At 71.1% G+C, this 57671-nt stretch carries 47 protein-coding genes (2 of these 47 cut by a window edge); 19 read left to right on the forward strand and 28 right to left on the reverse strand.

Annotated features, from left to right (window positions below):
- Positions 1 to 546: the final stretch of a LamG-like jellyroll fold domain-containing protein gene (locus tag ABD329_RS00430; protein WP_198276385.1), read on the forward strand. It extends 1341 nt beyond the left edge of the window; 546 of the gene's 1887 nt are visible here — the last part of the coding sequence; its start codon lies off the left edge, out of view; its stop codon occupies positions 544 to 546.
- Between the two features lie 51 nt (positions 547 to 597).
- On the opposite strand, the gene ABD329_RS00435 is transcribed toward ABD329_RS00430, so the two are convergent.
- From ABD329_RS00435 to ABD329_RS00445, 3 genes are all read right to left on the reverse strand, one after another.
- Positions 598 to 1092, reverse strand: coding sequence for a DUF5709 domain-containing protein (locus ABD329_RS00435; RefSeq protein ID WP_198276386.1), 495 nt, complete (start codon positions 1090 to 1092; stop codon positions 598 to 600).
- 96 nt (positions 1093 to 1188) lie between these two features.
- Entirely contained in the window at positions 1189 to 2223 is a 1035-nt protein-coding gene (locus ABD329_RS00440; protein WP_198276387.1) for a hypothetical protein, read from the reverse strand.
- An 86-nt stretch (positions 2224 to 2309) separates the two neighbouring features.
- Positions 2310 to 2672: a DoxX family protein gene (locus ABD329_RS00445; RefSeq protein WP_198276388.1), complete on the reverse strand. Its 363-nt coding sequence runs from the start codon at positions 2670 to 2672 to the stop codon at positions 2310 to 2312.
- A 166-nt stretch (positions 2673 to 2838) separates the two neighbouring features.
- On the opposite strand from ABD329_RS00445, the gene ABD329_RS00450 reads away from it, so the two are divergent.
- Positions 2839 to 3723, forward strand: a complete 885-nt coding sequence (locus ABD329_RS00450) for a LysR family transcriptional regulator (protein WP_198276389.1) — start codon at positions 2839 to 2841, stop codon at positions 3721 to 3723.
- Here ABD329_RS00450 and ABD329_RS00455 read toward each other — a convergent pair.
- Positions 3698 to 5833, reverse strand: coding sequence for an alpha-galactosidase (locus tag ABD329_RS00455; RefSeq protein ID WP_198276390.1), 2136 nt, complete (start codon positions 5831 to 5833; stop codon positions 3698 to 3700). The two genes, ABD329_RS00450 and ABD329_RS00455, sit on opposite strands and share 26 nt — an antisense overlap.
- Positions 5834 to 6067: 234 nt before the next feature.
- Here ABD329_RS00455 and ABD329_RS00460 point away from each other — a divergent pair, with 234 nt between their 5' ends.
- The 4 genes from ABD329_RS00460 (at position 6068) to ABD329_RS00475 (ending at position 12892) form a co-directional block, all read left to right on the forward strand.
- The gene (locus ABD329_RS00460; protein WP_198276391.1) at positions 6068 to 7243 is read left to right on the forward strand and encodes an ROK family transcriptional regulator; all 1176 of its coding nucleotides are present in this window, start codon (positions 6068 to 6070) and stop codon (positions 7241 to 7243) included.
- 133 nt (positions 7244 to 7376) lie between these two features.
- Positions 7377 to 9188 carry an alpha-galactosidase D gene (locus ABD329_RS00465; RefSeq protein ID WP_198276392.1) on the forward strand — a complete coding sequence of 604 codons (1812 nt, stop codon included), beginning with the start codon at positions 7377 to 7379 and terminating at the stop codon, positions 9186 to 9188.
- A gap of 69 nt (positions 9189 to 9257) precedes the next feature.
- A complete protein-coding gene (locus ABD329_RS00470; protein WP_246618344.1) occupies positions 9258 to 11693 on the forward strand; it encodes a glycosyl hydrolase family 95 catalytic domain-containing protein in 2436 nt (811 codons plus the stop codon).
- On the forward strand, positions 11690 to 12892 hold the full coding sequence (locus ABD329_RS00475) for an SGNH/GDSL hydrolase family protein (RefSeq protein WP_198276393.1): 1203 nt from the start codon (positions 11690 to 11692) through the stop codon (positions 12890 to 12892). Before ABD329_RS00470 ends, ABD329_RS00475 begins: the two co-directional genes overlap by 4 nt.
- 24 nt (positions 12893 to 12916) lie before the next feature.
- On the opposite strand, the gene ABD329_RS00480 is transcribed toward ABD329_RS00475, so the two are convergent.
- The 10 genes from ABD329_RS00480 to ABD329_RS00525 form a co-directional block, all read right to left on the reverse strand.
- A complete protein-coding gene (locus ABD329_RS00480) occupies positions 12917 to 14074 on the reverse strand; it encodes an NAD(P)/FAD-dependent oxidoreductase (protein WP_198276394.1) in 1158 nt (385 codons plus the stop codon).
- Positions 14075 to 14097: 23 nt separating this feature from the next.
- Complete coding sequence (locus tag ABD329_RS00485) at positions 14098 to 14988, reverse strand: ABC transporter permease (protein ID WP_198276395.1); 891 nt, start codon at positions 14986 to 14988, stop codon at positions 14098 to 14100.
- Complete coding sequence (locus ABD329_RS00490; protein WP_198276396.1) at positions 14985 to 15908, reverse strand: ABC transporter permease; 924 nt, start codon at positions 15906 to 15908, stop codon at positions 14985 to 14987. The genes ABD329_RS00485 and ABD329_RS00490 overlap by 4 nt, the downstream gene beginning before the upstream one ends.
- Positions 15869 to 17059: an ABC transporter ATP-binding protein gene (locus ABD329_RS00495; RefSeq protein ID WP_198276397.1), complete on the reverse strand. Its 1191-nt coding sequence runs from the start codon at positions 17057 to 17059 to the stop codon at positions 15869 to 15871. The genes ABD329_RS00490 and ABD329_RS00495 overlap by 40 nt, the downstream gene beginning before the upstream one ends.
- Positions 17056 to 18096, reverse strand: a complete 1041-nt coding sequence (locus ABD329_RS00500) for an ABC transporter substrate-binding protein (protein WP_198276398.1) — start codon at positions 18094 to 18096, stop codon at positions 17056 to 17058. The genes ABD329_RS00495 and ABD329_RS00500 overlap by 4 nt, the downstream gene beginning before the upstream one ends.
- A gap of 60 nt (positions 18097 to 18156) precedes the next feature.
- Positions 18157 to 18882, reverse strand: coding sequence for a GntR family transcriptional regulator (locus ABD329_RS00505; protein ID WP_198276399.1), 726 nt, complete (start codon positions 18880 to 18882; stop codon positions 18157 to 18159).
- A 68-nt stretch (positions 18883 to 18950) separates the two neighbouring features.
- Complete coding sequence (locus ABD329_RS00510; protein ID WP_344315764.1) at positions 18951 to 19226, reverse strand: BBE domain-containing protein; 276 nt, start codon at positions 19224 to 19226, stop codon at positions 18951 to 18953.
- Positions 19226 to 20143 carry an FAD-binding oxidoreductase gene (locus tag ABD329_RS00515; protein WP_309142674.1) on the reverse strand — a complete coding sequence of 306 codons (918 nt, stop codon included), beginning with the start codon at positions 20141 to 20143 and terminating at the stop codon, positions 19226 to 19228. The genes ABD329_RS00510 and ABD329_RS00515 overlap by 1 nt, the downstream gene beginning before the upstream one ends.
- Entirely contained in the window at positions 20140 to 20607 is a 468-nt protein-coding gene (locus ABD329_RS00520; protein WP_198276400.1) for a DUF6924 domain-containing protein, read from the reverse strand. Before ABD329_RS00520 ends, ABD329_RS00515 begins: the two co-directional genes overlap by 4 nt.
- A gap of 142 nt (positions 20608 to 20749) precedes the next feature.
- Entirely contained in the window at positions 20750 to 22159 is a 1410-nt protein-coding gene (locus tag ABD329_RS00525) for a sulfatase family protein (RefSeq protein ID WP_344315765.1), read from the reverse strand.
- 285 nt (positions 22160 to 22444) lie between these two features.
- On the opposite strand from ABD329_RS00525, the gene ABD329_RS00530 reads away from it, so the two are divergent.
- The 4 genes from ABD329_RS00530 (at position 22445) to ABD329_RS00545 (ending at position 27253) form a co-directional block, all read left to right on the forward strand.
- A complete protein-coding gene (locus tag ABD329_RS00530) occupies positions 22445 to 23701 on the forward strand; it encodes an ROK family transcriptional regulator (protein ID WP_344315766.1) in 1257 nt (418 codons plus the stop codon).
- A gap of 147 nt (positions 23702 to 23848) precedes the next feature.
- Positions 23849 to 25411, forward strand: coding sequence for an ABC transporter substrate-binding protein (locus tag ABD329_RS00535; protein WP_344315767.1), 1563 nt, complete (start codon positions 23849 to 23851; stop codon positions 25409 to 25411).
- Between the two features lie 10 nt (positions 25412 to 25421).
- Positions 25422 to 26366, forward strand: a complete 945-nt coding sequence (locus ABD329_RS00540; protein ID WP_344315768.1) for an ABC transporter permease — start codon at positions 25422 to 25424, stop codon at positions 26364 to 26366.
- A 2-nt stretch (positions 26367 to 26368) separates the two neighbouring features.
- On the forward strand, positions 26369 to 27253 hold the full coding sequence (locus ABD329_RS00545; protein ID WP_344315769.1) for an ABC transporter permease: 885 nt from the start codon (positions 26369 to 26371) through the stop codon (positions 27251 to 27253).
- A 91-nt stretch (positions 27254 to 27344) separates the two neighbouring features.
- Here ABD329_RS00545 and ABD329_RS00550 read toward each other — a convergent pair whose 3' ends face one another.
- Positions 27345 to 29315 (reverse strand): alpha-L-arabinofuranosidase C-terminal domain-containing protein, encoded by a 1971-nt coding sequence (locus ABD329_RS00550; RefSeq protein WP_198278145.1) that lies wholly within the window; start codon positions 29313 to 29315, stop codon positions 27345 to 27347.
- Positions 29316 to 29466: 151 nt separating this feature from the next.
- Here ABD329_RS00550 and ABD329_RS00555 point away from each other — a divergent pair, with 151 nt between their 5' ends.
- From ABD329_RS00555 to ABD329_RS00570, 4 genes are all read left to right on the forward strand, one after another.
- Positions 29467 to 29922, forward strand: a complete 456-nt coding sequence (locus ABD329_RS00555) for a MarR family winged helix-turn-helix transcriptional regulator (RefSeq protein ID WP_198278146.1) — start codon at positions 29467 to 29469, stop codon at positions 29920 to 29922.
- A complete protein-coding gene (locus ABD329_RS00560; protein ID WP_198278147.1) occupies positions 29919 to 30773 on the forward strand; it encodes an ABC transporter ATP-binding protein in 855 nt (284 codons plus the stop codon). Before ABD329_RS00555 ends, ABD329_RS00560 begins: the two co-directional genes overlap by 4 nt.
- Positions 30733 to 31602, forward strand: a complete 870-nt coding sequence (locus ABD329_RS00565) for an ABC transporter permease (RefSeq protein WP_198278148.1) — start codon at positions 30733 to 30735, stop codon at positions 31600 to 31602. Before ABD329_RS00560 ends, ABD329_RS00565 begins: the two co-directional genes overlap by 41 nt.
- A 104-nt stretch (positions 31603 to 31706) precedes the next feature.
- Positions 31707 to 32147 (forward strand): DUF7919 family protein, encoded by a 441-nt coding sequence (locus ABD329_RS00570; protein WP_198278149.1) that lies wholly within the window; start codon positions 31707 to 31709, stop codon positions 32145 to 32147.
- Positions 32148 to 32223: 76 nt separating this feature from the next.
- Here ABD329_RS00570 and ABD329_RS00575 read toward each other — a convergent pair whose 3' ends face one another.
- Positions 32224 to 33822 carry an FAD-binding oxidoreductase gene (locus ABD329_RS00575; RefSeq protein ID WP_198278150.1) on the reverse strand — a complete coding sequence of 533 codons (1599 nt, stop codon included), beginning with the start codon at positions 33820 to 33822 and terminating at the stop codon, positions 32224 to 32226.
- Positions 33823 to 34021: 199 nt separating this feature from the next.
- Positions 34022 to 34891 (reverse strand): alpha/beta fold hydrolase, encoded by an 870-nt coding sequence (locus tag ABD329_RS00580; RefSeq protein ID WP_198278151.1) that lies wholly within the window; start codon positions 34889 to 34891, stop codon positions 34022 to 34024.
- 151 nt (positions 34892 to 35042) lie between these two features.
- Between ABD329_RS00580 and ABD329_RS00585 the strand changes: the two genes are divergently transcribed.
- A complete protein-coding gene (locus ABD329_RS00585; RefSeq protein ID WP_198278152.1) occupies positions 35043 to 35555 on the forward strand; it encodes a CGNR zinc finger domain-containing protein in 513 nt (170 codons plus the stop codon).
- Between the two features lie 143 nt (positions 35556 to 35698).
- Positions 35699 to 37459, forward strand: coding sequence for an MOSC and FAD-binding oxidoreductase domain-containing protein (locus ABD329_RS00590; protein WP_198278153.1), 1761 nt, complete (start codon positions 35699 to 35701; stop codon positions 37457 to 37459).
- Between the two features lie 38 nt (positions 37460 to 37497).
- Here ABD329_RS00590 and ABD329_RS00595 read toward each other — a convergent pair whose 3' ends face one another.
- Positions 37498 to 40572, reverse strand: coding sequence for an AfsR/SARP family transcriptional regulator (locus ABD329_RS00595; RefSeq protein ID WP_309142766.1), 3075 nt, complete (start codon positions 40570 to 40572; stop codon positions 37498 to 37500).
- A 258-nt stretch (positions 40573 to 40830) separates the two neighbouring features.
- Between ABD329_RS00595 and ABD329_RS00600 the strand changes: the two genes are divergently transcribed.
- Entirely contained in the window at positions 40831 to 41370 is a 540-nt protein-coding gene (locus ABD329_RS00600) for a GNAT family N-acetyltransferase (RefSeq protein ID WP_198278154.1), read from the forward strand.
- Between the two features lie 43 nt (positions 41371 to 41413).
- Here the strand turns inward: ABD329_RS00600 and ABD329_RS00605 are convergent, their stop codons facing one another.
- The 7 genes from ABD329_RS00605 to ABD329_RS00635 form a co-directional block, all read right to left on the reverse strand.
- Entirely contained in the window at positions 41414 to 41824 is a 411-nt protein-coding gene (locus tag ABD329_RS00605) for a VOC family protein (RefSeq protein WP_344315774.1), read from the reverse strand.
- 72 nt (positions 41825 to 41896) lie between these two features.
- Positions 41897 to 42442: an MPN domain-containing protein gene (locus ABD329_RS00610; protein ID WP_344315775.1), complete on the reverse strand. Its 546-nt coding sequence runs from the start codon at positions 42440 to 42442 to the stop codon at positions 41897 to 41899.
- Positions 42443 to 42611: 169 nt separating this feature from the next.
- Positions 42612 to 43271: a helix-turn-helix domain-containing protein gene (locus ABD329_RS00615; protein ID WP_198275655.1), complete on the reverse strand. Its 660-nt coding sequence runs from the start codon at positions 43269 to 43271 to the stop codon at positions 42612 to 42614.
- On the reverse strand, positions 43268 to 43513 hold the full coding sequence (locus tag ABD329_RS00620) for a peptidoglycan-binding domain-containing protein (RefSeq protein WP_306420085.1): 246 nt from the start codon (positions 43511 to 43513) through the stop codon (positions 43268 to 43270). Before ABD329_RS00620 ends, ABD329_RS00615 begins: the two co-directional genes overlap by 4 nt.
- Positions 43429 to 44958 carry an L-piperidine-6-carboxylate dehydrogenase gene (amaB, locus tag ABD329_RS00625; RefSeq protein WP_198275656.1) on the reverse strand — a complete coding sequence of 510 codons (1530 nt, stop codon included), beginning with the start codon at positions 44956 to 44958 and terminating at the stop codon, positions 43429 to 43431. The genes ABD329_RS00620 and amaB overlap by 85 nt, the downstream gene beginning before the upstream one ends.
- 22 nt (positions 44959 to 44980) lie before the next feature.
- Positions 44981 to 46378: a 2-oxoadipate dioxygenase/decarboxylase gene (gene hglS, locus ABD329_RS00630; RefSeq protein WP_198275657.1), complete on the reverse strand. Its 1398-nt coding sequence runs from the start codon at positions 46376 to 46378 to the stop codon at positions 44981 to 44983.
- Positions 46379 to 46408: 30 nt separating this feature from the next.
- Positions 46409 to 47581: an NAD(P)/FAD-dependent oxidoreductase gene (locus ABD329_RS00635; RefSeq protein ID WP_198275658.1), complete on the reverse strand. Its 1173-nt coding sequence runs from the start codon at positions 47579 to 47581 to the stop codon at positions 46409 to 46411.
- 173 nt (positions 47582 to 47754) lie between these two features.
- Between ABD329_RS00635 and ABD329_RS00640 the strand changes: the two genes are divergently transcribed.
- A complete protein-coding gene (locus ABD329_RS00640; protein ID WP_198275659.1) occupies positions 47755 to 48717 on the forward strand; it encodes a LysR family transcriptional regulator in 963 nt (320 codons plus the stop codon).
- Positions 48718 to 48748: 31 nt separating this feature from the next.
- On the forward strand, positions 48749 to 49183 hold the full coding sequence (locus tag ABD329_RS00645; RefSeq protein ID WP_309142632.1) for an amino acid permease C-terminal domain-containing protein: 435 nt from the start codon (positions 48749 to 48751) through the stop codon (positions 49181 to 49183).
- Here the strand turns inward: ABD329_RS00645 and ABD329_RS00650 are convergent.
- The 3 genes in view from ABD329_RS00650 to ABD329_RS00660 are tightly spaced (at most 41 nt apart) and all read right to left on the reverse strand, a layout consistent with a single transcriptional unit that may run on beyond the window.
- On the reverse strand, positions 49180 to 49968 hold the full coding sequence (locus ABD329_RS00650; RefSeq protein WP_198275660.1) for a thioesterase II family protein: 789 nt from the start codon (positions 49966 to 49968) through the stop codon (positions 49180 to 49182). The two genes, ABD329_RS00645 and ABD329_RS00650, sit on opposite strands and share 4 nt — an antisense overlap.
- Positions 49965 to 57251 carry a type I polyketide synthase gene (locus ABD329_RS00655; protein ID WP_198275661.1) on the reverse strand — a complete coding sequence of 2429 codons (7287 nt, stop codon included), beginning with the start codon at positions 57249 to 57251 and terminating at the stop codon, positions 49965 to 49967. The genes ABD329_RS00650 and ABD329_RS00655 overlap by 4 nt, the downstream gene beginning before the upstream one ends.
- A gap of 41 nt (positions 57252 to 57292) precedes the next feature.
- Positions 57293 to 57671, reverse strand: the 3' portion of a protein-coding gene (locus ABD329_RS00660) for a type 1 periplasmic-binding domain-containing protein (protein ID WP_198275662.1). Its footprint extends 2285 nt past the window's final position; 379 of the gene's 2664 nt are visible here — the last part of the coding sequence; its start codon lies beyond the right edge, outside the window; it ends in the stop codon at positions 57293 to 57295.

Here is a 57671-nt window from a genome sequence, read left to right on the forward strand (position 1 = left end):
AAGTCCCCCCTGCGCGGCGCCTGTCTGCGCACGGCCGACGGCGCTCCGCTGAACGGCGCCACCTTCCGCTCCGGCTACACCGTCGAGGCGTTCCTCAAGCTGCCCGCCGACTGGGACGGTGGCCGCAACGCCTGGTCGGGACTGCTCGGCCGACGCGGCCCCAGCGGCCAAGCCGGGAAGACGGGCGGGGACATGGAGGAGCCGGTGGTCACCCTCTCGCTGTCCGACGGCCATGGGCTCCAGTGGGCCGTCTATCCGCTGAACCAGGACGGCGCGGTCACCAACTGGAGCCATGAGCTGCCGCTGAACACCTGGTGGCACGCGGCCGTGGTGAACGACGGACGACACACCACGATGTATGTGAACGGCTGCCCGGTGGCGCGCAACCCCTCGACCCCGGCCAACGGCCTCACCACCCTCGGGCTGCCCTGGCTGCTGGGCGGCTATGAGTACGGCGGGAAGATCGACCAGATCATGCACGGCTGGATCGGCGACGTCCGCGTCGTGGACCGAGCACTGCCGGTGCGCGACTTCATGTCCTCCTGACCGAACGGGACCGGGCCGCCCCCCAGGGCGCGTAAGTGTCGCCCGGCAGGATCAACGGTCCGGTTCCGTGTCGTCTTCCTCTTCGAGTTGTTCATCCGGGACGGTGTGCACGGCGGCTTCCTCGGCGCCGGCGGCGCCCGCGTCGATGCCTTCGTCCCTGGCGATGGCTTCCTTGGTGGTGTCGGTGTGCGCTCCCTCGTCGGGGGCGACGAGTCGGCCCGTGCGGTCCGTTCCCGCCTCCGGGTCGATCGGTTCGCCCTCGCCCTCCCGCACATCCCCCACCTCGTCGCCCGCCGGGGCCTCGACGTCGGGGGTCTCCTCGGCCAGCCGCTCGTCGAGCGTCTCGCGCTCGCGCTGTTCGGCCGCCGTCGTGCCGTGTTTGGTGACACCCAGAGGCTTCTCCGGCGGCGAGTAGCCCTCGTCGAGCATCTCGTCGTAGTCGCGCTCGTCCAGGGAGTCCTGGGCGTCCAGGGGGGCCGCGTCCTCCTGCTCCTCGTTGGTGCCGATCGGCTGATAGACGTCGTCCGCCCTGTCGTCGCTCATCATCGCTGCCTCCCTCGCATGGTGCTTTGTTCGGCCATCGGCCGGCCTGGGCCGTCCGGCGCGAACACATGTGGTCGGGTTTCCTGTCTTGGCTTTTCCTCACACACTCGGCGGTTCTGCCTGGTCGGCGAGTCCCTCCGCCCGTGCTGCCGCGTCGGTGGCCCGCCGCCTCGCCTCATGGACCGCCCGGTCCGCCTTCCGGGCCCGTGTGCGGGCCTCCCGGGCGGCGTCATAGGCCTCCCGCTGCTCGCCCTCGGCCTCCTTCAGCTGCTTCCTCAGGTCCGCCAGACGCTGCTGCGCCTGGTGTTTTCGCTGGTCGGCACGGACTTGCTGATCCTCGGCCGCGCTGAGCTCCGCCTCGCGGGCGCGCAACTGGTGCTCGGCGTCCTCGGCCTCCTGATGTGCGCGGGCCTGCCGCTCCCGCTGCTCGCGGCGCTTCTCCTGTTGTGCGCGGCGCCGCTCTTGCTCCTCTCGCTCACGGTGCCGCTCTTGCTCCTCTCGTTCGCGGCGCCGTTCCTGCGCCTCTCGTTCGCGGCGGCGCTCCCGCTCCTCTCGTTCGCGGCGCCGCGAACGAGCGGCGTCCAGATCGGCCACCCGGCCGCCGGAGGCCCGCCCGCCACGGCCCGAGGCGGGTGGCGCGGACCGGGCGGCGTCGGCCACGAGCGCGAATCCGGTCGGTGCCGTGAGCGGCTTGGCCAGCCGCCCCCGCAGCCATTCCTGACCCGCGTCCGGGTCGGCCAGCACGGCGCGCAGCGTCTCCTCCACCTCGCGCTGGGCGCCCTCGCCGATCGGTTGCCCGGCCTGGGCGGTCAGATCCCTCGCCTGGCGGGCGAGCGCCGCGATGACCTGGCGCTGCTGTGTGGACAGTTTCCGCAGTTGCCCGCCGTCCAGGTCCTGGTGTGCTTGGCGCAGGGCTTCTCCGAGCCGAAGGACCTGCTCGGCTTCGTCCGGCTGCCGCCGCACCAGCAGATTGCTGGCCCACGCCGCCTTGGTGGGGCGGCGCAGGCGGCGGATCCGCTCGGCCAGCTTCCGGTCGCCCGCGGTACGGGCGTCCTTGGCGCGCTCGTCCCGGGTGGCCGTGAAGTCCGCAGGTGGCAGGGTGTACAGCTCATCGGCGACGGCGTCCAGGTCCACCAGCCCTCCTGCCCGGCGTGGATCAACCTCCTGGGATTATTTTGTCACCTTTTGGCCGGGTGGGCCGCCGCGTGGCCTGCCCGCGGTCACAGCCATGTCGTCGCCGGCCAGATGGTCACGGCGGCGGCGAGGAAGAGCGTGATGTTGAGGGCCACCTGGCGGTCTCCGCGGCGCAGGTGCACCCTGGTCGCGCCGATCTGGAGGATCACGAACCCGATGGCCGCGGCCAGGGCCAGCCAGGGCGCGACGCCGGTCAGCGGGGGGAGGACCAGCCCGATCGCGCCGAGCACCTCGATCACGCCGATGGCCCTGACGGCCGCCATCGGTGTGGTGTCCACCCAGGCCATCATCGGCCGAAGCTGGTCGCGGCTCCGGATCACCTTCACCCCGCCCCCGTAGAGGTAGAAGAGGGCGAGCAGACCGGCGACGATCCCATACGCCACCTTCATGAGTCCCGTCCCGCCTTCCGGGCGCGGCCGGGCGCGGACTCCGTGGCGCAGCGGCCATGGACACTGGTTTTCGGTTCTTCAGTCACACCGCGATTCCACCGCCGGGGCGCCACGACCGTCCAAGACTTCTTCCGCGCCCTCGATACCGGGTGGGTATCGTTGCACCATGGAGCTACGCACGCTGCGCTATTTCGTGGCGGTCGCCGAGGAACTCCACTTCGGCCGGGCCGCCGTCCGGCTGCACATGAGCCAGCCGCCGCTGAGCCGGGCGATCAAGCAGCTGGAGACCGAGCTGGGCGCCGCGCTGTTCCACCGGTCGTCCGCCGGTGTCACGCTCACTCCGGTGGGGGCCGTGCTGCTCGATGAGGCGCGCGCCCTGCTCGGCCACGCCGACCGGGTACGCGTACGCGTGGCCGCGGCGGCCGGTACCGCGGCGCTCACCGTGGGCATCCTGGGGGACAGCACCGACCCGGATGCCGCCCGGCTGGCCGGCGCCTACTCCCGGCGCCACCCGGACGTCGAGGTCCACATCCGCGAGACCGACCTGACCGATCCCACCTGCGGGCTGCACGCCGGGCTGGTGGACATCGCCCTGACCCGCGGGCCGTTCGACGAGACCGGCCTGACCGTGCACGGGCTGGGCGCCGACCCGGTGGGCGCGCTGCTGCGGGCCGACGATCCGCTGTCCCGCCGGGACAGCCTGAAACTGGCCGACCTGGCGGACCGCCGCTGGTTCCTGTTCCCGGAGGGCACCGACCCCGTCTGGCAGTCGTACTGGAACGGTGGGGAGCCTCGGGAGGGCCCGGTGGTGCGTGCCGTCCAGGAATGCCGCCAAGCCGTGCTGTGGAACGGCACGGTCGGCATGACGCTCGTGGACCACGAGCCGCCGGAGGGGCTCACCGTGGTGCCGCTGATCGACATGGAGCCGAGCCGCGTGGTGGTGGCATGGCACGAGGGCGACACGAATCCCCTGGTCCGCTCGTTCGTCGAAATCGCCACCGCCGCCTATCGCGGCGGTGGCGCTGCTACGTCTCGTCCTGCCCCACCCTGACCAGGTGTACGGCCGTGCTGGCCCAGTCACCGGACGGGAGGTACGGGCGGTAGCCGTACTCGGCCAGCACGGTGGCGTGGTGCACCTCGCCGGTGCGGGTGTCGCGGTAGCGGGCGCCGGGGGTGAGCCCGCGCAGCCGTACCGGCAGCCGAGGGACCCCGTGGCGCGGGCCGCGCTGCCAGGCCAGCACCAGGGACTCGCCGCCGTCCTCGGCGGCGTACTGCACCACGGTCGGCGGCTCGCCGTGCGGTCCGGAGAGCCGGTACAGGACGCCGTGCTGGACGAGGTGGCGCACCCGTTTGTACTCGGCCACCAGGTCGGCGCCCTCGGTGAGTTCCTCCTCGGACCAGCGGGCGAGGTCCCCGCCGATGCCCAGCAGCCCGCACATCGCCACATGGAAGCGGAACCTCAACGGCACGGTGCGGGCGGTGAGTTGATTGGGTACGTCGGTCACCCACGCGGACATCGCGCGGGCCGGGAGGAGCTGACCGAAGCCGTGCTGGATGACCAGACGGTCGACGGCGTCGGTGTTGTCCGAAACCCACGCCTGGTCCGTACGGGTGAGGATGCCCAGATCCACGCGTCCGCCACCGCCACTGCACGCCTCGATCCGCAGCCCGGCGTGGTCGGCCCGCAGCCGGTCGAGGACGCCGTACAGATTGGCCACATAGCGCGTCCACAACCGGTCGTGGCCGTCCAAGGTGCCGGGCCACCCGGCCTCGCTGAACGCGCGGTTCATGTCCCACTTGAGGAAGTCGACGCCATGGTCCGCGACCAGCCGGGTCAGCCAGCCGTGAGCCCATTCGGCCACGTCGTCGCGGGCGAAGTTCAGGACGAGTTGGTTGCGAAGCTCGCTGCGGGCCCGGCCGGGGGTGTGCAGGACCCAGTCCGGGTGCTCGCGGTAGAGGTCGCTGTCGGGGTTGACCATCTCCGGCTCCACCCAGATGCCGAAGCGCATGCCCAGGCGGTGCACCGTGTCGGCCAGCGGGCCGAGGCCGTGCGGGAACCGCTCCCGGGCCGGGGCCCAGTCGCCGAGCCCCGCGTGGTCGTCGCGCCGGGCCCCGAACCAGCCGTCGTCGACCACGTACAGCTCCACGCCCAGGGCGGCGGCCCGCTCGGCCAGCGCCTTCTGGTTCGCCTCGTCCACATCGAACCCGGTGGCCTCCCAGGAGTTGTAGAGCACGGGCGCCACCTCGCGCCCGTGCGGCAGGACGTGGCGCAGGGTGTACGCGTGCCAGGCCCGGCTCGCCGCGCCGAACCCGCCGTCCGTGAACAGCCCGGCGAACACCGGGGTGGCGAATTCCTCGCCCGGGGCGAGCGGCACGCAGGTGCCCTCGTGGCCGACGCCACCGGTGAAACCGGCGCGTCCGTCCGGTGTGCGCTGTGCGGTGATGCGCCAACTCCCGCTCCAGGCAAGGGCGGCGCCGAACACCCGGCCGTGCTCCTCGCCGGCGTCGCCCTCGTCCACCATCACCCAGGGACTCGCGTGATGGCTGGTGATGCCACGCCGGCTGGTCAGCACGGTCTCCCCGTGCGGCAGCCGCTCGCGGCGCAGCTGACTCTCCGCGGACCACTGGCCGGTGACATGGCTGAGCCGGTAGTCGGCCAGCGGTGGCAGTGACCAGGCCGCCGAGTCGGCGCGCGGCAGGCTGACCCGCTGCGCACCCTCGTTGCGCAGCACCGTCCAGCGCTCGATGACATCCGTGTCGTCCCGCACCCGGTAGTGGAGCGCGACATGCAGCGGATAGAGGCGGTCGCGGAACTCCAGCCGGAGTTCGCCGACGCCGTCGGAGGGTGTGAGGACGCGATGCCCGGTCGGCTGCCACTCGAAGCCGCGTGAGCCGTCCGCGTAGCGGACCTGGAGGGAGGGCACGCCGTAGCGCGTGCCGCCGTCGACCGGCAGTTCCTCGCCCACCGCGGGCCGTCCCTCGAAGCTGCTCGCCGCCTCCCCGGCGGGCACGACCAGCTGCTCCGCCTCCCGCGGCGTCAGCCGCGGCCCCCAGGCGAGGTGGCAGGGCGCGCCCGTCTCGTCGATGCGCAGGGCGTACGAGGTACGGGGCGTGGTCAGCAGCCAGACCCCGGTGTCCGGGGCACGGGAGATCGTCGGCATCGGGCCTCACGTTCGTGGGACGGCGGGGGAGCGGCAGGGGCCGCGCAGGGATGCGGGGCGCTCGGCGAGTGGGAGAGGAAGGGCGGCCCCGTAAGCCAACGAGACCTTCGATCGCATGTCAACACCCTGGCATGAGCCCGGCCTTGGAAGCGGCATCGGGGCTCACAGGCAATCCTCAGGAGAATCTTGCTTCTTTCATTGACAGCGGAAAATAAGGAGCCTAGGTTCCCGGCCATGTCCTCGCCCTCCGCTGTCGAGTCGTTCCCGGCGCACACGTCGGCCGCCTCACAGATCTTCACCACGGTCCTGTCGCAGGGCCCCCTCACCCGCCTGGAAGTGGCGCGGCGGACGGGGCTGTCGGCCGCGGCCGTCACCAAGGCGGTCCGTCCCCTGATCGAGACCGGCTACCTGGTGGAGGACGTGGACGAGGACGCGCGCCCGGCCCTCGGGCGGCCCGCGAACCTGGTCCGGGTGGATGGTGGCCGCGCGCTGTTCATCGGGGTCAAGGTCACCGGGGACACGATCATCGGTGTGCTCACCGACCTGTGCTGCCGGATCCTCGTCGCCCGGCACATCCCCCTGCCCACCCGCGACCCCAGGGCGGTGCTGGGGACGGCCGCGGAACTCGTCCGGGAGCTGCTCATCGAGGCGGACGGCCTCGGTGTGCGCGTCGCGGGCCTGGGCATGGCCGTCTCCGGCGATGTGGACCGCGCCGAGGGCGTGGTGCGCTACTCGCCCTTCCTGGAGTGGCGCGATGTGCCACTCGCCGAACTCGCCGCCATGACCACGGGTCTTCCGGTGACCGTCGACAACGACGTGCGCGCGCTGACCGTGGCCGAGCAGTGGTTCGGGGCGGGCGTGGGACTGTCCGGTTTCGCCGTCGTGACGGTCGGCGCGGGCATCGGCTGTGGTCTCGTGGTCCACGGCAGGGTGGTGGCCGGGGCCCACGGCGTGGCCGGCGAGATCGGACACGTCACCGTCGACCCGGCGGGCCCCCGCTGCCACTGCGGCAACCGCGGCTGTGTGGAGGCCATCGCGAGCGACGACGCCATCGTCCGCCAGATCCGCGTGGCCACGGGGGTCCAGGTGGCCGACGCGATCGAGGCCGCCGGACTGGCCCACCAAGGGGTCGCCGGTGCTCGGGAGGTCTACGCACGGGCGGGCGATGCCATCGGCCGCGGTATCGCCACCGTGGCCAATCTCCTCGGCCCCGAACGCGTGATCATCTCCGGCGAGGGCCTGGCCGCCTACGACCTGTTCGCCGACCGCATCCGTGACGCCTTCGCCACGGCGGCCTTCGGCTCCGCGGCGCGGTGCGACGTACAGACCCGGCCACTGCCCTTCGACGAGTGGGCCCGTGGAGCCGCGGCCACCGCCATCCAGTCCTTCATCGGATCAGACGCGAACTAGCGCGTACGAGGAGGAGAGCCGCAGCCCCCCTCACCGTCGGTCGAGACAACGGCGACCTCCGCCGCCGTACCCCGAACCGCACCGCATCTCGCCGCCACCCCGTCCCCCGGACCACACCCCAGGAGGTAGACCCATGCGGTCACCCTCGTACCCCGTCATGCCCGTACGCGGTCTGAGATCCCTTGTCGTCCTGGCCCTCGCCGCGGGCCTCGCCACGGCCGCCCCGGCCGCGCGGGCAGAGCCCGGCAACGGCGACGCCACCACGGTCACCGCCGCGGCCAAGCCCTATATGGGCTGGTCGAGTTGGAGCATGCAGTCGTCGAAGTACCCGGGCCTCAACCCGCACGGCGACTACAGCTACCTCACCGAGGCGAACGTCCTCAAGCAGACCGACGCCCTCGCCACCAAGCTCAAGAAGTACGGCTACGAGTACGTCAACATCGACGCCGGCTGGTGGCGGAACTACGCGTGGACGCCCGAGTTCGACGAGTACGGCCGCCAGAAGGCCGACCCCGTGCGCTTCCCGAGCGGCATGAAGTCGGTCGCCGACCACATCCACTCCAAGGGCCTCAAGGCCGGTATCTATCTGCCCGTCGGCCTGGAGAAGGAGGCGTACGGCGAGGGCAAGGTGCCCATCTGGAACGCCGAGGGCTGCACCACCGCCGACATCGTCTACGACGACCTGCGCACCACCAACGGCTGGGACAGTGCGTACAAGATCGACTTCTCCGATCCCTGCGCGCAGAAGTACATCGACTCCCAGGTGCGGATGTTCGCCGACTGGGGCTATGACTTCCTCAAGCTCGACGGTGTGGGCCCCGGCTCCTTCAAGAGCGGCGACAACTACGACAACGTCGCCGACGTGGCCGCCTGGCAGAAGGCGATCTCCGCCACCGGCCGTCCGATCCATCTGGAGCTGTCCTGGTCGCTGGACATCGGGCACGCCGACGACTGGAAGCGGCACTCCAACGGCTGGCGCGTCGACACCGACGTCGAGTGCTACTGCAACACGCTCGTCAGCTGGGAGAACTCCGTCGACGACCGCTGGGACGACACCCCGGCCTGGACCCGCCACGCCGGCCCCGGCGGCTGGAACGACCTGGACTCCCTCGATGTGGGCAACGGCGAGATGGACGGCCTGACCAAGGCCGAGCGGCAGAGCTACGCCACGTTGTGGGCGATCGCCAAGTCGCCGCTCTACACCGGTGACGATGTGACCAAGCTGGACTCCTACGGGCTGTCCCTGCTGACCAACCGCGAGGTCATCGCCGTCAACCAGGGCGACGCGCCGCCCGCGCGGCCGGTCACCCCGTCCGACCCCCAGCAGGTGTGGGCCGCGGAGAACTACGACGGCAGCTATACGGTCGCCCTGTTCAACCTCGCCGACCGGCCCGCCTCGGTGACCGCCGACTGGTCGACACTCGGCTTCACCGGCAGGGCCTCGGTCCGGGATCTGTGGAACCACGAGAACCTCGGCACTCACCGGAACGGGATCACCCAGGCCCTGCCCGCCCACGGCTCCCGCCTCTTCAAGGTCACCCCGCGCGGTGACGCGCTCACATGGACCGGTATCGAGGCCGAGTCCTCCGCGAACACCCTCGGCGGCAACGCCTCCGTGGCCGACTGCGCGGCCTGCTCCGACGGCCACAAGGTCGGCAACCTCTACACCGGGTCCAAGCTGACCATCAACAACGTCGTCGTGGACAAGTCCGGCACCTACCAGATCAAGGTGGCCTACGTCAGCGGTGACGCCCGTTCCGCCGATGTCTCGGCCAACGGCGGCGGCGCCACCCGCCACAAGTTCCCCTCGACAGGCGACTGGTCCACCGTCAATAGTGTCTATGTTCCGGTGACGCTCAAGGCCGGCTCCAACACCATCACGTTCGACAGCGGTTCCGGCTACGCACCGGACATCGACCGGATCGACGTACCGAAGTCCTCCTGAACACCAAGGGGCCCGGCCCCTCGGCCGGGCCCCTTGCCGATCCGCCGTTCTCAGACGCCTGGAGCCGCCATGAACCCCCGCCCGACCGACCCCGGCAGAGACCCCAACGGAGACGTCGACGGAGAACTCGACAGAGACTCCGGCAGTGACCCCAGCAGACGAACCGCGCTGTCCCTCGCGGCGACGGCCGGACTCACCCTGACCCTCGGCGCCCTGCCCGCCTTCACCGCCTCCGCCGCACCCCGGCGCCCGGCCGACACCCCGCCGCTCGCCGGTACCCCACACGACGAGCTGTGGTGGCGGGCCCCGGGCGACGAGGGCTCGCTGATCGAGCAGGGCCTGCCGGTCGGCAACGGCCGCCTCGGCGCCCTCGCGAGCAACGACCCCGGCCGCGAGCTGCTGCTGATCACCGATGCCACGATGTGGACCGGCGGCCTCAATGACACCCTCGACGCCGACGGCCAATTCCCCTACGGGCGCGATGACTTCGGCTCCTTCACCCTGCTGGCCCGGCTCACCGTGGACATCCCCGGCCACGACCTGTCCGGCGTCAACGGCTACCGCCGCACCCTCGACCTCGCGCAGGGACTGGTCACCAGCTCCTATGTCCACGCCGGTGTCACCTACCGGCGCCAGATCTTCGCCAGCCACCCCGACGACGCGATCGTCCTGCACTTCACCCAGAGCGGTGGCGGCCGCTACACCGGCAGCGTCACCCTGGAGGGCACCCACGGCGAGAAGCCCGTGAGCGCCGAGTCGTTCGGCGCGTCCTTCCCCAACGGCCTGCGATACGGCGCGGCGGTCACGGCGTACGGCAGCGGCGGCCGGGTCCGGGTCAACGGCACCCGCGTCGACTTCTCCGGCTGCGAGGACCTCACGGTGGTGGTCAGCGGCGGCACCAACTACGCGCCCGACGCCGACCGCGGCTACCGCGACCCCACCCTCGACCCCGAGCGGCTGGCCCGTACGAAGGTGCTCGCCGCCGCCCGGCACCCGGCGGACACGCTGCGGCGCACCCATATCGCCGACTACCGCCGCCTGTACGAGCGGTTCACCCTCTCGCTCGGCACCTCAACGGACGCCCAGCGCTCCCTGGACACCTGGAAGCGCCTCACCGCACGCGCCCGGGACGGTGTGCCCGACCCCGAACTCGAGGCGGCCTACCTCCAGTTCAGCCGGTATCTGATGATCTCCGGCTCGCGCGACGGCCTTCCGCTGAACCTCCAGGGCCTGTGGCTGGACGGCAACGACCCGGACTGGATGGGCGACTACCACACCGACATCAACATCCAGATGAACTACTGGATGGCCGACCGCGCGGGGCTGTCCCCGTGCTTCGACGCCTTCGCCGACTACTGCCTCGCCCAGCTCCCGTCCTGGGCCAGGCTCACCCACGACCTCTTCAACGACCCGCGCAACCGCTACCGCAACTCCACGGGGAAGGTCGCCGGCTGGACCGTGGCCTTCTCCACCAACATCCACGGCGGAAGCGGCTGGTGGTGGCATCCCGCGAGCAACGCCTGGCTGAGCAACAGCCTGTACGAGCACTACGAGTACACCCAGTCCCGGGCGTATCTGGCGAAGATCTACCCGCTGCTCAAGGGCGCCTGTGAGTTCTGGGAGGCGCGGCTGCTCACCACCACCCTCCCCGGCACCTCCAGGGAGGTGCTGATCGACGACAGGGACTGGTCGCCCGAACACGGCCCGCAGGATGCCAAGGGCATCACCTACGCCCAGGAGCTGGTGTGGGCGCTGTTCGGCAACTTCGCCGCCGCGGCCGCCGAGCTGAAGAAGGACACCGCCTACGCGGACACGATCGCCTCACTGCGGAAGAAGCTGTACCTGCCGGAGGTGAGCCCGAAGACCGGCTGGCTCCAGGAGTGGATGTCCCCCGACAACCTCGGGGAGACCACCCACCGCCATCTGTCCCCGCTGATCGGTCTGTTCCCGGGCGACCGCATCCGCGCCGACGGCTCCACCCCCCAGGAGATCGTGGCCGGGGCCACCGCCCTGCTCACCGCGCGCGGCATGAACAGCTTCGGCTGGGCGAACGCCTGGCGGGCCGCGTGCTGGGCGCGGCTGAAGGACGCCGACACGGCGTACCAGCTCGTGGTCAACAACCTCCGTCCCTCCACCGACGGCAGCAACGGCACCGCGTTCAACCTCTTCGACATCTACGAGGTGGAGAAGGGGCGTGGCATCTTCCAGATCGACGCCAACTTCGGCACCCCGGCGGCGATGAGCGAGATGCTGCTGTACTCCCGCCCAGGCCACCTGGAACTGCTCCCCGCCCTGCCCGACGCCTGGGCCGCGGCCGGCTCGGTCACGGGACTGGCCGCGCGGGGCGGCTTCGTCGTCGGCCTGCGTTGGGAGCAGGGGATACCGACGTCGGTCACGATCCGCAGCGTCGGCGGCCGCACCACGACGGTGGCCCATGGCTCCACCTCACGCACGGTCCGCCTGGAGCCCGGCGGGTCGGTCACGCTGAAGGGGTTCGCCCGATGACGGCTCGCCGTACCGCCGTCGGTGGCCTGGGTGTCGTACTGCTCGCCGCCGCCGCGCTGCACGCCACACCAGCCGCGGCGGCGGGCGGCCGACACGACGTCGTCACCTGGGCGGCGAGCGCGGACCGGGTGGGAGAGGGGGCACCCGACCGTGGCTACCGGATGGTCGTGCACACCAGCGTCGGCGGAAGCGATCTGCGCATTCGCCTCTCCAACGCCTTCGGCGACCGGCCGCTGACCCTCGACAGCTCTTACGTCGGCGCCCAGAAGTCGGGCGCCGAGCTGAAGCCGGGCAGCAACCGGCCCCTGACCTTCGGCGGCGGGCACACCGTCACCATCCCGGCGGGCGAGGTGGTGCTCAGCGACGCCCTGCCCGGCCGCCTGCCCGCCGCCACCAACCTGGTCGTCAGCCTCCACACCCCCGACGCGGCCGGTCCGGCGACGGGCCACGGGATGGCCATGCAGACGTCGTACACGACCCAGGGCGACCACACGGCGGAGGAGAGCGCCGCACACTGGACGGACACCACCGGCTCCTGGTTCTACCTCGACGCCGCCACCGTCCGCACGCCCGCCACCACCGGGGCCGTGGTGGCGCTCGGCGACTCCATCACCGACGGCTGGCAGTCCACCACCGACCTCGACCGCCGCTGGCCCGACTATCTCGCACGCCGGTTGCGGCAGGCCGCCGCAGACGTCAGGGGAGTGGCGAACGAGGGGATCTCCGGCAACAAGGTACTCGCCGACGGCGCCGGGCAGAGCGCACTGAACCGGCTCGACCGTGATGTCCTGTCCCTCCCGGGCGTGCGGACCGTGTTCCTCTTCGAGGGGGTGAACGACATCAAGGCGCACACCGGTGTCACCGCCGCGGACATGATCGCCGGATACCGCCGGATCATCGAGCGGGCGCACGCGGCCGGCATGTGCGTGGTCGGCGCCACCGTGGGGCCGTTCAAGGGCTGGAGCGAATGGGACACGGCGGCGGAGGGGGTGCGCCAGGAGGTCAACGCCTTCGTCCGAAGCGGCGGCGAGTTCGACGCGGTGACCGACTTCGACCGCGCCCTGCGCAGCCCCTACGACCCCGAACGCATCCTCCCGTTCTTCGACAACGGCGACCATCTGCACCCCAACGACAAGGGGATGCAGGCGCTGGCCGACGCCATCGACCTCACGGCACTCGACTGTGCCGACGGCCCCTGAGGGACCGCGGAGCGGTCCGGACGCTCACTGCTCGCCCGGACGGCGGGCCGGAGGTGGTGGGGGCAGCACCTCGCCCGAGGTGAAGCGGCTGGGCCGGAAGTCCTTCAGCAGGGGGGATTCGTGGCCATGGAGCTCGTCCGCGGCCAGGCGGCCGAGCAGTGGGGCCAGGGTGATGCCGCTGTGGGTCGCCACCACATAGAACGGCACGTCGGTGGCGGGGAAGCCCGCCACCGTGAAGCCGTCACCCGGCATGGCGCGCTGACCGACCCGTACCTTCTCCACGACGGTGCCCTCGGCGCCGTTCAGCACCTCGGGCAGACGGGCCAGCATCGCGGAGGCGATCTCGCCATCAGGCGGGTACGGCGTGGCGGGGTCGGCGGACGCGTCCAGGTCCAGGGCCTGGAGCAGCAGCCGACCGCCGCCGTCCGGGCGTACGTTGAGCCGCGGACCGGTCAGCACGCGGGACAGCCGCGCGGCCGCCGGTGCGGTGGTGGCGAGGAAGCCGACCGTGGCCGAGCCCGCGAGATCCGGGTCCGCCATGGGGACATGGGCGCCGGCCAGCCGGGCCACTTCCTGTGTCCACCGGCCCGCGCAGCTCACCACCGTGTCCGCCGGGTGGCGGCCGCCGTCGGCGCAGATCACGGTGGCGCCCGCCGGGCCGTGTTCGACCGCGGTCACCCTGGCGCCCGCGACCACCGTCGCGCCACGGTCCCTGGCCGCGCCCAGCAGCCGGGACAGCAGCAGCACGGGCAGGGTGTACGCCTCCTCGGGGAAGAAGGCGAACACGGCGTGGGACGGTGCCGGCGCGAGGTCCGGCTCCAGCTCCCGGGCCCGCTCCGCGGTGATCCACTCGGCCGGGTAGCCCCTGGCCTTCAGCCGCGCCACCCGCCCGGCCAGCACCTCCTTGTGCCGGTCCGTCACCGCCCACTCCAGGTTTCCGGCGGGGAAGAACCACGGCGCGCCGTCCCCGGCCAACTCGTAGTGTGCGCGGATACCGGCGTGGTTGAGCGCGAAGTACGGCTCCGGCTCCTTGTTCGCGCTGTTGATCCAGGCGAACGAGTTCGCCGTGGTGCCCGCTCCGGGGTGATCGGCCTCCAGCACGGTGACCCGGGCGCCACGCGCGGCAAGCTCCGCCGCCACCGCCGCGCCCACCACTCCGGCTCCGATGACCACAACTCGCACGGGAATCCTCCTTGGTACGAAGGTCAGTTCTCGGGGTCGGCCCCGAACAGATGCGCGACGCCGACGACGCGCTCGATGATGACGACGGCCACCGCGGCGAAGAGCACCATCACGGTGCCGACGGCGGTCACGGTCGGGTCGTAGTTGTACTGGAGGTAGTTGAAGATCCGCACCGGCAGGGTCTGCATGTCCGTGGTCACCACGAACAGCGCGATCGTCAGGTCGTCGAAGGACGTGATCAGGGCGAAGAACGCCCCCGCGATCAGCGGTCCGCGCACGGCGGGCAGCGTCACATGCCAGAACACCCGCGGCGCCTTCGCACCCAGCCCGGCGGCAGCCAGCTCCGCCGACCGGTCGAGCCCGGCGAGCCCGACCAGCACCAGGCGCACGGTGTACGGGACCGTCAGCACCAGATGCGCCAGCAGCAGGGTGAGCGGGCTGGACGCCATGCCGAGCTGGGCGTACCACTGGAGCAGTCCGATGCCGAGCACGATCGTCGGCACGGCGAACGCGCTCGAGAACAGCCGGTCCAGCACCGACTTCCCCGGAAACGGATAGCGGTGGATGGCCAGCCCGGCGGCGAGCCCGAGCGCCGTGGACACCACGGCCGCTCCCGCGGCCACGCCGATGCTCAGCAGGAACGAGTCCAGGAACTCGGGGCGGTTCAGCAGCTCCGCGTACCAGTGCAGGGTCAGCCCCTCGGGCGGGAAGGTGACATAGCTGGTCGTGGTGAGCGAGGAGGCGATGGTCACCAGTACGGGCGCCAGCAGGAACAGGCCGACGAGCGCGGCGAACACGGCGCCGAGCAGGCGCCTCGCCCGTCCGCCCGCGCCCGTGGCGATCGGCTTGCCCGCGGCCTTGCTCGTCGCCGTCGCCGTCGCCGATGCCGTTTCAGTTTCCGGTGCCCTGGTCACGCGAACACCTCCTTGCCGCCACGCCCGCGCAGCAGCCGGGCGTACACGGCCGTCAGAATCGTCGTCACCACGATCAGGACGAAGCCGATGGCCGCCGCGTACGGCCAGTTCAGATTGGACGTCGCCTCGGTGTAGACGAAGTACGGCATCAGCTTCACCGTGGGCCCGCCCAGAATCGCCGGGGTGACGAAGCTGGAGACGGTCAGGCTGAACACGATCAGCGAACCGGCGAGCATTCCCGGCAGGGACAGCGGCACGGTGATCCGCCAGAAGCACGTCCAGCCGCTCGCCCCCAGGCCCTTGGCCGCGGGTGTGAGGGCCGGGTCGATCCGGTCCAGGCTGCCCATCAGCGGAAGCACCATGTAGGCGAGCATCACATGCACCATGCCGATCACGACCGCGGTGTCGTTGTACAGCATCTTCGGCGCGTCCAGGCCCAGGGCGTGGAACCCGTCCGCGATCGGCCCCTTCGGCCCGAGCAGCACCAGCCATCCGTACGCCCTGGTCACCATGGAGATGAGCAGTGGCGACAGCAGCACGAGGGAGAGGTAGTTGCGCGCCCTGGGGGAGCGGCCGCGCAGATAGACGGCGAACGGGTAGCCCACCACGAGACAACCGAGGGTGGTCAGCGCGCCGATCCACAAGGTGTGCCACAGCACATCCCGGTAGAAGGAGTCCCCGAGGAACCGCGTGTAGTTGTGCAGGGTGGGAGCGCCCGCCTGGGTGCGGAAGCTGTTGTACACCAGCATGAACAGCGGTGCGATGAAGAGCAGGGCGAGCACCGCGATGGCGGGGGAGGCCAGCAGCAGACCGGTGCGCCACGGGCCGCGCTTCTTGACCGGCCGGGAGGCCCCCGGCGTCGGCGCCGAGCCGTCGGGCGTCAGGGCCGGTCCGTCAGCGACGCGTGCTGTGGCTGCCATGCGCAGATCACCTCCTCGCCCAGCCCGGGCACCTCGGAGCCGAACGGCAGCGTGGCCTCGACGCGTCCCGCGGCCGTGGCCACGACGCAGCGGACACGGGTGCCGAGGAAACGGGTGGCCTCGACGGTGCCGGGAAGCCCCGGCTCCGCCGCCGTACGGCCCGATGTGCTCGCCGAGCCGTCCTTCCGGGGCGTGGCTTCGGGTAGGGCCAGCACCCGTACGGCCTCCGGCCGCACATAGAGCCGTACCGCCTCGCCGTCGCCCGGCGCGGTGCCCACCGGTGTCGCCGTGACGAGGTGGTCGGCGATCCGGCAGCGATGCCCATCGGCGGCCGCCCCCGCCGCGATCCCGTCGAGCACATTGACCTCGCCGACGAACTGCGCCACGAAGTCCGTGGCCGGACGCAGATACACGGTCTCGGGGACGTCCAGCTGATGGATCGCCCCATCGGCCATCACCGCGATCCGGTCCGACACCGCGAGCGCCTCGTCCTGGTCGTGGGTGACCAGGATCGTGGTGGTGCCCACCCGGCGCTGGAGGGCGGCGACCTCCTCGCGCAGACGGACCCTGAGCTGGGCGTCGAGGTTGGAGAACGGCTCGTCGAGCAGCAGCAGATCGGGCTCCACGATCAGCGCCCTGGCCAGGGCCGTGCGCTGGCGCTGCCCGCCGGAGAGCTGGCGCGGATAGCGCTCGCCCATGCCGTCGAGCCCCACCAGTTCCAGGGCCTCGGCCGCCCTGTGCCTGCGCCGGGCCGCGCCGACCTTGCGCATCCGCAGGCCGAACGCGATGTTCTCCGCCACCGTCATATGGGGGAAGAGGGCGTAGGACTGGAACACCATGCCCATGGCCCGCCGGTTCGCCGGGAGCCGGGTGATGTCGCGGCCGTCCACCTCCACCACACCGGAGTCGGGCAGCAGATGGCCCGCCACCATGTTCAGTGTGGTGCTCTTGCCGCATCCCGAGGGACCGAGCAGGGTGAGGAACTCCCCGGGCTCCATCGTCAGGTCGATGCCACGGACGACCTCCTTGCCGCCGAGCGCCTTGTGAATCCCCTTGAGGACCAGTCGCCCGCGGCTGCTTTCCGCCCGGGTGGCGGTGTCCGTCCCGGTCGGCGCGCTCTCCTCGCCCACGGTGTCCGTCCCGGCGGTCACTTGCTCTCCACCTGCTTGTTCCACTTGTCGGTCCAGGCGGAGCGGTTCTTGTTGATGGTCTTCCAGTCGAGCTTCAGCAGGGAGTCCACCTTGTCGGTGCCGACCACCTTGTTCTTCAGGGCGGGGTCCTCCTTGACGCCCTGGATCACCGAGCCGTCGTAGGTGGCCTTGGCGAGCGCCCGCTGGACGGACGGCTCCAGCAGATGCGCCACGAACTTCTGGGCAAGCTCCTCATGCGGTGCCTTCTTGACCACGTTCGCCGTGGTCACCAGGCCGATCGCACCGTCCTTGGGATAGACGAACTCGATCGGGAAGTCCTTCTCCGCCAGCGTCGAGGTGCGGGACACCCCCCACACCGAGGCGGCGGCCTGGCCCTGGAGGAAGTAGTTGGACACATCGGCGGTGGTGTCGAACGTCGCCGCGTTCTTGGCGATCTTCTTGACCGCCGTGAGACCGGGGTCGACGTTCTTCTCCGAGCCGCCGTTCGCCTTGGACGCGCCGACCAGCAGCCCCACCCCATAGGTGTTGACGATCGAGGGGAGTACCACCTTGTCCCTCAGCTTGGGATTGGCCAGATCCTCCCAGGTGGTGGGCTTGGGGATGCCATGATCCTCGAACCACTCGGGGTTGTAGGCGATGCCCGTGGCCGTCAGCCCGAACCCCACCCCCGAGTCGTTCTCCATCCGGGCGATCTTCACCACGTCGTCCACCGGCACCACCCTGGTGTCGATCGACGCGAGCAGCCCGGCCTCCTGCGCCTGCGCCTGCGGACCGTCGTCCACCAGCGCCACGTCGATCTGCGGATTGGCGCGCTGCGCCTTGAGCTTGGCGACGGTGTCGGTGGAGGAGCCGGGGATGTAGGTGACCTTGCAGCCGCAGCTCTTCTCGAACGCGGGCAGGACCGAGTCGCGGAACGCGGTCTCGAACGAGCCGCCGTAGCCGGCGACCACCAGGGCGCCTCCCTTGCCGCCACCGGCGGCGGGGCTGGGAGCGCCGCAGCCGGTGACGGCGACGGTGAGTGTGAGGGCACTGGTCACGGCACACAGGGTGGGCAGGGCTGATCGGGGGAATGGCATGGCTACCTCCTGCGATGAGGGTCAGCGGCCTTGGAGAGAGGTCTCCACGTAGAAGCGGGATGTGTCGGTCGGCAGGATCATCTCGAGGTGTTCGACCACCTCGTCGCGGTCCGCCCAGGTAGTGCGCAGCCAGCGGAAGACCGCGGTACCCGGCTTCAGGCCGAAGAGCTCGGCGTGCTCCTCGTCCAGGGCGTACGGCTCCACGTAGAGCCGTGAGCGCTGAAGCGGCACACCACGGTCGCGGAGGTACATATGGCTCGTGATGGTGACCAGATCCTGGTCGAGCAGGTCGGGGGCGAATCGGAAGGGCAGCACGGCGAGCTCCGTGCCGGTCACGCGGCTGCCGTCGGGGCTGAGCTTGTGGCGATCGAGCTGTACGACGGCGTCGTTGTCGTCCAGGCCGGGCAGTCGCAGGGCAGCGCCGCCCGCGGGCAGGACCTTGGCGCTGATCACTCGGTGGTCGCCGTGGGCCTCGGGCCCGCTGGTCAGGACGCCCGCGGCGCGGAGCAGATTCTCCTCATCGGTGGTCTGTGCGACGAACGTGCCGTGCCTGCGGTACCGGACGACCAGCCCGGCGTCCGCGAGCTCGCGCAGCGCGCGCTGCACGGTGATGCGCGAGACACCGAACCGTTCTCCGAGCTCGGCCTCGGTGGGCACCCGGGTCCCGGGCTGCCACCGGCCGTCCCGGATGTTGCCCTCCAGCTCCCGGCGGATCTGCTCGTACAGCGGGAGGTCACGTTCGGCCATGCGAAGAGAGTGATCTCACCCAATTGATATGTCAATACGTTGGATGGATATGACGTACGGCCGCGGTCCTATGTCGCGTGTGGGCTCAGCGCGCGGGGTGCCGCCTTGGGCAGGGGAATGCCCTGGAACACGCCGTCCGGGTCGACGGATTCCTTGATCGCGAGCAGCCGGGTGGTGTTGCCGCCGTATACGTACGGAATCTGGTCAGTGGCCTCGGGCCCCAGCAAGTTGGCGTAACCGCCGGCGAAGGCGTGCGGCTCCAGCGCCGCCGAGGCGGCATCGGCCCAGGCCGCGTGCCGACCGCTGTCCTTCTCCCGCGTCCACACGGCGATGACCTCGGCCATCAGATGTGGCTTGCGCAAGGCGAAGGCCGTCTCCGACCACGGGACACGGGCGGCCGCCCCGTCTCGAACTCCGCCACCGGGGCGGTGCCCAGGCGCGTCAGCCGCCGCACCGGACCGGCCGGATCCGTGCCGACGGCTGGCTCGCCGGACCAGGTCGGCCACAGCATGGCCATGGGCTTCCCCTGGGGGCCGTCGATGACCCCGGTCTGAACCGTCAGCGCGTCCGGGCAGTCCGACAGGACGTCCTCCAGCCGGGCGAAGACCTTCGGAGCCTGTCGCAGCGAATACAACACCATTCCCGTGACCACGGTGGGCACGGCGTGCAGACGGATCTCCATGGACGTCACCACGCCGAAGTTGCCGCCTCCGCCGCGCAGCGCCCAGAACAGGTCCGGCTCGCGCTCGGCGTCGGTCCAGACGACGGATCCGTCGGCCAGCACCACCTCGGCACCCGTCAAGTTGTCGGCGGCGAGGCCGAATCGGCCGCCCAGCGGGCCGTATCCACCGCCCAGGGTCAGCCCGGCCATGCCCACGGTGCCGATGGTCCCGGTGGCGGCGACCAGTCCGTACCGGTCGGCGGCGGCGAGCACATGGTGTGCCCTGGCCCCTCCGGCGACGGTCGCCCGACGGGCCCCCGCGTCGATGTGCACCGAGCGCATCGGGGTCAGGTCCAGCGTCAGCCCATCGTCGCTGAGGGCCCGTCCCGCCCAGTCGTGGCCTCCGCTCCGTACCGACAGCGGCAGACCGAACTCACGAGCCGTCCGGACTCCTGCCCTTACCTCGGCCGTCGATGTGCAGCGCAGCAGAATCGCGGGCCTGGAGGAGACCGCGCCGTTCCACAGTGCGGTGCCCGCCGCGTACCCGGGACCCCCGGTGATGACCCGATCGGCGGGCAGGAGCCTCCTGAGTGCGATCACAGGCGGAGAATTCCGTCCTCGGCGAGTGACGCGTGATACGCGAATTCCCAGAAGTCCATATGTCCGATGGCCAGGTTCACATGCATCAGATTGACGTCCGGGGGCAACAGACGGAATGCGCGGGACAGTTCTATGTCGCCGTCCTCCAGCTCCTGGCTCCTGGTCGACACCGCGAGCAGGGTGTGCTCGCCCGTCATGGTGGCGGTATCGGCCAGGAACACGACTTCGAGCCCTGATTCGGCGGCGGCAGCGGAGAGCACGTCATCCGGACCCGCCCCGGCGAACGCATGGTTGTCGACCAGGTAGGTGCGCACCTCGAAGCCGTTTTGATCGGGCTGGTTGAGCAGGCCGACGACGGCCCGCCATGCTTTGTCGTCCGAATGGTCGGTGCGCACGACAAGGGCTTCGGATTCGAAATCGTGGTGCGTGAAATCGATGGCGGGGAGCATGGCGGGATTGTGCATGGGAAATCCTCTGGTCATGACGATGGCTTCCGGGGCGCGGACGAAGCGGCCATGCCGTCGCCGCTGGGCATCGCTGTGACGTCTCCGCCGATAAGAACGTAAAAGATCTCTTTGTGGGATTCTTGTGAGAGGACTGCCGGGCCTAGGCGGTGTCCTCGGACCCGTCCTTCGGGGTGGGCTTGTGTGCGGTGACCGTGGGGCGTGGCTCACCGGAGTCCACGATCCGCCGCACCAGCCGCTGCCTCAGCTCCTCCAGGACGTGTCCATGGGCCGGGTCGGCCACCAGGTTCATCAACTCGTCGGGGTCGGAGCGCAGGTCGTAGAGGTAGGCGTCCTGATACCGCTCGGCGCGGGGGTCGTTCCAGGCGTCGGCGTCCGGCGCGGTCGCGGCGTACTTCCAGCGGTCCGTCCGCAGCCCTCGCCCGACCTCCGATTCGCTGATCTGGAAGAGCACTTCCCGTGGCCACTCGGCTTCCTCGCCGTCTCCGCCGTGCCCGCCGTCCCCGCCGGGGAGCAGCGGCAGCAGGGAGCGGCCCTGCATCTCCTCCGGCACGGGTACGCCGGCCGCCCGCAACAGCGTGGGCGGCAAGTCGACATGACTGACCAGCTCCGGCAGCCGCACACCGCCCCACAGCCCCGGCCCGCGCAGCACGGTGGGCACGCGGAGGGAGGCGTCGTGCACACTGCGCTTGTACTCGTCGTTGCGGGTCTTGAAGTGGCAGCCGTGGTCGGAGGTGAAGAGGATGACGGTCTCGTCCAGCTCCCCACGCCGCTCCAGCGCCGCGACGACACGCCCGAGCACCTCGTCCAGGCGGCGCACCATTCCGTAGTAACCGGGCAGGTGCTCCGCCCAGTTGCCGCCACCGAGGGTGGCGAGGTCGGATGGCACCCAGGGAGTGGCGTAGCGGTCGCGATAGCCCGTCGGGGCGGGGTAGTCGTCGCGGGAGTTCTGGTGGTGGGGCTCCAGGAAGGACAGGAAGAGGAAGAACGGCCGGTCCCCGTCCCGGTCGCGGTCGATGAAGTCGATCGCGGCGGTGCCGAGCGCGTCGGCCCGGTAGCCCTCGAACCGGTGCGGGGCGCCGCTGCCGTCGTACAGCGTGGTCTCGTAGGCGTCCGAGGTGAATTCCAGCAGGTTGGCGGCGAGCCAGTGGTCGTATCCGGCCCGGTCCTCCTCCGGTACCGGCCCGGAGGTGTGGTCGCCCGCCAGATGCCACTTGCCGATGTAGCCGGTGGCGTAGCCCGCCTCCCGGAAGGAGCGGGCCAGCGACGGGGTGTCCCGGGGGAGGGGAAGACCGTTGCGGAACACGCCGGTGGTGGTCGGGTACTGCCCGGTCTGGAGGCTGGCCCGGGAGGGCGCGCACACGGGCTGACAGGTGAAGGAGCGGTCCACGCTCACGCCCTCCGCGGCGAGGCGGTCGAGGACCGGGGTGAGCCCGAGGGGGTTCCCGTGCAGTCCGGTGGTGTCCCAGCGCTGTTGATCGGTGAAGAAGACGAGGACGTTCGGACGCCGCGTGGACGTGGCGGGGCCGGAGGGGGAAGCGCTGGGGGTCATGGGTGCGTGGCCCTCCTGTCGGTGGCGGGGTGGCCGACCGCTCTGGTGCGGTCGGCCGTCCTGAAGCGGGCGGGTTCACCGGATGCGCCGTACGGGTCGCGCACCCCCGGCTGGGCTGCCGTCTCGCCGCTGTCTCGCTGCTGTCTCGTTTTTATGAAAGCATTTTATTTAAGGCGTGCGCTAGACTTCCAGGCCGCGCGCGCCGAGGTCAAGATCCCGTGCTCGTCAGGGTCCTCAGCCCCGTCAAGGTCCTCGGCGCGCGGCAGGAGAGGAGCGCCGCAGCAGATGCCGGGGGACATCGCCACATCCGCCCTGGCCCGGAGGGTCAACGCCGCCCGCATCCTGGCGAAGCTGCGGGAACGCCCCCCGGGGCGGGCGGAGATGTCCTCCGGGGACCTGGTGGACGCCACCGGCATGTCGCGGCCCACCGTGCACGCCGCCGCACACCACCTCGTCGAGCTCGGCTGGGTCCGGGAGACCACCGATCGGGTCGACGGGCGGCTCTCCGGACGCGGTCGGCCGTCGCGGGTCTTCTCCTTCGTGGCGAACGCCGGGCATGTCCTGGGCGTCGACATCGGCGCGCACAGCGTCCGCGTCGCCGTGGCCGATCTGCGTGGCGTCTTCGTCGCCGAGGCGCGGATCGCCTTCGGCGACCCCTCGGTCGGCCCGGAGCAGCGCATCGCGCGGGTGCGGAAGCTCGCCGTCGAGGTGGTGCGGACGGCCGGGCTGCGCGGCGAGCAGGTCCTGGCGGTCTGTGTCGGCACCAGCGGTCCCGTCGACGCCGACGGTGTCGTACAGCAGCGCACCGGTATCCCGGGGTTCCTCGGGGTCGATCTGCGCGCCGCGCTGGCCCGGGACTTCGCCGCGCGGGTGTGTGTGGAGAACGACTGCAACCTGGCACTCATCGGCGAGCGCTGGCGGGGCCGCGCGGGCGCCTCCCAGGACGTCGTCTGTCTGCTGGCGGGGGAGAGGCTGGGGGTGGGCATGTGCGCCGGCGGCACCCTCGTGCGCGGCCAGGCGAACAGCGCCCGGGACCTCGGTTTCCTGTCCCTGATGGGCGACTACTCCCGTGACGACGGCATCGCGAGTGCGGTCCGTCGGCGGGGGGCGTCGCTGCTCGCCGAGGTGGCGGCTGGTGACACACCACCGCTTCCCGGCGCACCGGGCGCCGAGCTTCGCGCACTGACCGACGGAGACCCGCGCCGGGTGAGCGCGAGCGATGTCTTCGAGGCCGTCCGCCGGGGCGACGCGGGTGCCGCCGGGGCCCTGGAGGAGGGGCTGGAGGCGGCCGCCCGTGCGATCGCCACGCTGACCATGCTGCTCGCCCCCGAACTGGTGGTGATCACCGGCGCCGTAGCGGCGGCGGGAGACGTGCTGCTGCCGCCGCTGCGACGGCGGCTGACCGAGCTCGTCCCGCGCGTGCCCCGCGTCGAAGCCTCGCCCCTGCGCGAGCAGGCCGTGGTCACCGGTGCCGTACGCCTCGCCCTCGACACGGCCGAGAAGGACTTCCTCGACCCGCTCGCCCCCGCCCCCGCGGCCTGACTCCCGCCGCCTTCATCCCCACCTCGGTCCCGGCCCCGGTCCCGTCCGTCCTGGCCCTTGACCTCCCGGAGGTTTCGGCTGCAAGGTCAGCCCAGCACGTTTAAATAAACTACTCTGATTTAAATGAGCGACCCGGTAGGAGCCAGCGTGACCGGACAACGTGGTCAGCCAGCACGCCGCACGGTCCTCGCCGCGGGACTCTCACTCGGGGCGGGCCTGCTGAACACCGCCTGCCGCAGTGCCGTGGCGGAGCAGCAAGGGTCCGGGGGCGGGCCGCGGCACGGCGGCACCCTGCACATGGTGCAGGGCACGGACATCCTGCCCGCGTTCCTGCTGTCACAGATCAACCCCAACTTCTCGGTGAGCCGCACCGTCTTCAACACGCTGACCGAACTGGACCACAGGACGCTGCGGCCCAGGCCGTCGCTCGCGAAGAGCTGGCGGGTGTCGGACGGCGGACGGACCTATGTCTTCCAGCTGCGCGACGATGTGACGTTCCACTCGGGCCGTCCCTTCGGCCCCGACGACGTCGTGTTCGTCCTGGACCACCTGACCAAGGACACCACCAGCACCCAGGTCAAGTCCGTTGCCCAGCAGGTGACTTCGGCCGAGCGGACCGGCGGTCACGAGGTCACCGTGGGTTTCGGCAAGGCCGTCAGCAATGTGTGGGACATGTTCGAGATGATGGTCCTGATCGACCGGGAGTCGGTGACCGATCTCGCCTCGGGGCGCGAGATCATCGGCACCGGGCCGTTCACCGTCGAGTCCTACAAACCGGGCTCGTCCATCTCGCTGAAACGCAACCGCCACTACTGGAAGCCGGGCCGTCCCTACCTCGACGGCATCGAGATCGCGATCGCCGCGCAGTCGTCGTCCGCCGTGGCCTCCCTGCGCTCCGGGCAGACACATCTGGCCCTCGACCTGTCGCCGCTCGACGCCGCCGGTATCCGCGACCGGCCGGGGTTCCGCCTGGTGCAGTCCGACGCCCACGACCTCACCTATTACATCGGGGCCAATGTGAAGGTCCCCCCGCTGGACAAGGTCGAGGTACGGCAGGCGGTGGCCTGGGCGATCGACCGGGAACGGGTCCTCGACCAGGTGCTGGGCGGCATCGGCCGCCCGAGCAGCCTGCCGTGGTCACCCGGAACGGCCGCCTGGGACCCCGATCGGGCGGCGGCCTACGCACTCAACCCGGACAAGGCGAAACGCCTGCTGCGACAGGCCGGCGCGGCCGACGCCAAGGTCGACCTGTACTACAGCAACACCCTGGCGACGAACGCCGCGATCGCCCAGATCGTGCAGGCGAACCTCGAGGACGTCGGCCTCACCTGCCGACTCCAGCCCAAGCAGGACGCCGAGTACCAGAAGATGTTCGTCAGCGGGAAGATCCCCGGCCTGTTCGTCAACGGCCACGGCTTCGGGCAGCTCACTCCGTCGACGCTCGTCAAAGGCTCCTGGCCGTTCAACGCCCAGCAGAACGCGTCCAACTTCCGCGATCCCGAGTACAGCCGCCTGGCCGATGAGATCTGGACCGGCAAGGGCGACGCCCTGACCGCCGCCTACCGGGACCTCAACCAGCTCTTCCTCCAGCAGCAGTTCGTCATCGACCTGATCAACAGCACCCATACGTATGCCATTCAGGCGTCGCTCAAAGGTCTGGCCTGGACCATGTACGACGGCATCGACCTCGACCATGCCTATCTGGCATGAGGAGGACCTCATGCTCCGCTACGCACTCCGGCGTGTCCCCTCCGCCCTCGCGGTGCTCGCCATCGCCTCGATCGTGGTCTTCAGCGTGCTGCACCTGGCACCCGGTGACCCCGCCGTGCTCGCCGCGGGCCCGGACGCCTCCGCCAAGACCGTGTCCGCGGTCCGGCACCAGCTGGGTCTTGACGCCTCGTTGCCCCATCAGTACCTGACCTGGCTCGGCGGGGTGCTGACGGGCGACCTCGGCGACTCCTACGTACGTGGCGTGCCGGTCGCCACTCTGATCGGCAACGGCCTCGGCAACACCCTCGAACTCACCCTCGGCGCCATCGTCCTTGCGGTCCTGCTCGGTGGCCTGGCCGGGCTCGTCCTCGGCGTGGCCAAGGGCCGCCTCGTCCGCGGCGCGACCGCCGCGGCCACCGCACTGGCCTTCGCGATACCGCCGTACGTCAGCGGAGTGCTCCTGGTGATGGTGTTCGCCATCACCCACCGGATCCTTCCCGCGGGCGGCCATGTCTCCGTGCTCGCGGACCCGGAGATCGGGGTGCAGTACCTGATCATGCCGGCCCTCGCCCTGGCCCTCCCCGCCGCCGCCGTACTCGCCCGCTTCCTGTCGACGTCGATCCGGCGGGTCTTCGACGAGGACTACATCCGCATCGGAACCGCGAAGGGGCTGCGGCGGCGACGGATCGTGCTGTGCCACGCGCTTCCCAACGCCCTGCCACCGGTGCTGACCGTCCTCGGCATCCAGATCGGCCAGATGCTCGGCGGGGCGATCGTGGTGGAGGCCATCTTCGCCTGGCCTGGGGTGGGCCAGCTCATCATCGACTCCCTCAAGAGCAGCGACTACTTCGTCGTTCAGAATCTGCTGCTCATCACGGTCACGGTGTTCGTCATCCTCCAGACCGTGACCGATCTGCTGCACGCGGCCGTCGACCCACGACTCAGGATGGAGTGAGCATGACCACCACCGGGACACCGCCGACGGCCACCGCCACCGCCACCGCCACCGCCTCCACCTCCGCCGTCCGTGGCGGAGGCTGGTCGCGGCTGCTGCGCCGGCCGGTGCTGAGCCTGGGCCTCGGGCTCGTCGTGGTGCTCGTTCTGGCCGGTGTGCTGGCCCCGCTGCTGGCACCCGCCGCGCCGGCACAGCAAGGACCGCTCGCCCTCGCCCATCCGTCGGCCGCGCATCCGCTCGGCACCGACGAGTACGGCCGCGACCTGTTCTCCCGGGTGCTGTACGGGCTGCGCCAGGATGTGTTCGCCACCGTCGTCGCCGTCCCGATCGGCGCCCTCGCCGGGATCCTCATCGGCCTCGCGAGCGGACTGGCCCGGTGGCTCGACACCGCCGTACAGAGGCTGTTCGATGTGATGCTGTCGTTCACCGCGCTCATCGCGGGGGTCACCGTCGCCATGATCATCGGCTCCGGGGGCACCGCGGTCATGGTGACCATCGCACTGGTCAACGTGCCGCTGTTCGGCCGACTCATCCGGTCGTCGGTCGTCGGCGAGCGCCAGCGCGACTATGTCGTCGCGGCCACGGCCATCGGCTCGGGCCGGGTGCGGATACTGGTGCGCCACATCCTGCCCAACGGCCTCGACCCGCTGATCGTCCAGTTCGCCCTGTCCATGTCGACCGCCGTCTTCATCGAGGGCGGCATGAGTTACGTCGGCCTCGGCATCCGGCCACCGGCCCCCTCCCTGGGCTCGCTCCTTCAGGGAAGCATGAACTTCCTCGCGCAGAACCCCTGGTACGCGATCGGCCCGATGGCCGCCGTCACCCTGCTGGTGCTGGGATTCCAGCTCGTGGCCGATGGCCTCAGCGCGAGCCTGCTGCGCCGCTGAACCGAGGCCGGCTCGGCGGGTCCGCCGCCTGTGCCGGAAGCGGTCCGCCTCCGGCACAGGGGGCGGACCCTCCGGCACAGGGGGCGGACGGCTAGTGGGACGTGGGCGGTGGGAAGCGCAGGAGTGTGACCGAGTGTGCCGCGAAGGTCCAGTTCAGGGAGTCGCCCTTGGCCGTGGCGCGGGATTTTTCGATCGTGACGGCGTCGGGGTGTTCGTCGTTGTTGAAGTCGTCGTAGCTCCTGCCCGCCACCACGGACACGTCGACCGTGCCGGTGTGCCGGAAACTCCCCAGATCGACGCGGGACTTGAGGTCCTCGTCCGGTGAGCGGTTGACGACGAGGACACTGAGCGCTCCGTCCTTGTCGACGGCGGCGGTGGTGACCAGCGCTTCGTAGGAGGAGCCCAGCGGCGTCTCCCGGGTGGAGACCTCGGCGTTGCTCTTCACCTCGCTGTCCACGACATGTCCGCCGCCGTGGAAGAAGCCGCTCAACTGCTCGCGCACAATCGCGTCGGGGGTGCGCACGAAGCTGGGCGCGCCGCCGAAGAGTGTCCGTGACAGCCCCGGCTTCTCCCCGATCAGATCGTTGCTCGCGGTCCAGCGGACGCCGAGGTCGGCGAACCGGGCCCACTGCGATGCCATGTAGAGCGCGTGGGACATGGCGAAGGAGTACTGGGGATAGGCGTCGGAGTCGCGTTCTCCTCCGAAGAAGAGGGCGCCGCACTCGGACACCGCGACGTAGGCATCGTCCTTGCCGTGTTCGCGTATCCGCGCGGTGAGGTCGGAGACCATCTTGGCGGCGGCCGCGTCGCCGAGCATCTGGTAGTCGTGTCCGGCCCGCTTGTCCGGGAAGCTGGTGGCTTTGAGGTCCCGCGGGAAGTTCGTGTAGGGGTGGATGGCCATGCCGTCGTACTTGTCGGCGTGGCCGTGTTCGGCCAGGAGCTCGGGGAAGCTCTTTCCGCCCGCGAGTTTCCCGGCGTCGATGGGCGCCCAGACGGCGAGCACGTCGATCGAGGGATCGACCGCCTTCATCTTGGTGTAGTAGTCGACGAATCCGGCGTGGGGCCCGGAGTCGTAGTCGGCGGTGATCTTCAAGCTCCTCTGGGGAATCATCCCGTGGCGGCCGTCGCCGAAGCGGATCGTGCCGCTGCGCGGGTCGAAGGTGTAGACGCGGTCGTCCGCGCCCGCCGAGGAGAGATCGGTGACCTCGCGCCAGGTGGAGTCACCGACGCGGACGGTCTGGGACTTGGGGACGACCGGTGGGTACCAGACGGTGAAGGTCTGGTTCGGCCGGCCGTCGCTGACCGAGGCGGAGGGGCGGTGGTCGGCGGGCGTACCGACGTGCTGGCGCTGCTGCCGCTGGGTGCCGCCGAAGGCGTACTGCCGCATGGCCTTGTCGTCATCCGCGCTCATCCAGTAGCGCTGGTGCTTGCCGAACAGTTCGTTGCCGATTTCCCAGTAGCGCACACCGTAGGGCTCCGGGTGGCCGTTCCGCGCTCGCAGATCTCCCCACTTCGTGCCCTGTGGCGCGTTCATATACGCCACCCAGTCGGCGATCTCGTCCGGGGTCGAGTTGGCGAACGGCGCCATGATCTCCGGCGTTGCGCCGACCTCCCGGATGAACGCCATGTACTCGTCCGGCCCGAACCGGCTGTCGACCGTGGCGCCCTGCTTTCCCTCGACCTGGCGGGTCCGGTCCGCTTGCGGACCTATGGCTCCCTTCCAGTTGAAGAGGTTGGACGAGGTGCCGCCGGGATAGCGGATCATCCCGATCCCGGACTCCTTGATCTTTCCGACGATGCCGGGGGCCGGGCGGTCGTGCTTCGAGTCCCACATCCCGAAGGCGTCGTCGTACCACTTGGCCCCGTTCACCCCGGTCATGTACGGGCTCACCTTGAACGATCGCCGCTGGGCGTCGATGGCGATGACCGGCACGCGGTCCGAGACGCTTGCCCCCCGCGCGTCCTCGGGGGTGCATCCGGTGCCCATGACACCGGCCGCCACCGCGGCCGCCCCGTGCAGGAAGTGGCGTCGGCCTATTCCGTGCCGACGTGTCTCGCTCATATCGGTCCCTCTGTTCCCTGGACGATCTTCGCTTCCGTGGGCACGGGACGGTAGGGGATGGCCTTGTGTGGTTCTTGTGAGGTGATCTGCCGGGACCTCGGCTGGTCCGGCTGCTTGAAAATTACCTCTTACTGAGAGGTAAAGTGGAGGCATGGCCACAGAGGAGTTCCCCGACTCGTTCGCCGACGTACTGGGCGGCGTCCAGCGGCTGATCCGGCGGCGGCTGCGGGCCGGGATGACGGAACCACGGCTGCGGGGTGCCCAGGTGGAGCTGTTGCGGCTGGTCATGGCCCGTCCCGGGATCCGGGTGTCGGCCGCGGCCAAGGAGCTCTACCTCGCGGGCAACTCGGTCTCCACCCTGGTCAACCAGCTGGTGAAGGCGGGCTATCTGCACCGCGAGACCGATCCCGAGGACCGGCGTTCCGCCCGGCTGACGGCCACCCCCGCCGCCGAGGCCCGGCTGCGGGAGTGGCAGGCGCGGCGCGGCGCACTGGTCCGGGAGCAGGTGGCGAAGCTGTCCGAGAGCGAGCGGGCGGCGCTGGCCGCGGCCGTTCCGGCGCTGCGCAAACTGGCCGAGAACCTTCATGAGGAGGTGGGAGGGATATGACCGACGTCCCGGAGGGCACCGCCCCGGTCGCGCTCGCCTGTGAGGGCCTGCGATACGCGTTCGGGGAGACCAAGGCGGTCGACGACCTGGAGCTCACGGTCCGGGCGGGTGAGGTCTTCGGCCTGCTCGGACCCAATGGAGCGGGCAAGACCACCGCCATCCGCTGCATCACCACCCTGCTGCCGGTCCCCGCCGGTATGGTGCGGGTGTTCGGGCACGACGCGGCGAAGGAGCGGATGGCGGTCCGCCGGTTGCTCGGCTACGTACCCCAGCAGCTGTCCGCCGACGCCGGGCTCACCGGCCGGGAGAACGTGGAGCTGTTCGCCCGCGTCTTCGACGTCACCCGCCGGGAGCGGGCCGACCGCGTGGCGCGGGTGCTGGAGGCGGTCGATCTCACCGCGGCGGCCGACCGGCTCGCCAAGACGTACTCCGGCGGCATGATCCGCCGCCTCGAACTGGCCCAGGCGCTGGTCAGCGCGCCCCGGCTGCTGATGCTGGACGAGCCGACGATCGGCCTGGACCCGATCGCCAGGACCAGCGTGTGGGAGCACATCAACGCGGTACGGGCCGCCACCGGGATGACCGTGCTGGTCACCACCCACTACATGGACGAGGCCGACCAGTACTGCGACCGGGTCGCGCTCATGCACCGCGGCCGGATCCACGCCCTCGGAACGCCCCAGGAACTCCGCTCCGAGCTGGCCGAACGCCGCAGGGGGGAGGGCGAGGCCGACCACGAGCCGACCCTGGAGGACGTCTTCCGCGACGTCGCCGGCAGCGGCCTCGACGAGCAGGGAGGAGATTTCCGCGATGTCCGAAGCACCCGTCGCACCGCGTCCCGGGTCGGCTGACGCCGCCGGGCTCGCGCCGGATGGCCGCCCCGATCCGCTGCTGACCCCGCCGCGCGCCCGCACCGGCTGGCGGATGCTGCCCACGCGGGTCGTCGCGATGTGCGTGGTCGAGCTCCAGAAGCTGCGGCACGACCGCACCGAGCTGTACACCCGGGCCGTCCAGCCCGCCCTATGGCTGCTGATCTTCGGCGAGACCTTCACCCGGCTCAAGGCCATACCGACCGGCGGCACGCCGTACATCGACTATCTCGCACCCGGCATCATCGCCCAGTCCGCGATGTTCATCGCCATCTTCTACGGGATCCAGATCATCTGGGAGCGGGACGCCGGGATCCTCACCAAACTGCTGGTCACCCCGACCCCGCGAGCCGCCCTGATCACCGGCAAGGCATTCGCGTCCGGGGTGAAGGCGCTGATCCAGGCGGTCGTGGTGATCGCCATCGCGGCGCTGCTCGGGGTGGCGCTGACGTGGAATCCGCTGCGGCTCCTCGGGGTGGCCGTCGCGGTGATCCTGGGCTCGGCGTTCTTCTCCTGTCTGTCCATGACCATCGCGGGAATCGTGCTGACTCGCGACCGGCTCATGGGCATCGGGCAGGCCATCACCATGCCACTGTTCTTCGGCTCCAACGCGCTGTACCCGGTCGCCCTCATGCCCGGCTGGCTCCAGGCGGTCAGCAAGGCCAATCCGCTGAGCTACCAGGTCGACGCGTTGCGCGGACTGCTGCTGGGCACCCCGCACCATCTCGCACTCGACTACGCCGTCCTGGTGCTGGCCGCGGCGGCCGGAATCACGGCGGCCTCCTCGCTGCTGGGACGGCTGGCCCGCTGACCCGCTGGCCCGCTGACCCGCTCGGTGCAGGGAGCGCGCCACACCGTACTGTCGCCGGGGCAGCGGCCATCAGCGGTGCCCCACGAGTACGGGAGGAACACGCGGTGCGGTACGAGGACGGCTCCCCTTACGTCTACACCCCCGGCAGCGGGGTGCCCCAGGGCGTCCAGGCGGTCAATGTCGGATGGCTGGAGCGACAGGGGGAGTTTCCGCGCGGTGAGGTGCCGAGGGAGTTCGTCCACGCGCTCGCGGTGATATGCCGGGACAACTCCACCAACCGTATGCGGGGTTGGCAGAGCTGCACCCTCCCGCACCCGGAGGGAAGGCCGCCCTATCCCGTCGTGGTGGACGTCGACGGCACCGAGGTCACCCTGGGCAGCGCCGAGATCAGGCTCCTGGCCCACGACGGGCGATGGCTCATCGCCCCCAATCTCGTCCTCCACTACGTGGCCGCCCACGGCTACCTCCCGCCACGGGAGTTCATCGAGGCGGTGACGGCAGGGCGGGCCATCCCGGAACCGCCCTCGGGGCTGCCGTGCTTCTAGCCGTCGGCGGCCATCGCTCCAGGTCTGCCTGCGGCCGTCCGGTTCGGTGACGCCGGGAACGCCGAGGCCGCCGAGGTCAGGTGCCGATCGCCTGCGGGTAGCTGAAGAAGTTGGTCGGGTCGTACTCGCGGTTCACCCGCACCAGCCGGTCGTAGTTCGCACCGTAGTAGGCCCGCCGCCAGTTCTTCAGGGTCGGATCCGGGAAGTTCTGGTACGACTGCGGAGGAGGCGTACCGCCGAAGAGGGCGTGGTAGAACTCGGGGAGCCACTGAAGGTTCGCCGTGGCGACGATGGGCGGATCGTAGTCCGCCCACGAGGTCTCGGCGGCGAGGATGAACACGCCGTTGCGGTGGACGAACGCCGTCGCGTCCGGCGGCACTTGGTTGATCTCGCCACCGAGGGCGAACATGGCGAACCCGGCCCCGTCCTCCTTGTTGCTGCCGGGCCACTCCAGCAGTTGCTCGGCGGCGGCGGCGACCTGGTCATCGGTCAGAAGCGTCCGGGAGGTCAGCACCGCCGACTTGGCGGCGAACTGCTGCACCGGCGTCGTGGCGCTCAGCAGCACGCTCGCCTCACCCGGAGTGACCTCGCGCACCGACGCTCTGTTGGCGGCCCACTCCTCGGCCGTGCCGATGGCGAGCAGCGGAGCCAGGATCTCGCGCAACTCGTCCAGATCGCCGTAGTACTGGCCGATGGCATTGACGCCCGCGTTGGCGCGGATCTCGTCCCTGGTGAGCCCATGAGTGCCCATGCCGACGCGGAGATGGAACCGCTTGTCGTGCAGGGTGTCCACGGCGATCCGTTGCGCGGCGGCCATCACCGGCAGCGCCGAGTCCAGGCTCCAGCTCAGCCGGTAGAAGCCCACGCCGCCCTGGAACCGCTCGTACTGGAACGTAAAGGAGGTGTTGACACCGAAGTTGTTCCCCGCGCCGCCGCGGCAGCCCCAGAACAGGTCGGAGTGCGAGCTCTGACCGGCCTTCACCACCTCGCCGTCGGCCAGCACCACGGTCGTCGAGACCAGCCGGTCGCAGGTCAGGCCGAACATCTTGTCGCTGAAACCGATCCCGCCGCCGAGCACCAGCCCGGCCACCCCGACCGTGGGGCAGCGCCCGGTCGGCACGAAGATGCCGCGGTCCTCCAGCATCGGGTGCAGATCGCCGTTGGTGACCCCGGCCCCTACGGTGACGGTACCCGCATCGTGAACGACCTTGATCCGCCCGTACGTCCGGGTCCGGGAGCCGGGGCCCGGCACCGGCGTGGAGTCGATGCTCTTCATGCGGGCCATGTTGAGCAGCAGACCGGTGGTGGCGGAGTACCCGGCGTAGTTGTGGCCCAGCCCGGTGCGGGGCACGGCGGGCAGCCCCACCGTACGGGCCCAGCGGACCGCCGTACTGACATCCCTGGTGGTGCCGCACGCCACGATTCCCGCCGGCCGGATCCCGGCGTACCGATGGTTGAACGGAAGCGCCAGCGGCGGGTAGCCGGAGTCCCCCGGCCGGTAGAGCGTGGAACGCGACGACAGCGACTGGGCCAGCAGCTCCCAGTCCCGCCGGCTGACCCGCTCCGCCACATCGGGTGGTGGCGTGGCGGCGGCGGGCGTTGTTCGGGAAGCCATCACCTCCGCGCCCAGAACACCGACCGTGCCCGCCCGCAGTACGTTCCGTCTGTTGATCAAGGTGGCCGCCCTCACGAGACGCGCTCTGGAGACGTTGATCGCCTCCGCCCGCGCCAAGTCAACCGATCCGTGGCCGACCCAGCCGCGAAACGGAGCCCGCCCACCGGCCCGCAACCCGAAAGGATGCCCATCTACCGCTGGATGCCCCGGCCGGTACGACGAATTGTGCGTCCGCCGAGCAGGCTCGACGCTCTGAGCGTCAGGTGAGGACGCGGGCGAGGAAGCCGCGGATGTGCTCGGTGATGGTCCGAAGGTGGCTTTCCAGGGCGAAGTGCCCGGACTCGAGGAGGTGGATCTCGGCGTCGGGCAGGTCCCGGCTGAACGCGGTGGCGCCGTCGGGGCCGAAGATCTCGTCGTTGGCGCCCCAGACCGCGAGGAGCGGGACCTGGGAGTCGCGGAAGTACTGGTGGACCCGTGGGTAGAGGTCCACGTTGGTGGAGTAGTCGCGGAAGAGCCTGAGCTGGATCTCGTCGTTGCCGGGCCGGTCCAGCAGCGCCTGGTCGAGGACCCAGTTGTCGGGGCTGACCAGGGTGGGGTCGGTGACGCCGTGGGTGTACTGCCAACGGATGCTCTCGGGGGTCAGCGCGCCGCGCATGGCGGCTTCGGTGTCGGGACCGGGCGCCTTGGCGTAGGCGAAGACGCCGTCCCAGAAGGGCTTGACGAAGCCCTCTTCGTAGGCGTTGCCGTTCTGGGTGATGATCGCGGTGATGCGGTCCGGGGCCCGGAGGGCGAGCCGCCAGCCGATGGGGGCGCCGTAATCCTGCACGTACATCGCGAACCGGTCGATGCCCAGCTGCCTGAGCAGACCCGAGGTGACATCGGTGAGGGCGTCGAAGGTGTACGGGAAGTCCCGCTGGGCGGGCATCGCGGACAGACCGAATCCAATGTGGTCGGGGGCGATGACGTGGTAGCGATCGGCGAGCGCCGGGATCAGGTGGCGGAACATGTGCGAGCTGGTCGGAAAGCCGTGGAGGAGTACGACGGCGGGTGCCTTCGGATCACCGGCCTCCCGGTAGAAGACGTCGTGGCCGTCGACCGTGGCGGTGCGGTGGTGGACTGCGGAGACCATGACCTAACCTCTCTGCTGAGCTTCAGTGGTTACATGTCCAGTCGAGCACGCTTGATCTAACCTGTCAAGCTGACATAGATGGTTAGGTACGGTCGCTCGGGTCCCTGTGTGTAACCTGTCAAGTGAAACGATCTGGTTAGGAGGTGGCGGGGTGGCCGACCGAGAACGGCAGGACCTGCTCCTGGAACTCCTCAACACCACGCCGGTCGTCAACGGCGTCGCCCAGGACCAGCTGGCGGATCCCGAAGCGGCCAGGTCCTGGCAGCGCGCGCACGGCGGCAGCGGCAGTGCCGAAGAGCGCCGACACCTCCTGAAGGCGCGGGACGGCTTGCAGGACGTGGTGCGGGGCAGTCGCCCCGCCGCGTCGCTGGCCCCGCTCCTGGAGGACGTCATCTCTCGTCCGCACCTCTCGTCCGCGGGGGTGTCATGGGAGGTGGAGGCCCCGGCGGAGCGCCGGATGGCGGTGGAGGCCGTCCTGGCCTGGAGCGCTTTGTGGGAGGCGATGCCCGGTCGGCTGCGGATGTGCGCCAACCCGGAGTGCCGACTGTTCCTCATCGACCGCAGCAAGACCAACAAGGCTCGCTGGTGCTCGATGGCCGTCTGCGGCAACCGTATGAAGGCGCGGCGCCACTACCAGCGCACTCGCGACGCGATGGCCGAATAGGCGAAGCTCGCACAGCTCCCGGACAATGAGTAGAGAAGTCCGAAAAGCGGACGAATTATCCGCGAACGCATCAAGCGGGTCATGCACAGATCACGGCGTCATGAGGGGCTGCGCCAGTCGGCCACCCTCGCAGGAGGTCCGCGATGGCGACGCTGCTGTCCGTCAACGTAGGAATGCCCAAGGACGTCCCCTGGCAGGGAAGGACCGTCCACACCGGAGCCTGGAAGGCCCCGGTCCAGGGGCCCAGGATGGTGCGGCGACTGAACATCGAGGGAGACGGCCAAGGAGACCTGGCCGGGCACGGCGGCGAGATCCGGGCCGTGCTCGTCTATCAGGTGCAGTCCTACCACTACTGGCAGAAGCGGCTCGGTCGCGACGACCTGACCTTCGGGATCTTCGGGGAGAACTTCACCGTCGACGGTCTGCCCGACGACGAAGTGTGCATCGGCGACCGGTACCGCATCGGCGAAGCCGAATTCGAGGTCACCCAGCCCCGGGTGACCTGCTACCGCGTCGGCATGCGCCTGGGCGAACCCACCATGGCCGCCCTGCTCGTCGCTCACCACCGCCCGGGCTTCTACCTGCGCGTGATCACCGAGGGGCGCGTCCAGGCCGGCGACGACATCACTCTGACCCGCAGGGGCCCGGAAGCACTCAGCGTCGCCGACATCGACGCCCTGCTCTACCTGCCCGACCGCGACCCCGCGAAGCTGCGCAAGGCGCTGAACATCCCCGCCCTCAGCCCCGGATGGCAGCAGTCCTTCCGTGAACTCGCCGCCGCCCAGCAGCCCAAACAGGAACCGGGGTGGCCGGGCGAACGCGCCGCCGCCCAGCAGCCCAGGGAAGAGCCGGAATGGCCGGGCTTCAAGACCATGCGGGTCGCCCGCATCGTCCGCGAGACCCCCACCGTCTCGTCGGTCTACCTCGACACCACCGACGGCACACCCCTGCCCGAGGCCCGCCCGGGCCAGTACCTCTCCATCCGCATCGCCGTCGGCGACGCCGCCCCCGCGGTGCGCAGCTACTCCCTGTCCTCCACGCCCACGGCCGACGCGTACCGCATCAGCGTCAAGCATGAGCCCCACGGGAAAGTCAGCGGCTACATCCATACCGCGCTCCACCCCGGGGACCTCGTGGAGATCGCCAGCCCCCGCGGAACGTTCGTACTCGAGGACGGCACCCGCCCTGTGGCCTTCATCTCCGCGGGGATCGGTGCCACACCCGTGCTCGCCATGCTCCATCGGCTCGCCGCCACCCGGGACCCACGCCCCGTCTGGTGGATCCACATCGCCCATGACCGCGCCCACCACGCCTTCGCGGACGAGACCCACGCGCTCCTGGCCCAACTCCCCGACGCCCACGAGCACATCTACTACACGGGCGAAGCCCCGTGCCCCGATCAGCCCTCCATCACCCAGGGGCGTCCGAGTGCCTCATCGCTCGCGACGCTGGGTATCCCCGCCGACGCGGACGTCTACCTCTGCGGGCCGACCGCCTTCATGGACCACTTCGGCGGCGTTCTGCGCGATCACGGTCTGCGCCCCGAGCGGATCCATACGGAACAGTTCAGCGCCCTGCCCGCCATCAACCCCGGAGTCACGCCCACCGCCGCGCTGCGGCCGCACCAGCCACCGGGCCCACCGGGCACCGGCCCGCTCATCACCTTCTCGCGCAGCGGCGTCACGACCCCGTGGTCACCCGTGCACGGGTCACTCCTCGATCTTGCCGAAGCCTGCGACATCCCCACCCGCTGGTCCTGCCGCACCGGTGTCTGCCACACCTGCGTCACCCACATCGTGTCCGGTGACATCACCTACACCATCCCGCCCCTCGAACTCCCCGAAGCGGGCACCGTCCTCGTCTGCTGTAGCGCGCCGACCACCGAGATCGTCCTCGACCTCTAGTCGTCCCGGTCCGAGGGAGACGGCGCCCGGTGAGGTTGTCAGGGGCTCCACCACACCCAGGACATCTCGGCCTTGCGGTGGCACGCGCGGGCCCTGTCCGGCTGCCCCAGCCGCTCCAACGCCTGGCCCAGCACGCTCAGGATCGACCCACGGCGCCACTTGTTGCCGATGGAGCCGAGCGCCAGTGCCTGCTCGGCGTGTGTGGCCGCCTCGGCAGGGTGGTTCGACGCGAGGTACACCTCGGCCAGCCGGGCGTGGGTGGATCCCTCCCAGAGCCGTTGCCGGTTGTCGCGGAAGGTGTCGAGGGCCTCCAGCAGTTCGCTCACCGCCTCGGCATGCCGTCCTGCCCGGTGCAGGGCGATTCCCAGGGCGAGTCGGCCATTGGCGATGCGCCAGGTGCTGCCCAGGCTCCGCCGGAGGTCGACTCCCCGCGTGGCGAGGTCGACGGCGCTGTCGGCCCGGTCCGTGGCGGCGTGTACACGGGAGAGATTGGACAACACACTGGCCACGCAGGCGAGGTTGTCGTCGGCCCGGAAGCCGCGCAGGGCCTCGCGGAGGTGTGCTTCCGCGTCGTCGTACCGCTGCTGGTAGATCGCCACGACGCCACGTACGTTCACCGCGTGGCAGGCGGTGGTCGGGTCGCCCGCGGCGGTCGCGAGCAGGACCGCGCGGCGGGCCTCGTCGTCGGCCTGCTGCTGGCCCCTGGTGACGGGGAACATCCCCGCCAGCGCGAGGCGGGCCCGGCCCTCCGCGGCCGTGTCCCCGGCGATGTGGGCGGCATTGCCCACCGAACGGGCCGCCGCCTCGTACTGGAGGTAGTGCGTACCGGACTCGACCAGGTCCCGGGTGACCAGGAGGAGGTCCGCCGCGCGGCGGACGGCGCCTCTCTCCGGGGACTTGGCGCCCTGCTGGGCGCAGGTGAGGAGGCAGTCCGCCTCGCTGACGAGCCAGTCCAGCGCGGTGCGGGCGTCCGGGAAGTCCTGCCCGGGGTGGTCGGTGGTTAACAGGTGGTCGACGAGCCGGTCTCCCGGTCGTCCCATGGCGTACACGCGTGCGGCCGAGGCCATATAGAAGTCCCGCATGCGCGACATCGCGGCGGCTCGGCCCGTCGGCGGCTCATCCCGCTCGGCACGGTCGCGCGCGTAGATCCGAACGAGGTCGTGGTAGCGGTAGCGGCCGGGCTCGGGCGAATGCAGCAGGCTGGTGTCGACGAGCGACTCGAGTAATCGCTCGGCCTCCTGTGCGGTGACGCCGAGGACGGCGGTGGCCGCGGCCAGGGAGATGTCCGGCCCGTAGGTGAGCGCGAGCAGCCGGAAGGCCCGTGCCTGCGAGGGCCCCAGCTGCGTGTATCCGAACTCGAAGCTCGTCTTGACGGCCAGGTCCCCGGCCCGCAGTTCGTGCAGGCGGCGGTGGGCGTCGGCCAGGCGGTCGGTGAGGCTGCGCACGGTCCAGGCCGGGCGGGTGGTCAGCCGGGCGGCGGCGATCCTGATGGCCAGGGGCAGATAGCCGCAGGCGGCGACGGCCCTGCGGCAGGCGTGTGGTTCGGCCGCGGCCCGCTCGTCGCCGATGATGCGGGTGAACAGGGCCAGCGCCTCGGACTGGTCCATGATGCTGAGGTCCACCACACGGGCGCCGTCCAGGCCGGTCATGGGGGTGCGGCTGGTGATCAGCGCCGCGCAGCCCGGAGAACCCGGCAGCAGCGGGCGGACCTGTGCCGTGTCGTGGGCGTTGTCCAGCAGGACCAGCACCCGGCGGTCGGCCAGCACCGAGCGGTACAGCGCCGCCCGCTCGGGCAACGCCTCCGGAATCTCCGCGGGCGGGGTGCCCAGCGCACGGAGGAATGTGCCCAGTACGGCCGCGGGATCCGCGGGCTGGGCGTGGTGGCCGATGAGATCGACGAACAACTGCCCGTCGGGAAACCGCTCCCGGACCGCCTGCGCGACGCACACGGCCAGGGCCGTCTTGCCCACCCCGCCGAGCCCCTGCACCACGGAGATGGTCATCGCCGTCCCCTGGGCGTGCCGCAGCCGCTTGCGCAAGGTGTCCATGGCGGCGGTGCGTCCGGTGAAGTCGGCGAGTTTCGCCGGGAGTTGGGCCGGACGTGGCGCGGGCGAGGCCGTGGGTGCGGCCTTGGTCCCGGCCGGGAGCCTGCGTGGCCCGGCGAGCGTGGGATCGGCGCGCAGGATGCGCTGGTGGAGCCGGGCGAGTTCGGCGCTGGGCGCCACGCCCAGTTCCTCGGACAGGAGGCGGCGGGTGTCGGTGTACACACCCAGCGCCTCCGCCTGCCTGCCACTGCGGTAGAGCGCCGTCATCAGGAGTGTGCGCAGCCGCTCCCGCAGCGGGTGCTCCGCGGTCAGCGCGGTCAGCTCCGAGACCGCGTCGGTGTGCAGGCCCAGTTCCAGGTCGAGTTCGAGGCGCGCCTCCAGCAGGGACAGCCGCCACTGCTCCAGACGGGCGCGCTGGGTCCCGGCGTACGGGCCGGGCACTCCGGCCAGCGGCTGACCCTCCCACAGCTCCACCGCCATGTGCAGCAGTCTCCGCGCGCCGGTCAACTCACCTTCCGCCTTGGCGTGTTTGGCTCGTGCCTCGTAGTCCTCGCACACCGCGAGGTCCAGTGCCCCGGGCCGGATCCGCAGTGCGTACCCTCCCGCCTCCGACACCAGTACGCCGGGCCCCAGCGCTCGGCGAAGGCGGAAGGCGTGGGTGCGTAAGCTGGCGATCGCCTGAGGTGGCGGGGCGTCGCCCCACACCCCGTCGATCAGCTCGCTCGCGGTGGCGGTGCGTCCCCGCAGCAGGAGCGCGCACAACACGGCGCGCTCCAGCGGCCTGAGGACCGGGAGCGCCTGCTCACCACGCCAGATGCGAACGGGCCCCAGTACGGCGAACCGCGGTGCCGAGCCCGCGCCACCGGATGCCGAGGGGGCGCGGTGGCGCTGGGGGAGTGGGAACCCGAGGTGTTCCAGCGAGGCGCCGAACATGTCCTCCAGCACCCGCCGGCTCGACGGCCCGGGGTGCGGCGGATCAGGCTCACACCACCGGTGGAATTGCCGGGCCGATACCCGCTCCGGCTCTCCCAGACGGGCGGCGACATTGGCGTAGACCGCGAGAAACACCGCGGGGTGACTCCACTGACGCTCTTCGCACAGTCGCCCGAATACGGTTTGCCCCAATGCCGCCACGCCCCGGTGCCGCCGATTTCGTTTTGCCAGACCCTCGAAAACACCGTAGTCCCAGGCCGGTCCACCCGCAGCACACAACAGGCCGAAAGTCTGACGTGAAACTCCCGCGCACCCGGGGAATTCCGCAATCCGCTTGCACGCCTATTCGATCGGGGGGGCGGTTCCGTGCATTTTTCTGCCTAGACTTCCGCCGTGAACGACACCACTTACACCATACGGATCAGACCGGGCAATCCGGCCGACGCGCCGGCGGTGCTGGACATGCTCGACGCCGCGGTGGTCTGGATGAACGAGCGCGGCAACACCGAGCAGTGGGGCACGATGCCGTACTCGCGGCGGCCCGGCGGAGTGGCGCGGGTCGAGGGGTACCTGACCGAGAACGCCCCATTCATCGCGGAGCTGGCGGAGTTGGGCGGAGCGCCTGTCGGAGTGCTGGTGCTGGATTCCGGGCCCAGCCCCCAGATGCCGATCGCCCCGGCGGACGAACCCGAGCGGTACGTCCGGCTGCTGGTCTCCGACCGAGGGCACGCCGGGCGGGGCATCGGGGCGGCACTGCTGGCCCATGCCGTGGAGGAGACCCGGCGCGCCGGGGTGGAACTGCTGCGGGTCGATTGCTGGGCGGGTGGCGGCGGCGAACTCGTCGCGTTCTATGAGCGCAACGGTTTCACTCCCACCGAGCGCTTCCGGTCCGGGGCGTGGCCGGGGCAGGTGTTGGCGCGGCGGGTCGGCTGACGGGTGCGGGGCGCCGCCGCGAACGGTCGGCGCCCCGGCCCCGTTACGCGCCGTCCGCTTCGGCGGCCGGGCGGGGGCCGCCGAAGCCGTGGGCCGAGAGGTCGAACCAGTTGCCCTCCGGGTCGATGGCCCGGTATTCGGCGAACGGGCGGTTGGTGAAGCGCTCGGCGGGCTCGTCCGCGCCCGAGGCGACCAGGGCCGTGGATATCTCGGAGGTGTCGGCGACGTGGAAACCGAAGTGGTTCATGCCCACGGGGGTGTCACCGTCGAGTTGCTGCTTGATCAAGGCGAGGGTGAGATATCCGTCGGAGAGGAAGCAGCTGCCATCGGGATCCCGGTGGAAGAGCTCCATCTCGAAGACTCCGCCGTAGAACTCGGCCAGCTTCTCGGGGTCACGGGCGACAATGGCCAGATGGCGCAGTTTGGGCCTGTCCGGGGTGGACGCGTCAGACATGGGCAATTCCTCCAGCGGTCGGATACCGGCGGGGTGGCCGGTCGGGGGTGGGAATCGTGATGGTCATCGGCCTCACACCCCGACCACGGCCCTGGTCCTTATCCGCAGCGGCAGTTCGGTGCACGGAAGGTGGGGGCTCTCGGGTGGGGGCGGCGCCCAGGCGGCGAGGGCGTGGTACATGACGTCGCCGCGGCGTTCCAGATAGCAGATGAGGTTGACGGGCCAACCCGTGTTGCCGAAGACGTGCTGATCCATCGGGGTCGGGCGCTCGCTGAGGATGAGCTGCCGCTCCTCCGGTGGGCCGATGCGATGCCAGTCGGGGTGCATATGCACGGACCCCAGGATCTCCAGACCGTCGGCCTCGGCCTCGCGCGAGGCCCTCAGCAGGTCGTGGGAGTCGAGCCACCAGCCACGTGTCTCGTTCTCGTACGCCGGGCCGAAGAGCGGCACGATCGACTCGGTGAACTCACGGCGCGCGGCCGGGTCGGTGGTACGGGCATTGCGGCCGAACGTGACGCGCTCGACGGTCAAGGTCGCCTGGTCCGCCGAACCCACGAGGAGAGCGAAGCACGGCAGTGGTGTTTCGGAGGTGATGCGCCGGTACTCGCCGACGGCCACCTCGAGAAATTCATCGAGTGCCTGATCCTCTACCAGGACCGTACAACATTCACCTAAGTGCGACGCGCGCATGTCAAACCACCTATGGGGGTGTGGATGCCGAATGCGGTGGGGGAGCGGAGCCGTCGTACTGTACCCCGGCATTCTTTTGGACTCAAATGGCATGGACTCAAACAGCCTCCATGCTTCGAGCGAAGGCGCGCATGAGCCCGCCCGTCAGCGGGTCGACCATGGGTGTGAAGACGTTGCGGCGGAGCCGGGCGCCGGTGGAGGTGCGCAGCGGTGGGCCGAGCGCTCGGACCCGTGCGGGTGTGCCGCAGCCCATCAGCCCCGGGTCCTTGCCGACACAGCCCCGGGCATGGCAGGCGGGGGACGCTGGCGCGGTGGACGAGGCTACGTGCGCCGCGGAGTCCTTCGATCCCGTGTTCGCCAGGATCGCCACCCACGCCGCTGCCACTGCGGCTCCGACCACACACGCGGCCACGCCGACAGCGGCCCATCCGCGCAACCCGGCGCGCCTGCCGGGTCGTTGATCCGGCTCGGCCGGATGCGGCGGGCCCCCGGCCCGGCCGCTCCACTCCCCATCGGCGAGCTCCCACAGCGCCAGCAGGCGTCCGGGCGGTTCACCGGCCATCGTGCACAGCGCTTCGACGGCTTGGCGCGGGGCGAGTTGCTTGCCGTTGAGATAGCGCTCCCAGGAGGACTTGCTGTACGTGGTGCGCTCGGCCAGCGCCGCCATGCTCAGGCCCGTACGCGCCCTGAGCTCGCGCAGCGCCAAGGTAGGGCGGGCGCATGCGGAGGCGGTGGCGGGCGCGGTGGTGTCCTTCATCGTCGCAGCACCTGCCAGGTGTGCGGGCCGACAATGCCGTCGGGTGGCAGCCCGGGCTTCTTCTGTAGTCGTTTGACGGCCCGAGTGGTGTGCTCCCCGTAGACGCCGTCGGCGCCACCGGGTCCGGCTCCTCCGGCACGGGCCGGTCGGTGCCTGATCAGAGGAAGCTGACGCCCTGGGCGAGGGAGAGCTCGCTGGAGTAGTTGATGGTGTTCGTGGCCGAGCGCATATACGCCTTCCAGGCGTCGGAGCCGGACTCCCGGCCACCACCGGTGTCCTTCTCGCCGCCGAACGCACCGCCGATCTCGGCCCCGGAGGTGCCGATGTTGACGTTGGCGATGCCGCAGTCGGAGCCCGCGGCGGACAGGAAGATCTCGGCTTCCCGCTGGTCGCGGGTGAAGATGCTGGACGACAGGCCCTGGGGAACGTCGTTGTGCAGCGCGATCGCCTCCTCGAGGGTGTCGTACGTGAGGACGTACAGGATCGGCGCGAAGGTCTCCTCCCGTACGACGTCCGTCTGCGCGTCGACGCGGACGAGGACCGGCTCGACATAGGCGGCCGCGGGGGCGGCCCCGGCCAGGCGCCGGTTGCCGCCCGCCAGGATCTTGCCGCCCTGGGCCCGGACGCGGGTGAGGGCGTCGTTCATGGTGTCCAGGGCGGCGGGGGAGATGAGCGGGCCGACCAGCGTGGTGTCCTCGAACGGACTGCCGATGGGGAGCTTGCCGTAGGCGGCGGTCAGCCGCTCGACGAGGGTGTCGGCGATGTCGCGGTGGACGATGAGGCGGCGCAGCGTCGTACAGCGCTGGCCCGCGGTGCCGGCCGCGGCGAAGACGATGCCCTGGACGGCGAGGTCGAGATCGGCGGACGGGGCGACGATCGCCGCGTTGTTGCCACCGAGTTCCAGCAGGCTGCGGCCGAAGCGGGCGGCGACGCGGGGGCCGACCTCGCGGCCCATGCGGGTGGAGCCGGTGGCGCTGATGAGCGCGACGCGCGGATCGTCGACGAGCCGCTCACCGACGGCGCGGTCACCGAGCAGGAGACGGTGTACGTCGCGGTCCGCGCCGACCTCCTCCGCGGCCCGGGCGAGCAGGCGGTCGCAGGCCAGCGAGATCAGCGGGGTGAGCTCGGAGGGCTTCCAGATCACGGTGTCGCCGCAGACGAGGGCGACGGCGGTGTTCCACGACCACACGGCGGCGGGGAAGTTGAAGGCGGAGATGACGCCGACCACGCCGAGCGGATGCCAGGTCTCGGCGAGACGGTGGCCGGGGCGTTCCGAGGCGATCGTACGGCCGTACAGCTGCCGGGACAGGCCGACCGCGAAGTCGCAGATGTCGATCATTTCCTGGATCTCGCCGAGCGCCTCGGAGCGGATCTTGCCCGCCTCGATGGTGACGAGGTCGGCCAGGTCGTTCTTGTGCTCGCGCAGCAACTCACCCAGGCGGCGCACGAGTTCACCGCGGCGCGGCGCGGGCGTGGTGCGCCAGGTGCGGAAGGCCGTGCGGGAGGCCGCGATGGCGTCTTCGGCGACGGCGTCGGTGGCGGCGGTGAGCCCGAAGAGGTTCTCGCCGGTGAGCGGTGTGCGGGCGGAGAAGTCGCCGCCCTCGGCCACCTCGGCACCGATGGTGTCGAGAGCGGTACGGGCGCGGGCGCGCAGGTCGTCCGTGGTGGGCAGTGCGGTGCTGGTCATGGCGGTCCTCCGGGGTGAGGGGTCAGCTGAGGGCGGCGGTGAGGCCCAGCTCACGGGCGATGTGTGCGAGGGAGTCGTTCCGCTGCCGCGCGTAGAGGGCGAAGGGGTCCAGGACATCGCGGCCGATGGCGCCGGAGAGCCAGTCCGCGTCGTACGCCGTGCCCTGCTGGTCGCTGTGGCGGGTGCCCTCGCCGCTGAGGTTGGACTGGAAGATCCCGGCGGCGGAACGGGGCAGGAAGTCCTCGTAGACGATGGGCTCGGCCCGCACCCAGCCCCGCCGCAGCAGCTCGCCTAGGCTGGTGGGCGGAGTGCTGCCGTCGCGGGGGCGGTCGGGGTGGAGGTGGTAGGTGAAGTAGGCGAGCCCCCTGGCGGCGAGTTCCCGTTCGCTGCCGGGCAGATGCCGCTCCCATACGCCACGCGCGATCTCGCCCCGGGAGGCCGAGGGGCGCTGGGACAACTGCTCGTCCACGCGGGCGAGGAGTTCGTCGTAGAGGGCCCGTCCCTCGCGGGTGAGGGCGATGCCACGGGCCTCCACCTCCCCGAAGCGGACCCGCAGGGCGCCGCTGATGATGCCGCCGTCCGGGGTCCGCATCGCGCGGGGTTCGGCCAGGGCCCGGAAGGAGGTCTGCCGCAGCAGCACATCGGGGCCCTGCCAGGCCGGCGGGCCCTGGATGGTGTCGATCATCTCGATGCCGCGGTCGGTCATGCGCCGGTACAGCTCGTCGATGTCGAGGACGCGCGGGGTGAGGTGGTTGATGTGGGTGCTGCGCACACCGCCGATGTCCGCGGCCACGGCGGAGACCCGTTCCAGGGTCTCGTACCAGCTCTTGTCGACCGGCTCGGCGGACAGCTCGAATGCCCCCACGGCGAGGTGGAGAAACCGCTCGGCCTCCTCCTGGGGCAGCTCCCGCTCGGCGGTGGCGCGGTCGGCCAGCGCCAGCAGCTCGGGGGGAAAGAGTTCGCGGTCCGCGAGGAAGGCTTCCAGGCGCGAGCGCAGCTCGGCGTCGAAGAACCGGGGGTCGGCCGGGGTGAGCATGGAGGTGAACACCCGGAAGGGATTGCGCGCCAGTTCCTCGCCGTCCACCGGCCGGAAGGCGGTGGAGACGACGGGGACGGCGCTGGCCGCGGCCTCCCGCAGGTCGTAGAAGCCCACCGGGTGCATGCCGAGGGCGCCGAAGATCCGGGCCACTTGCCCCAGCTCCCGTGGTGTGCCGACACGGATGGCCCCGTGCCGCTCGGCCGTCACCCGGCTGATGGACCCGAGCCGCTCGGCATCGGCTCCCCGTGCGCGCAGTACGTCCTCGTTGACCTCGCGCGAGACATCCACCAGCGTGGTGTAGGCGGGAACCTCCTGCCCGTACATCTCCGACAGCCGCGCCGCGAACGCGGCCCTCAGCTGCCACTGGCTGAGCGTTGACATGGTCCGGCCTTTCGATCGGGGGTTCTCAGTTCACACCACGTGTGCTTCGGGGCGGGTCTCGGCTCCGTGGTGGAACCGGTCGGCGCCGAGCGGGGAGATGTCGGTGAACGGCTCACGCCCCAGGCACAGATCGCGTACCACCTCGCCGACCGCGGGCGCCTGAAGGAAGCCGTGGCCGGAGAACCCGGCCGCGTAGAGGAAGTTGGGCAGCTCGGTGGAGCGGCCGATGAGCGCGTTGTGGTCCGGTGTGACCTCGTACAGACCGGCCCATCCGCCGGCGGTCTCCATACCGGCCAGGGCCGGGGCGCGGCGGCGGGCGACGGTGCGGAACAGCTCCAGCCACTCCGGGGTCCAGGTGGTGTCGAAGCCGTCCTCCTGGTCGGGGTCGGCCAGCCCGAGCAGCAGACCGTCGTCGCTGTTGTGGAAGTAGGCGGTCGAGGAGAAGTCGATGGTGAACGGGATACGCGGGGCGGGTGGTGAGATGGGCGTGGTGAACGCCAGCTGCCGCTTCACCGGCCGGACCGGGAGGTCGACGCCGGCCATCTCCCCGATCCGCGCCGACCAGGCCCCCGCCGCGCAGATCACGGTGGAGCACGCGATGCGGCCGTGGCTGGTGTGCACGGCGACGACCCGGTCCCCGGCCGTACCGAGGCCGGACACCGCGGTGTGGGTGGCGATGGTGACTCCGGCCCCGGCCGCCGCCCGGGCGTACCCCTGGACGACCAGACCGGGGCGGGCGTGACCGTCGGCGGGGGAGTACGCGGCGGCCACGAGGCCATCGGTGCTGAGATAGGGACACAGATGCTGGGCCTCGTCGGGTGCGATCATGCGGCTCGGCACGCCCAGGCTGTTCTGGAGCTGAACCGCGGCCTCGAAGTCACTCGTCTGCTGTGCGCTGTCGAGCAGGAACAGATAGCCGACGGAGTCGAGCCGGATGTCGGCGCCGGGCCGGTGGCGGAACTCCCGGTAGGCGCGCAGGCTGCGGCTGCCCAGCTCGATATTGAGCGGATCGGAGAACTGGGCGCGTACGCCACCGATCGGCTTGCCCGAACTGCCGCGGCCGAGCTCGCCGCGCTCGACGACGACGATGTTCGTCACCCCGGCCTCGGCGAGGTGAAACGCGGTGCTCGCACCCATCACGCCGCCGCCGACGATCACAACATCGGCGGAGGCGGGAACGGTACGGAAGGCGGAGGAGGACAACAGGCCACTCCCTTCCAGGGGCCACCTCGCCGGATGAGGACGGGTCCATGCCCGGGGGTGGCAGGGCTGTCAGGACAGAGCGATGCCGATCAGCTATCTCCGCGTCATCGTGCAGCACACCAATCGTTGACGTCTATCAACGTTCCATGCTTCTGATCTTTTAGGATCCCTATATGGACTGGACGAGTGCGCAGCTTCGTTCGCTGGTGGAACTGACCAGACGCGGCACCATCACCGCGGTCGCGGAGGCCCTGGGATACACCCCAGGCGGGGTATCACAGCAGATCACGGCGTTGGAGAAGGCCACCGGCAGGCAACTGCTGCGGCGGGTGGGACGCCGGGTGGAACTCACCGACGCCGGGGCGACGCTGGCCCTGCACGCCGAGCGCATCCTCACCACGGAGGCCGAGGCCGTAGAAGCCCTGGAGCGCACCCGGAACGAGATCTCCGGGACGCTGCGGGTGGGTCTCTTCGCCACGGCCGCCGCCGAGATCCTGCCGCCCGCCCTGCGGCAGGTGCGCGAGACGCACCCCGGTGTGACCGTGCGCAGCCGGGACATGGACGTGGACGAGGTGTACGACGCGGTGGCCGGCGGAAGCGTGGACCTGGCGCTGGGGCTGGACTACCCGGACGTGCCCATCCCGCGTAATCCGTCCCTGCGGGTGCGGGAGCTGTCCCGGGAACGCTTCTCGCTCGCGGTTCCCACCGGGACCATGGCTGGGAGGTCCGGCAGGTCCGGTCGGCAGAAGGTCTCGCTCGCCGACACCAGGGACCTGGGGTGGATCCTGCCGTCAGCCGGCAGCTACTACGGCCGCGCCGTGCTCACCGCCTGCCGCCGTGCCGGTTTCGAACCGCAGGTGCTGCACGAGGTGACGGACACGGCCGCCACCCTGGCCCTGGTCGAGGCCGGAGTCGGGGTCAGCGTGGTGACGGAACTGATGCTCCGGCTGCGCCCGTCCTGCCTCGATGTCCTGGAGCTGCACGAGACGATGGAACGCCACATCGTGGTGGTGTGCCGCTCGTTCGCCGAGCACCGGCCGACGGTGGCCGCGCTGGTGGATGTCCTGCGCGCCTCGGCGGGTCGGCGGCCACCTGGGAATCAGCGGCAAAGCGGGGACACGCTCCTCACCCGCTGACGAGCCCTCCGAACAGCCCGCTGGCGAGCGCGTGGTGCGCACCCTCGGGCTCACCCAGCTGACGATGATCGCCGTCGGAGCGGTCATCGGCATCGTCTCCGCCGTGCTCGCGGGCGCGCTGCCCCTCAACGCGGTGGCGGAACTGACCAACATCGGAGTCCTGCCGGCCTTCATGGTGGTCTGCGCGTCCGTGCTGATCCCGCGCTGCCGGAAGCCGCACCTCAAGCGCGCGCTCCGATGCCCCGGGACGCCGGTGGTGCCCGTCCTCGGCATGGTCTTCTCCGGCTGGCTGATGTCGTTCCTGCGATGGGAGACCTGGGTGCGGCTGGGGGCGTGGCTCGTCGCCGGGCTGGTCATCTACGGCGCCTACGGCTACCGGCGCACCCGCCAGGTGATGCCCGGAGGGTCCGTGGACCTCGACACCCTGGACGACCTGGCCGACACCGAGGAGGCCCTGAGGACCTAGCCGGCTGCTGGACTCCGGTACGCGGTCAGCAGATCGTCCGTCAACTGACCGACCACCTCCGCCACTTGGGTGCGCAGATAGTGGTGGCCACCGGGAAAGTGGTGGACCCGGGCGTCGGCCGCCGTACAGGCGCCCCACTCGTGCAGCGTCCCGGGGTCGACCATCGGGTCGTCGAGTCCGCCGAAGACGCTCAGCCGCGCGCGCAGCGGTGGCCATTCCCGGCGGGTGTGGTGCAGCAGCGCCACCGCGTCCGCGAGGAACGGGGTGTAGACGGTCCGGGCGAGCGCGTCGTCGGCCGGTGCCTCCCAGCCCATGATCTCGGTGATGGCGGCGATCCCGGCGCCGAGGTTGCGGGCGATGTGGTCGTCGAGTCCGTCGCGGCCCGGTGGCGGAACGGCGGACAGCGCGAGCAGATCCGGCTCGGTGCGCGAGGCCGACCGGAGCCGGTGGGTGGCCTCGAAGGCGAGCAGCGCTCCGAAGCTGTGGCCGAAGACGGCGTAGAAGCCGTCGGCTGGTGGCCGGTGCCGCAGGTCCGCGGCGACGGCTTCCGCGATGCCGGTGGCGGCCCAGCCGATGTCGGTGATCGACGGTTCCCCGGTGCGGGTGCCGCGGCCGGGCAGGTCGACGGCGACCAGGTCGAAGAGTTCGGAGAAGGCGGCGACCCAGGGCAGGAAGAACTCCGATCCGGTGCCGGACGGCGGCACGCAGTAGAGCCGGATCCGCGCGGTCTGCCGGTCGGTGAGCCGATTGAGCTCCGGGGCAGGGAACGGTGGGAGCGGTGTCATGCGCCCCGCCTGACCCGCCCGAGGAGGCGTGGGGCGAGTTGCCGGACCCCGGTCGCGGTGGCCAGTTCCATCGTCGGGACGACGCAGTCCAGCCTGCGCTGGAGTACGGAGCTCAGCTCGGCCGCCATCAGCGACTCCAGGCCGAGCTGGTCGAGCCGGGTGTCCGGGTCGATGCGCTCCGGAGCGGTGTGCAGTACCGCGGCCAGCGCCGAGACCAGCACCTCGGTGACGATGGCCAGCGCCTCCGGCTCGTCCGCCGAACGCACCAGCTCCGGTATGTTCCGGTCGGTGTCATGGGGGTCGGCGTCCGGGTCGGGCAGGATCTCGGCGAACCGCGGCGCGGCGACGGCGGGGAGGAGCTTCGCGGTCTGCGCCCAGTCCGTGTTCCCCACCATGACGACGTCCGCATCGGGATCGTTGATCAGCTCACCGAGAACGCGGGTGGCCGTGGTGGAGTCGAGCTCCCCGAACCCGGCCTGCCGCATGGTGTCGACCATGCCGGCCCGGTCGGCGTAGCCGGTGTCGGAGATGGCGCACCACTGCACGGCCAGTCCGGGCAGCCCCGCGGCCCGGCGCTGCCGGATGATCGCCTCGCCCGCCAGGTTGCCCGCGGCGTAAGTGCTCTGCCGGAGGTTGCCCGCGAGCGCGGAGATGGAGCTGTAGAAGACGAAGAAGTCGAGTGGCCGGTCGCGGGTGAGCCGGTCCAGGTGTGCCGTCCCGTCGAGTTTCGGGCTCACCACCGCGCGGGTCCGCTCGTCGTCGAGCTCCACGGCGGTGGCGTCGTCGAGGACGTCGTCGAGCACCATGGCGGCGTTGATGACTCCGCGCAGCGGACGGCCGGTGGCGTCGATCGCGGCCACCAGGCCCCGGACGGCCGCGGGGTCGGTGATGTCGGTGGCGTAGGCCGTCGCCAGCGCCCCCTCCTCGGCGACGCGGGCGAGCACCGCGTCGGCCTCCGGATGGGCGCCGCCGCTGCGGGAGGCCAGCGCGAGGTGGCGTGCCCCGCAGCGGGCCAGCCAGCGGGCGGTGGCGGCGCCGAACCCGCCCAGACCGCCGGTGACGAGGTACGTCGCCTCCGGGTCCAGGGCCACGGGGGGCCGTGGCACGCGTACGGGGACCGGCTCCGCGGGGTCGGTCGTGATGACGAGCTTGCCGATATGGCGGGAGTCCCGCAGCAGCGCCATGGCGTCGGCGATCTGGTCCGCCGGATAGATGAGGTGCGGCAGGGGCCGGTACGTCCCGGACGCCACGCGCTCGGCCAGTTCGTCGATCAGCTGCCCCGCCACCGGGCTGTCGCCCTGGAGCAGGCTGGTGAGGTCGACTCCGAAGAAGGAGAGGTCACCGGAGAACGGCCGCAGGGCGAGCGCGTTGTCGGCGAGGATGTCGCGCTTCCCGAGTTCCACGAACCGGCCGTGCGGGCGCAGCAGCTCCATGCCGCGGCCCAGCGCCTCCCCGGCCACCGAGTTGAGCACGACGTCCACCCCGCGCCCCTCGGTGATGTCGAGGACCTCATCGGCGAAGCCGAGGCTTCGCGAGTCCAGTACGTGTGAGTAGCCGAGCAGGCGCAGCAACTGGCGTTTGGCGGGGGTGCCGGCGGTGGCGATGACGGTGGCGCCGACGTGTTCGGCGTAGCGCAGCGCGGCCAGTCCCACTCCACCGGCGGCTCCGTGCACGAGGATCGTCTCGCCGTGGCGGAGCCGGGCCAGGTAGTCGAGGCCGTAGTGCACGGTGGCGAAGACCGTGGGGATGGTGGCCGCCTCGGTGAACGGCATGTGCTCGGGGACGGGGATGGTGAGCCGGGCCGGGCAGCGCACATGCGAGGCGAGGCTTCCCGACTGGGCGACCATCACCCGGTCGCCCGCGGCCCGGTCGGTCACACCGGCACCGACGCGGGTCACCACTCCGGCGCATTCGAGGCCGAGCAGCGGGGTTCCGGCCTCCGGTGTCTCGGCCATGGGCGGTACCAGTCCCCGGGAGACCATGATGTCGGCGTAGTTGAGCGCCGCCGCCCGCACCTCGATGACCACTTCTCCCGGTGCGGGTTCGGGCGCGGCCACCGCCGTCCAGGCCGGTCCGTCGTCCACCACGGCCAGGCCGAAGGGGCGGACGGCGTGGGTGGCGGGACGGCGCTCGGTGATCCGGGGTACGAAGCGTCCGCCCGCGGTGAGCACGGTCTCGTCCTCGTCGGTCCCGGCGAGCAGCTCCGCGCAGATGTCGGTCGCGGTCGCGCTGGGCGCCACCGCGATCCTGCGGATCCTCAGCAGGGGGTTCTCGCTGGTCAGGGTGCGGGCTTGGGCCCAGGCGGCGGCCGGGGCGGGGCGTTCGGGTACGGCGGTGTGCGCGCCGGGGGTCAGCACCCAGGCGCGTACCTCGCGGCTCTCGGGCAGCGCCTGGCAGGCGGTGACCATCGCCCTGAGGATCGCCGCCTGGCGGACGACCAGGCCGACGGGGTCATCCGTGTCCCCGGCGGTTTCGTCACCGAGCATGACCAGGATTCCGGTGCTCTCATCGGTGTCGTTCAGCGCGGCGTCCCATCGCGCGGCGCTGTCGGGGGCGTCGACATGGCGTACCGAGCGGCCCGGGCCGCGCAGTCGCGCCACCACGGATCGGGCCAGGTCGTCGAGGCCGTCCGTGACCACCAGGAAGTGGCCGGGCGCGGTGGCCGCGGGGTGCGGCACGGGCTGTTCGCGCGTCCCGCGGTCGGCGAGCAGGACCGAGCAGATGGGCTCCTCGCCGAGCTGGGCCACGTCGGCGAATCCGGCGGAGCGCAGCACATCGGGCCACTGCTCGCGGGCGAGCAGGGTGTCCTCGCGCAGATCGGTGTCGGTGAAGCCGGTGGCCGAGGGGAGCAGCCCGTAGCAGGGGGCGAAGAGGTCGTTGTCGTGGAACTCCACGGCGAGCAATCGGCCACCGTCGTCCAGGAGTTCGGTGACATGGCCGAGGGCCCGGCGCACATCGGTGGTGGCGTGCAGGACGTTGGCGGCGACCACCAGGTCGAAGGAGGCGGCGGCGAAGCCCTGTTCGGCGGGGTCCCGGTCCAGATCCAGCGTCCGGTAGTCGAGGAGATGGTGGCCGGCGAACCGGTGGCGGGCGCGCGGGAAGAACGCGCTGGAGATGTCCGTGTACGTGTACGTGGTGCGGTCGGCGGGCAGCCGGGGCAGCAGCCAGGCGGTGGTGGACCCGGTGCCCGCGCCCACCTCCAGGATCCGCAGCGGCCGGTCCGCCGGCCAGACGTCCACCAGCCCGGTGAGCAGTTCCCCGGCCATCCGGTTCAGGTAGTGGTGCACCACGGAGGTGGTGTAGTGCAGTTCGGCGAGGCGCTCGGTGTCCGAGAACAGCAACCCGACCGGATCCACGTCCCCGGTGAGTACCCCGGCCAGCCGCGGACCGCAGTGCGCGTACAGGAGCAGTTCCGGCGCCATGGCGGGGAAGTCGCGCAGCAACTCGGTGAGGAGCCGGTCCGGTTCCGGGGTCCGGTCGAGCACACCCTCCCGTTCGGCGAGTGCCCGCAGGTTCTCGTACCGCCCGCGGTCGGCCGGCCGCGCGCCCTTCGCCTCCAGCTCGGCGAGCGCGGCCGTCACGAAGTGGCCGGTCAGGTGTTTGACCCGGCGTACGAAGGTGGGGCTGTCGTGGCGTCGGGCCGCCTCGTTCAGCGCCGCCACTTCGGTGGCCCGCAGGGCGGCGAGCGCGGTGGCCGTCGGCAGTCCAGCCGGGCCGGTGGCCCCGGGCAGCGGTGCGGCGCGGAGCGTGCTGACGATGCGGTCGATGCCGCTCGCCGCTCCCTTGTTGCGGCGTACGTGGACTCCGCGCAGTTCCATGGCGACGGTGCCGTCCGGATCGGCGACGGTGATGTCCACCACCGCCTCGCGCAGCGTCAGACGGCGGGCCCGGATCAGTGCCACGCCCCGGTCGGCCGGGGTCCGCCAGAAGCGGACCCGTTCCAGCTCGGCGGGGAGGAACTGGTGGACCTGCCCGTTCTCGGCGTGGGGGAGCAGCGCCGCGATGGATTGCAGCGTGGAGTCGATCAGGGCCGGGTGGGCGTGGAACCCCTGCGCCCCGGAGGGGTTGGCGTAGTCGGCGAGCACCATGTCGTCGGCCACGGTGAGCCGTTGGACGCCGCGGAACGCCTCCCCGTACGCCAGCTCGACCTGCCGCATCCGGTCGTAGTGCCGTTCCCCGGAGATCTCGGTGCGGGCGGCCGCGCGGAGGGCCGCCACGTCGAGGGGCGCGGGGGGCTCGCCGTGCAGTCGGCGCACCCGCGCCTTCGCGTGTTCCCGCCAGTCCTCGCCGCCCCGGCGGGCGGCCACGCGGAGTACTTCACCGGCGAGGTGGGTCTGCACGGTGGTGTCCATGCCGGGGTCGTCCCACGGCAGGACCAGCGCCTTGCCGATGTCGAGGCCGGTGACCTCCACGGCCCCCTCGTGGCGGGTCCGGCCCGCCGCGAGCGCCATCTCCAGGTAGGCGGCGCCCGGCATCACCACCGACCCGCTGACCCGGTGGTCGCCGATCCAGCCGTGCCGGGACGGTTCGACCGGGGTCTGCCAGGTGGGTTCCGCGGTCGGCAACCGGTCGCCGAGCAGCTGGTGTCCCGACGCCCGGCCGCCGCCACCGGGCCCTGTCGTCCACCAATCCGGGGCGCCGTTGAGGTGGTGTTCGCGCTGCCATGGGTAGGCGGGCAGCGGCACCACCCGGCCGCGCACCGGGAACCAGGTGTCCCAGTCGACCTCGGCCCCGGCGGCGAGCACCGCCGCGCAGGTGGTCCGCACCGCGGTGGCGCCCGCCGCCTCGCGGGACAGGGTGCCGACGGTGGTCACCGGCCGCTCCGCGGTGGCGCACTGCCTGCGCAGATAGCCCAGCAGCACCGGATGGGGGCCGATCTCCACGATGGTGCCGCAGCCGTGTTCATCCGCCAGTGTGGTGACGGCGGGGCCGAACAGCACCGGCTCCCGGATGTTGCGCCACCAGTATCCGGCGCCCAGCTCGGTGCCCGGCAGCGTCCCGCCGGTGACGGTGGAGACGAACGCCGTGGTCCCGGCCTGTGGGGCGAGCCCGGTCAGTGATGTGCGGAGCCGGTCCCGGATCGGCTCCATCGAGCGGCTGTGGAAGGCGTGGTCCAGGTTCAGCTCCCGGAAGAAGACACCGCGGCGCAGCAACTCGTCGCCGAGCGCGGAGAGTTCTTCCGGGGGGCCGGCCAGGGTCACATCGGTGGGGCTGTTCACTCCGGCCAGCTCCAGGTCCCGGCCCTCGATCAGCGCGGTGACCTCGTCGGCGGACAGCCCCACCGCGGCCATCCGCCCGCCACCCGCCGTCTGCGCCTGCGCGAGGCCGCGTTCGGCGATGACCCGGCAGGCCGACGCCAGGTCCAGCGCCCCGCAGGCGTATGCCGCGGCCACTTCGCCGACCGAATGTCCCGCCACCGCCGCGGGCCGGATGCCGCGCTCCCGCAGCAGCGCGGTCAGCCCGATCTGCACCGCGAACAGCAGCGGCTGGGCGATCTCGGTCCGGCGCAGTTCCGGCCGCGCGGACCTCAGCTCCGCCAGCACCGACCAGCCCAGGTGTCCGGCCAGCGCGGCGTCCACCTCGGCGACGGCGTCACGGAACGCCGGTTCGGCGTCCAGGAGTTCGGCGCCCATGCCCGCCCACTGGGCGCCGTTGCCGGAGTACACGAACGCCACCGGCCCCGGGGTCGCGCCGATGGAGGTTCCCCCGCCCCCGGGGGCGCCCTCGGCGATCGCCTCCAGCAGCGCGGCGGCCTCTTCGGCGCTGTCCGCCACGACGGCGGCCCGTTCACGGTGGTGTCCGCGCCGCAGGCAGCTGGTGTAGGCGAGGTCGTAGAACGGGTCGGTGGTCTCCCGGAGCCGGGCGGCGGTGCGGGTGACGGCCTCGGTGAGCGCCTCCGGGGTGGCCGCCGAGACCACCACCGGCAGGGACGTGACCTCCGGCGGCGCGGCCGCGGAGGGCACGGGCGGCGGGCCGAGGACGGCGTGGGCGTTGGCACCGCCGAAGCCGAACGAGTTGATCGCCAGCGCCCCCGGGGCCAGGGGCCGTGGCGCGGTCACCGGCTCCAGGCCAAGACCGGAGAAGTCGATCGCGGGGTTGAGCGGTTCGGCGTGCAGCGACGCCGGAATCACCCCGTGGCGCAGCATCAGTACGCATTTGAGCAGACCAGCCATGCCCGCCCCGGACTCCAGATGGCCGAGGTTCGACTTCACCGAGCCGATGGGGAGCGGAGCACCCGGGCCCGCGCCGAGCGCATCGCCCAGCGCCCGGCATTCGATCGGGTCGCCCGCCTGCGTACCGGTGCCGTGCGCCTCCACGTAGGACACGTCCTCGGGGCGCACCCCGGCGCGGCGGTGCACCTGGCGCATCAGCCGCTCCTGGGCCTCCGCGCTGGGCAGCGACAGTCCGGCGGTGCGCCCGTCCGCGCCCACTCCGGTGCCGAGGACAACGGCGTGCACGGTGTCCCCGTCCGCCTTGGCGTCGGCGAGGCGCTTGAGCACCACCACCGCGCCGCCCTCGGCGCGGACATAGCCGTCGGCGTCCGCGGAGAAGGAGCGGCAACGGCCGCTGCGGGAGAGCATGGACGCCTTGGAGAACCCGATGAAATCCCCCGGGCTCAGCAGCAGGTTGATCCCGCACGCGAGCGCCACCCCGCCGTCCCCCGCGCGCAGTTGGGCACATGCCTGGTGCAGGGCGACCAGGGAGGAGGAACAGGCGGTGTCCACCGCCATGGACGGCCCCCGCAGATCGAACAGGTGCGAGATCCGGTTGGCGGTGTTGCACAGCGCCGCCCCCGCCATCGTGTACGCCGTGATCGCCTCCGGGCGGGCGTACTGGAGCTGGCCGTAGTTGGCGTTGCTCACCCCCACATGGACCCCGGAGTCCGAACCCGCGAGGGTCCCCGGATCGATGCCGGCGTCGTCGAGGGCCTCCCTGGCCATCTCCAGCAGCAGCCGCTGCTGCGGGTCCATCCGGCTCGCTTCGCGGGGCGACAGCCCGAAGAACGCGGCGTCGAATCCGGTGATGTCCGCCAGGAACCCGCCCGCGGCCGTGTACGCCTTTCCCGGGCGCCGTGGATCGGGGTCCACGAACCGGTGCGCGTCGAACCGGTCCGCGGGTATCTCACCGACCAGATCGCGGCCGGCCGCGAGCGCGTCCCACAGCCCCTCGGGCGCCGTGATGCCCCCCGGGAGTCGGCAGCTGAGTCCGACGATGGCGATGTCGCCGGACTGCTCCTCGCGGGAGAACGGAGCGGGCGGTGCGGAGGTCGTTTGATGTGCCATCAATCCCGACCCTACCAACGAGACCCCACGAATTTCCCTGGTCAATCGCTTGCGCCGGGGTTCTGCGGCACCACACACCGGTCGTCCGCGGCCGGGGCCCCCTTCGGCCAGGCCAGGGCCTCGAAGCTCAGCTTGGCGCGCATCGGGTCGAGCCGGACGATGGCCAGCGCCTTGTTGTACGGGTTGCCGGCGTTCGTCAGACAGATCCAGCCACCCGCTCCCTGGACCCGGAACGCGGAGTTCAGGTTCTCGTAGTCCTCCTTGATCCGCTCCTTCGACGGGACCGGGGTCCGGGTGGTGGCCGCCGCCTTCGTCAGGGCCTTCGCGGCGGTCAGGATCACATCGTGGGTCTCGATGGCCCGTCCGTCGTCGAACCGCACGGTGCCCAGCTTTCCCGCATGGGCCCTGGCCGCGGCGCGC

The sequence above is a fragment of the Streptomyces javensis genome (genome assembly GCF_039525925.1).
Taxonomy (GTDB): domain Bacteria; phylum Actinomycetota; class Actinomycetes; order Streptomycetales; family Streptomycetaceae; genus Streptomyces; species Streptomyces asiaticus.

Coding starts and splice junctions, on each gene's coding strand:
- ABD329_RS00435 (WP_198276386.1), bottom strand. CDS start 1,092: ATGATGAGCGACGACAGGGCGGACGACGTCTATCAGCCGATCGGCACC.
- ABD329_RS00445 (WP_198276388.1), bottom strand. CDS start 2,672: ATGAAGGTGGCGTATGGGATCGTCGCCGGTCTGCTCGCCCTCTTCTAC.
- ABD329_RS00450 (WP_198276389.1), top strand. CDS start 2,839: ATGGAGCTACGCACGCTGCGCTATTTCGTGGCGGTCGCCGAGGAACTC.
- ABD329_RS00455 (WP_198276390.1), bottom strand. CDS start 5,833: ATGCCGACGATCTCCCGTGCCCCGGACACCGGGGTCTGGCTGCTGACC.
- ABD329_RS00460 (WP_198276391.1), top strand. CDS start 6,068: ATGTCCTCGCCCTCCGCTGTCGAGTCGTTCCCGGCGCACACGTCGGCC.
- ABD329_RS00465 (WP_198276392.1), top strand. CDS start 7,377: ATGCGGTCACCCTCGTACCCCGTCATGCCCGTACGCGGTCTGAGATCC.
- ABD329_RS00470 (WP_246618344.1), top strand. CDS start 9,258: ATGAACCCCCGCCCGACCGACCCCGGCAGAGACCCCAACGGAGACGTC.
- ABD329_RS00475 (WP_198276393.1), top strand. CDS start 11,690: ATGACGGCTCGCCGTACCGCCGTCGGTGGCCTGGGTGTCGTACTGCTC.
- ABD329_RS00490 (WP_198276396.1), bottom strand. CDS start 15,908: ATGGCAGCCACAGCACGCGTCGCTGACGGACCGGCCCTGACGCCCGAC.
- ABD329_RS00505 (WP_198276399.1), bottom strand. CDS start 18,882: ATGGCCGAACGTGACCTCCCGCTGTACGAGCAGATCCGCCGGGAGCTG.
- ABD329_RS00510 (WP_344315764.1), bottom strand. CDS start 19,226: ATGGCCGAGGTCATCGCCGTGTGGACGCGGGAGAAGGACAGCGGTCGG.
- ABD329_RS00520 (WP_198276400.1), bottom strand. CDS start 20,607: ATGCACAATCCCGCCATGCTCCCCGCCATCGATTTCACGCACCACGAT.
- ABD329_RS00525 (WP_344315765.1), bottom strand. CDS start 22,159: ATGACCCCCAGCGCTTCCCCCTCCGGCCCCGCCACGTCCACGCGGCGT.
- ABD329_RS00530 (WP_344315766.1), top strand. CDS start 22,445: ATGCCGGGGGACATCGCCACATCCGCCCTGGCCCGGAGGGTCAACGCC.
- ABD329_RS00540 (WP_344315768.1), top strand. CDS start 25,422: ATGCTCCGCTACGCACTCCGGCGTGTCCCCTCCGCCCTCGCGGTGCTC.
- ABD329_RS00545 (WP_344315769.1), top strand. CDS start 26,369: ATGACCACCACCGGGACACCGCCGACGGCCACCGCCACCGCCACCGCC.
- ABD329_RS00550 (WP_198278145.1), bottom strand. CDS start 29,315: ATGAGCGAGACACGTCGGCACGGAATAGGCCGACGCCACTTCCTGCAC.
- ABD329_RS00555 (WP_198278146.1), top strand. CDS start 29,467: ATGGCCACAGAGGAGTTCCCCGACTCGTTCGCCGACGTACTGGGCGGC.
- ABD329_RS00560 (WP_198278147.1), top strand. CDS start 29,919: ATGACCGACGTCCCGGAGGGCACCGCCCCGGTCGCGCTCGCCTGTGAG.
- ABD329_RS00565 (WP_198278148.1), top strand. CDS start 30,733: ATGTCCGAAGCACCCGTCGCACCGCGTCCCGGGTCGGCTGACGCCGCC.
- ABD329_RS00580 (WP_198278151.1), bottom strand. CDS start 34,891: ATGGTCTCCGCAGTCCACCACCGCACCGCCACGGTCGACGGCCACGAC.
- ABD329_RS00590 (WP_198278153.1), top strand. CDS start 35,699: ATGGCGACGCTGCTGTCCGTCAACGTAGGAATGCCCAAGGACGTCCCC.
- ABD329_RS00605 (WP_344315774.1), bottom strand. CDS start 41,824: ATGTCTGACGCGTCCACCCCGGACAGGCCCAAACTGCGCCATCTGGCC.
- ABD329_RS00615 (WP_198275655.1), bottom strand. CDS start 43,271: ATGAAGGACACCACCGCGCCCGCCACCGCCTCCGCATGCGCCCGCCCT.
- amaB (WP_198275656.1), bottom strand. CDS start 44,958: ATGACCAGCACCGCACTGCCCACCACGGACGACCTGCGCGCCCGCGCC.
- hglS (WP_198275657.1), bottom strand. CDS start 46,378: ATGTCAACGCTCAGCCAGTGGCAGCTGAGGGCCGCGTTCGCGGCGCGG.
- ABD329_RS00640 (WP_198275659.1), top strand. CDS start 47,755: ATGGACTGGACGAGTGCGCAGCTTCGTTCGCTGGTGGAACTGACCAGA.
- ABD329_RS00650 (WP_198275660.1), bottom strand. CDS start 49,968: ATGACACCGCTCCCACCGTTCCCTGCCCCGGAGCTCAATCGGCTCACC.
- ABD329_RS00655 (WP_198275661.1), bottom strand. CDS start 57,251: ATGGCACATCAAACGACCTCCGCACCGCCCGCTCCGTTCTCCCGCGAG.